Source organism: Streptomyces sp. L-9-10 (assembly GCF_004151105.1).
Taxonomy (GTDB): Bacteria; Actinomycetota; Actinomycetes; order Streptomycetales; family Streptomycetaceae; genus Streptomyces.
This window is the reverse complement of record NZ_PHRF01000152.1, coordinates 1-57671: the sequence shown is the minus strand read 5'-3', so window position 1 is coordinate 57671 and position 57671 is coordinate 1. Positions and strand designations below refer to the sequence as shown.

General features: G+C 70.2%; 49 protein-coding genes (1 of these 49 running past the window's edge). 32 read left to right on the top strand and 17 right to left on the bottom strand.

Features of this window, described 5'->3' with window-relative positions:
* From CU044_RS31510 to CU044_RS31480, 7 genes are all read left to right on the top strand, one after another.
* On the top strand, positions 1-16 hold the end of the coding sequence (locus tag CU044_RS31510) for a hypothetical protein (protein WP_129772152.1). The gene continues 776 nt to the left of window position 1, outside the view; 16 of the gene's 792 nt are visible here — the last part of the coding sequence; the start codon falls outside the window, past its left edge; its stop codon occupies positions 14-16.
* 71 nt (positions 17-87) lie between these two features.
* Positions 88-1353, top strand: coding sequence for a 1-deoxy-D-xylulose-5-phosphate reductoisomerase (dxr, locus tag CU044_RS31505; RefSeq protein ID WP_129772151.1), 1266 nt, complete (start codon positions 88-90; stop codon positions 1351-1353).
* On the top strand, positions 1350-2651 hold the full coding sequence (locus tag CU044_RS31500; RefSeq protein WP_129772150.1) for a site-2 protease family protein: 1302 nt from the start codon (positions 1350-1352) through the stop codon (positions 2649-2651). Before dxr ends, CU044_RS31500 begins: the two co-directional genes overlap by 4 nt.
* A 163-nt stretch (positions 2652-2814) precedes the next feature.
* Entirely contained in the window at positions 2815-3969 is a 1155-nt protein-coding gene (gene ispG, locus CU044_RS31495; RefSeq protein WP_129772149.1) for a flavodoxin-dependent (E)-4-hydroxy-3-methylbut-2-enyl-diphosphate synthase, read from the top strand.
* Positions 3970-4170: 201 nt separating this feature from the next.
* Positions 4171-5016 carry a GNAT family N-acetyltransferase gene (locus CU044_RS31490; protein WP_165372023.1) on the top strand — a complete coding sequence of 282 codons (846 nt, stop codon included), beginning with the start codon at positions 4171-4173 and terminating at the stop codon, positions 5014-5016.
* Between the two features lie 16 nt (positions 5017-5032).
* Positions 5033-5614: a GNAT family N-acetyltransferase gene (locus CU044_RS31485; protein WP_129772148.1), complete on the top strand. Its 582-nt coding sequence runs from the start codon at positions 5033-5035 to the stop codon at positions 5612-5614.
* Positions 5615-5681: 67 nt separating this feature from the next.
* Positions 5682-7373: a proline--tRNA ligase gene (locus CU044_RS31480; RefSeq protein ID WP_129772147.1), complete on the top strand. Its 1692-nt coding sequence runs from the start codon at positions 5682-5684 to the stop codon at positions 7371-7373.
* Positions 7374-7468: 95 nt separating this feature from the next.
* On the opposite strand, the gene CU044_RS31475 is transcribed toward CU044_RS31480, so the two are convergent.
* Genes CU044_RS31475 through CU044_RS31465 form a run of 3 tightly spaced genes read right to left on the bottom strand, consistent with a single transcriptional unit; the run spans position 7469 to position 9416 of the window.
* Entirely contained in the window at positions 7469-8395 is a 927-nt protein-coding gene (locus CU044_RS31475; RefSeq protein WP_129772146.1) for an aminoglycoside phosphotransferase family protein, read from the bottom strand.
* Between the two features lie 32 nt (positions 8396-8427).
* Positions 8428-8904, bottom strand: coding sequence for a DUF4439 domain-containing protein (locus tag CU044_RS31470; RefSeq protein WP_129772145.1), 477 nt, complete (start codon positions 8902-8904; stop codon positions 8428-8430).
* Positions 8901-9416: a hypothetical protein gene (locus CU044_RS31465; protein ID WP_129772144.1), complete on the bottom strand. Its 516-nt coding sequence runs from the start codon at positions 9414-9416 to the stop codon at positions 8901-8903. The genes CU044_RS31470 and CU044_RS31465 overlap by 4 nt, the downstream gene beginning before the upstream one ends.
* A 187-nt stretch (positions 9417-9603) precedes the next feature.
* Here CU044_RS31465 and rimP point away from each other — a divergent pair, with 187 nt between their 5' ends.
* The 8 genes from rimP (at position 9604) to CU044_RS31425 (ending at position 17942) form a co-directional block, all read left to right on the top strand.
* Positions 9604-10101 (top strand): ribosome maturation factor RimP, encoded by a 498-nt coding sequence (gene rimP, locus CU044_RS31460; RefSeq protein ID WP_129772143.1) that lies wholly within the window; start codon positions 9604-9606, stop codon positions 10099-10101.
* A 2-nt stretch (positions 10102-10103) separates the two neighbouring features.
* On the top strand, positions 10104-11177 hold the full coding sequence (nusA, locus tag CU044_RS31455) for a transcription termination factor NusA (protein WP_129772142.1): 1074 nt from the start codon (positions 10104-10106) through the stop codon (positions 11175-11177).
* A gap of 155 nt (positions 11178-11332) precedes the next feature.
* Positions 11333-11623 (top strand): YlxR family protein, encoded by a 291-nt coding sequence (locus CU044_RS31450; protein ID WP_129772252.1) that lies wholly within the window; start codon positions 11333-11335, stop codon positions 11621-11623.
* Positions 11624-11772: 149 nt separating this feature from the next.
* Positions 11773-14904 carry a translation initiation factor IF-2 gene (gene infB / locus CU044_RS31445; RefSeq protein WP_129772141.1) on the top strand — a complete coding sequence of 1044 codons (3132 nt, stop codon included), beginning with the start codon at positions 11773-11775 and terminating at the stop codon, positions 14902-14904.
* A gap of 139 nt (positions 14905-15043) precedes the next feature.
* Entirely contained in the window at positions 15044-15337 is a 294-nt protein-coding gene (locus CU044_RS31440; RefSeq protein ID WP_129772140.1) for a DUF503 domain-containing protein, read from the top strand.
* Positions 15338-15377: 40 nt separating this feature from the next.
* The gene (gene rbfA / locus CU044_RS31435; RefSeq protein WP_129772139.1) at positions 15378-15836 is read left to right on the top strand and encodes a 30S ribosome-binding factor RbfA; all 459 of its coding nucleotides are present in this window, start codon (positions 15378-15380) and stop codon (positions 15834-15836) included.
* A complete protein-coding gene (truB, locus tag CU044_RS31430; protein WP_129772138.1) occupies positions 15833-16732 on the top strand; it encodes a tRNA pseudouridine(55) synthase TruB in 900 nt (299 codons plus the stop codon). Before rbfA ends, truB begins: the two co-directional genes overlap by 4 nt.
* 262 nt (positions 16733-16994) lie before the next feature.
* A complete protein-coding gene (locus tag CU044_RS31425; RefSeq protein WP_129772137.1) occupies positions 16995-17942 on the top strand; it encodes a bifunctional riboflavin kinase/FAD synthetase in 948 nt (315 codons plus the stop codon).
* A gap of 690 nt (positions 17943-18632) precedes the next feature.
* On the opposite strand, the gene CU044_RS31420 is transcribed toward CU044_RS31425, so the two are convergent.
* The 9 genes from CU044_RS31420 to eccE all read right to left on the bottom strand — a co-directional run bounded on the left by CU044_RS31420 (position 18633) and on the right by eccE (position 31043).
* Positions 18633-19610 carry an ABC transporter ATP-binding protein gene (locus CU044_RS31420; RefSeq protein ID WP_165372021.1) on the bottom strand — a complete coding sequence of 326 codons (978 nt, stop codon included), beginning with the start codon at positions 19608-19610 and terminating at the stop codon, positions 18633-18635.
* A 32-nt stretch (positions 19611-19642) separates the two neighbouring features.
* Positions 19643-20635 (bottom strand): ABC transporter ATP-binding protein, encoded by a 993-nt coding sequence (locus CU044_RS31415; protein ID WP_240045972.1) that lies wholly within the window; start codon positions 20633-20635, stop codon positions 19643-19645.
* Positions 20632-21576 carry an ABC transporter permease gene (locus tag CU044_RS31410; RefSeq protein WP_129772135.1) on the bottom strand — a complete coding sequence of 315 codons (945 nt, stop codon included), beginning with the start codon at positions 21574-21576 and terminating at the stop codon, positions 20632-20634. The genes CU044_RS31415 and CU044_RS31410 overlap by 4 nt, the downstream gene beginning before the upstream one ends.
* On the bottom strand, positions 21573-22646 hold the full coding sequence (locus tag CU044_RS31405) for an ABC transporter permease (RefSeq protein ID WP_193564120.1): 1074 nt from the start codon (positions 22644-22646) through the stop codon (positions 21573-21575). The genes CU044_RS31410 and CU044_RS31405 overlap by 4 nt, the downstream gene beginning before the upstream one ends.
* Positions 22647-22649: 3 nt before the next feature.
* Entirely contained in the window at positions 22650-24554 is a 1905-nt protein-coding gene (locus CU044_RS31400; RefSeq protein WP_129772134.1) for an ABC transporter substrate-binding protein, read from the bottom strand.
* Between the two features lie 196 nt (positions 24555-24750).
* On the bottom strand, positions 24751-27948 hold the full coding sequence (locus CU044_RS31395) for an SCO5717 family growth-regulating ATPase (protein ID WP_129772133.1): 3198 nt from the start codon (positions 27946-27948) through the stop codon (positions 24751-24753).
* 610 nt (positions 27949-28558) lie between these two features.
* On the bottom strand, positions 28559-28792 hold the full coding sequence (locus CU044_RS31390; protein WP_030351665.1) for a DUF397 domain-containing protein: 234 nt from the start codon (positions 28790-28792) through the stop codon (positions 28559-28561).
* Between the two features lie 188 nt (positions 28793-28980).
* Complete coding sequence (locus CU044_RS31385) at positions 28981-29700, bottom strand: hypothetical protein (RefSeq protein ID WP_129772132.1); 720 nt, start codon at positions 29698-29700, stop codon at positions 28981-28983.
* Positions 29697-31043 (bottom strand): type VII secretion protein EccE, encoded by a 1347-nt coding sequence (gene eccE, locus CU044_RS31380; RefSeq protein ID WP_193564119.1) that lies wholly within the window; start codon positions 31041-31043, stop codon positions 29697-29699. Before eccE ends, CU044_RS31385 begins: the two co-directional genes overlap by 4 nt.
* A 183-nt stretch (positions 31044-31226) precedes the next feature.
* Here eccE and eccB point away from each other — a divergent pair, with 183 nt between their 5' ends.
* From eccB to CU044_RS31345, 7 genes are all read left to right on the top strand, one after another.
* The gene (eccB, locus tag CU044_RS31375) at positions 31227-32756 is read left to right on the top strand and encodes a type VII secretion protein EccB (protein WP_129772131.1); all 1530 of its coding nucleotides are present in this window, start codon (positions 31227-31229) and stop codon (positions 32754-32756) included.
* An 8-nt stretch (positions 32757-32764) separates the two neighbouring features.
* Entirely contained in the window at positions 32765-34075 is a 1311-nt protein-coding gene (mycP, locus tag CU044_RS31370) for a type VII secretion-associated serine protease mycosin (protein ID WP_129772130.1), read from the top strand.
* Between the two features lie 155 nt (positions 34076-34230).
* Positions 34231-34779, top strand: coding sequence for a hypothetical protein (locus tag CU044_RS31365; RefSeq protein ID WP_129772248.1), 549 nt, complete (start codon positions 34231-34233; stop codon positions 34777-34779).
* Between the two features lie 7 nt (positions 34780-34786).
* Positions 34787-36439 carry a hypothetical protein gene (locus CU044_RS31360; protein WP_129772129.1) on the top strand — a complete coding sequence of 551 codons (1653 nt, stop codon included), beginning with the start codon at positions 34787-34789 and terminating at the stop codon, positions 36437-36439.
* Between the two features lie 25 nt (positions 36440-36464).
* Positions 36465-37781 (top strand): S8 family serine peptidase, encoded by a 1317-nt coding sequence (locus CU044_RS31355; protein ID WP_129772128.1) that lies wholly within the window; start codon positions 36465-36467, stop codon positions 37779-37781.
* A 119-nt stretch (positions 37782-37900) separates the two neighbouring features.
* Complete coding sequence (locus tag CU044_RS31350; RefSeq protein ID WP_129772127.1) at positions 37901-38260, top strand: WXG100 family type VII secretion target; 360 nt, start codon at positions 37901-37903, stop codon at positions 38258-38260.
* Between the two features lie 64 nt (positions 38261-38324).
* Positions 38325-38624 (top strand): WXG100 family type VII secretion target, encoded by a 300-nt coding sequence (locus CU044_RS31345; protein ID WP_129772126.1) that lies wholly within the window; start codon positions 38325-38327, stop codon positions 38622-38624.
* A 140-nt stretch (positions 38625-38764) separates the two neighbouring features.
* Here the strand turns inward: CU044_RS31345 and CU044_RS31340 are convergent, their stop codons facing one another.
* Together CU044_RS31340 and CU044_RS31335 are read right to left on the bottom strand one after the other, a co-directional pair.
* On the bottom strand, positions 38765-39271 hold the full coding sequence (locus CU044_RS31340) for a DinB family protein (RefSeq protein ID WP_129772125.1): 507 nt from the start codon (positions 39269-39271) through the stop codon (positions 38765-38767).
* 92 nt (positions 39272-39363) lie between these two features.
* Positions 39364-40047: a class I SAM-dependent methyltransferase gene (locus tag CU044_RS31335; RefSeq protein ID WP_129772124.1), complete on the bottom strand. Its 684-nt coding sequence runs from the start codon at positions 40045-40047 to the stop codon at positions 39364-39366.
* Between the two features lie 143 nt (positions 40048-40190).
* Between CU044_RS31335 and CU044_RS31330 the strand changes: the two genes are divergently transcribed.
* Positions 40191-40769, top strand: coding sequence for an XRE family transcriptional regulator (locus tag CU044_RS31330; protein ID WP_129772247.1), 579 nt, complete (start codon positions 40191-40193; stop codon positions 40767-40769).
* Between the two features lie 146 nt (positions 40770-40915).
* Here the strand turns inward: CU044_RS31330 and eccCa are convergent, their stop codons facing one another.
* Positions 40916-44893, bottom strand: coding sequence for a type VII secretion protein EccCa (eccCa, locus tag CU044_RS31325; RefSeq protein WP_129772123.1), 3978 nt, complete (start codon positions 44891-44893; stop codon positions 40916-40918).
* 334 nt (positions 44894-45227) lie between these two features.
* Between eccCa and eccD the strand changes: the two genes are divergently transcribed.
* From eccD to CU044_RS31295, 6 genes are all read left to right on the top strand, one after another.
* The gene (eccD, locus tag CU044_RS31320; protein ID WP_129772122.1) at positions 45228-46736 is read left to right on the top strand and encodes a type VII secretion integral membrane protein EccD; all 1509 of its coding nucleotides are present in this window, start codon (positions 45228-45230) and stop codon (positions 46734-46736) included.
* A 154-nt stretch (positions 46737-46890) separates the two neighbouring features.
* The gene (rpsO, locus tag CU044_RS31315) at positions 46891-47181 is read left to right on the top strand and encodes a 30S ribosomal protein S15 (protein WP_030351649.1); all 291 of its coding nucleotides are present in this window, start codon (positions 46891-46893) and stop codon (positions 47179-47181) included.
* 366 nt (positions 47182-47547) lie between these two features.
* Positions 47548-49797 carry a polyribonucleotide nucleotidyltransferase gene (locus CU044_RS31310; RefSeq protein WP_129772121.1) on the top strand — a complete coding sequence of 750 codons (2250 nt, stop codon included), beginning with the start codon at positions 47548-47550 and terminating at the stop codon, positions 49795-49797.
* The gene (locus tag CU044_RS31305) at positions 49794-51170 is read left to right on the top strand and encodes a pitrilysin family protein (protein ID WP_129772120.1); all 1377 of its coding nucleotides are present in this window, start codon (positions 49794-49796) and stop codon (positions 51168-51170) included. Before CU044_RS31310 ends, CU044_RS31305 begins: the two co-directional genes overlap by 4 nt.
* A gap of 36 nt (positions 51171-51206) precedes the next feature.
* The gene (gene dapB, locus CU044_RS31300; protein WP_129772119.1) at positions 51207-51959 is read left to right on the top strand and encodes a 4-hydroxy-tetrahydrodipicolinate reductase; all 753 of its coding nucleotides are present in this window, start codon (positions 51207-51209) and stop codon (positions 51957-51959) included.
* A gap of 4 nt (positions 51960-51963) precedes the next feature.
* Positions 51964-52416, top strand: a complete 453-nt coding sequence (locus CU044_RS31295; protein ID WP_129772118.1) for a tetratricopeptide repeat protein — start codon at positions 51964-51966, stop codon at positions 52414-52416.
* Positions 52417-52532: 116 nt separating this feature from the next.
* Here the strand turns inward: CU044_RS31295 and CU044_RS31290 are convergent, their stop codons facing one another.
* Entirely contained in the window at positions 52533-53078 is a 546-nt protein-coding gene (locus CU044_RS31290) for a hypothetical protein (RefSeq protein WP_129772117.1), read from the bottom strand.
* 94 nt (positions 53079-53172) lie between these two features.
* Positions 53173-53412: a hypothetical protein gene (locus CU044_RS31285; RefSeq protein ID WP_129772116.1), complete on the bottom strand. Its 240-nt coding sequence runs from the start codon at positions 53410-53412 to the stop codon at positions 53173-53175.
* Between the two features lie 204 nt (positions 53413-53616).
* On the opposite strand from CU044_RS31285, the gene thyX reads away from it, so the two are divergent.
* From thyX to CU044_RS31270, 3 genes are all read left to right on the top strand, one after another.
* Positions 53617-54354, top strand: a complete 738-nt coding sequence (gene thyX / locus CU044_RS31280; protein WP_129772115.1) for an FAD-dependent thymidylate synthase — start codon at positions 53617-53619, stop codon at positions 54352-54354.
* Positions 54355-54550: 196 nt separating this feature from the next.
* Complete coding sequence (gene dapA / locus CU044_RS31275) at positions 54551-55450, top strand: 4-hydroxy-tetrahydrodipicolinate synthase (RefSeq protein WP_129772114.1); 900 nt, start codon at positions 54551-54553, stop codon at positions 55448-55450.
* Positions 55451-55612: 162 nt separating this feature from the next.
* The gene (locus tag CU044_RS31270) at positions 55613-57298 is read left to right on the top strand and encodes a ribonuclease J (RefSeq protein WP_030351640.1); all 1686 of its coding nucleotides are present in this window, start codon (positions 55613-55615) and stop codon (positions 57296-57298) included.
* The last annotated feature ends 373 nt before the right edge of the window (positions 57299-57671 follow it).

Below are 57671 nucleotides of genomic sequence, written 5' to 3'. Positions count from 1 at the left end.
CGCGGAGAAGCGGTGAAGACGGGCGCACGGGGGCACCTGCCGGGGCGCGCTGTCCTCCCGGCGCGGGGATGAGGCGAGAATAGGGGCATGAGCGACTGCCCAGCCCCTCTCGCCGATCCGCACATCGCCTTCGATCCGACCGAAGGCCGCCGGGACATCGTCGTCCTCGGCTCCACCGGATCCATTGGCACGCAGGCCATCGACCTGGTCCTGCGCAACCCCGACCGCTTCCGTGTCACCGCGCTCTCCGCCGCAGGCGGTCGCGTGGAACTGCTCGCCGAGCAGGCGCGGCGGCTGCGGGTCCGTACCGTCGCGGTCGCGCGTGAGGAGGCCGTGCCCGCGCTCCGGGAGGCGCTCGCCGGGCGGTACGGGACGGCTGAACCGCTTCCCGAGATCCTCGCGGGACCCGACGCCGCCACCGAACTGGCGGCGTCGGACTGCCACACCGTGCTCAACGGCATCACCGGCTCCATCGGACTCGCGCCCACCCTCGCCGCCCTCACGGCGGGCCGTACGCTCGCGCTCGCCAACAAGGAATCGCTGATCGTCGGCGGCCCGCTGGTGAAGGCCCTGGCCAGGCCCGGCCAGATCATCCCCGTCGACTCCGAGCACGCCGCGCTCTTCCAGGCGCTGGCCGCCGGCGCCCGCGCCGACGTGCGCAAGCTGGTGGTGACGGCTTCCGGCGGGCCCTTCCGCGGCCGTACGAAGGCCGAGCTGGCGCACGTCACCCCCAAGGACGCCCTCGCGCATCCCACCTGGGCCATGGGTCCGGTGATCACGGTCAACTCGGCGACCCTCGTCAACAAGGGCCTCGAAGTGATCGAGGCACATCTGCTGTACGACATTCCCTTCGAGCGCATCGAGGTCGTCGTACACCCCCAGTCGTATGTGCACTCGATGGTGGAGTTCAACGACGGTTCGACCCTGGCCCAGGCGACTCCGCCCGATATGCGCGGGCCGATCGCCGTGGGTCTCGGCTGGCCGCACCGGGTGCCGGACGCCGCGCCCGCCTTCGACTGGACCACGGCCTCGACCTGGGAGTTCTTCCCGCTCGACACCGAGGCGTTCCCGTCCGTGGGACTCGCCCGGCACGTCGGCACCCTGGGCGGCACGGCCCCCGCGGTGTTCAATGCCGCGAACGAGGAGTGCGTCGACGCGTTTCTGGCCGGACGGCTGCCGTTCAACGGCATCATGGATACGGTCACAGAGGTCGTCGCGGAGCACGGCACCCCCCGTACGGGAACCTCGCTCACCGTGGCGGACGTCCTCGAAGCGGAGACCTGGGCCCGCGCCCGGGCCCGTGAGACGGCAGCGACATTCAGTGAAGAACAGCCAGCGGAGGCTCGCGCATGACGATCCTGTTGACGGTCCTCGGCATTGCCGTCTTTGTCGTGGGACTGCTCTTCTCCATCGCCTGGCACGAACTGGGCCATCTCTCCACGGCCAAACTCTTCGGCATCCGCGTGCCCCAGTACATGGTCGGCTTCGGGCCGACCATCTGGTCGCGCACGAAGGGCGATACGGAATACGGGATCAAGGCGATCCCGCTCGGCGGCTACATCCGGATGATCGGGATGTTCCCGCCGGGCCCCGACGGCAGGATCGAGGCACGCTCCACCTCGCCGTGGCGCGGGATGATAGAGGACGCGCGCTCCGCCGCCTTCGAGGAGCTGGGACCGGGCGACGAGAAGCGCCTCTTCTACACGCGCAAGCCGTGGAAGCGCGTGATCGTGATGTTCGCGGGTCCGTTCATGAACCTCGTCCTGGCCGCCGTGATCTTCATCGGTGTGGCGATGAGCTTCGGCTTCCAGACCCAGACCACCCAGGTCGCCGGCGTCCAGCAGTGCGTGATCTCGCAGAGCGAGGAGCGCGACACCTGTGAGAAGAAGGACCCGGTCTCGCCCGCCCGCGCGGCCGGTCTCCAGAAGGGCGACAAGATCGTCGCCTTCAACGGGCAGCGGGTCGACGACTGGTCGACGCTCTCCGGCCTCATCCGCGAGACGATCGGCCCCGCCACCATCACCGTCGACCGCGACGGCACCGAGCGGGTGCTGCACGCCACGCTCGCCAAGAACATGGTGGCCGAGAAGGACTCCGACGGGGAGGTCGTGCCGGACAAGTTCGTACCGGCCGGCTATCTCGGCTTCGCCGCCTCCACCGAGATCGTCCCGCTCTCGTTCCCCCAGTCCGTGGACCGGATGGGCACCATGATCGGGGACGGCGTCGAATCGATCGTGGCCCTGCCCTCCAAGATCCCCGACCTCTGGAGCGCGGCCTTCGGCGACGGCCCGCGCAAGGACGACTCACCGGTCGGTGTGGTCGGCGCGGCGCGCATCGGCGGCGAGGTGATGACGCTGGACATCCCGGCACAGAACCAGATCGCGATGATGCTGTTCCTGCTCGCGGGTTTCAACCTCTCGCTCTTCCTCTTCAACATGCTGCCGCTGCTGCCCCTGGACGGCGGGCATATCGCGGGCGCGCTCTGGGAATCGCTGCGGCGCAGGCTCGCACGGCTGTTCAAGCGGCCCGATCCGGGCCCGTTCGATGTGGCGAAGCTGATGCCCGTCGCCTATGTCGTGGCGGGGATCTTCATCTGCTTCACCCTGCTCGTTCTCGTCGCCGACGTCTTCAACCCGGTCAAGATCAGCTGATTGGAACCGATTCACGGCGGCCGGACACCATTCGTGTCCGGCCGCTTATCTTTGGGTGGAGTTTTCGCGTGGATGTGCTTGCTCCGTACGCGGTGGCGTAATCTCGGGGGCTGGAGCCCGCCGATCTCGGGACCTTGATCCACACCTTGGGGTTGCACAGCAGATGACTGCAATTTCTCTCGGAATGCCGTCCGTTCCGACGAAGCTCGCCGACCGACGGGTCAGCCGTCAGATCCAGGTGGGGTCGGTGGCGGTCGGCGGGGACGCACCGGTCTCGGTGCAGTCGATGACCACGACGCGCACGTCCGACATCGGCGCGACGTTGCAGCAGATCGCGGAGCTGACGGCGTCCGGCTGCCAGATCGTACGGGTCGCGTGCCCGACCCAGGACGACGCGGACGCGCTGGCGACGATCGCCCGGAAGTCGCAGATCCCGGTCATCGCGGACATCCATTTCCAGCCGAAGTACGTGTTCGCGGCGATCGACGCGGGCTGCGCGGCGGTGCGGGTGAACCCGGGCAACATCAAGCAGTTCGACGACAAGGTCAAGGAGATCGCGAAGGCGGCGGGCGAGACCGGCACCCCGATCCGTATCGGCGTGAACGCCGGATCGCTGGACGCGCGTCTGCTGGCGAAGTACGGAAAGGCCACGCCGGAGGCGCTCGTCGAGTCGGCGCTCTGGGAGGCGTCGCTGTTCGAGGAGCACGGCTTCCGCGACATCAAGATCTCGGTGAAGCACAACGACCCGGTGATCATGGTCAACGCGTACCGGCAGCTGGCGGCGCAGTCCGACTACCCGCTGCACCTCGGCGTCACCGAGGCGGGACCCGCGTTCCAGGGCACCATCAAGTCCGCGGTGGCCTTCGGTGCCCTCCTCAGCGAAGGCATCGGCGACACGATCCGGGTCTCGCTCTCCGCCCCGCCGGCGGAGGAGGTCAAGGTCGGCATCCAGATCCTGGAGTCGCTCAACCTGCGCCAGCGCCGGCTGGAGATCGTCTCGTGTCCGTCCTGCGGCCGCGCCCAGGTCGACGTCTACAAGCTGGCCGACGAGGTGACGGCCGGTCTGGAGGGCATGGAGGTCCCGCTGCGCGTGGCCGTCATGGGCTGTGTCGTGAACGGGCCCGGCGAGGCCCGTGAGGCCGACCTCGGTGTCGCGTCCGGCAACGGCAAGGGCCAGATCTTCGTCAAGGGCGAGGTCATCAAGACCGTCCCGGAATCGAAGATCGTGGAGACCCTCATCGACGAGGCCATGAAGATCGCGGAGCAGATGGAGAAGGACGGCATCGCCTCGGGCGAGCCCGAGGTCTCCGTCCGCTGACCGCGCCCCTTGTGCCGGCCACCGTGTCCGCCTGCGGACATATGTGCGTAACGGGTCCCGCAGCCACCGCCCCCGGGCATCGGCTGCGGGACCCTTCGCACTCTGACCTGCGGCGATACCGGATCCTGCTCCGATGAGCGGCATACCGGGAAGGCGCCGGGTACAGTGCGGAGATCGGCAGACGTATGGTGAGGCCCCCTCGTGTTGACGCAGACCACCACCCGGGTCCTCGAACCCGGCGAACTCGACGCCGCGCTCGCCGTCCTGGAGAGCGAGCCCGTCGAAAACGCCTTCGTGACGTCCCGCGTACAGGTCGCGGGGCTCGACCCCTGGCGCCTCGGTGGCGAGATGTGGGGCTGGTACGCGGACGGGCGGCTGCGCTCGCTCTGCTACTCCGGCGCCAACCTCGTACCGATCTGCGCCACCCCCGAGGCCGTGCGCGCCTTCGCCGACCGGGCCCGCAGGACCGGCCGCCGCTGCTCCTCGATCGTCGGCCCCGCCGAGCCCACCGCCCAGCTGTGGCGGCTGCTGGAGCCGCACTGGGGCCCGGCCCGCGAGATCCGCGCCCACCAGCCGCTGATGGTCACCGAGCAACTGCCCGCCACCGTCGCGCCCGACCCCCTCGTGCGCCGTATCCGCAAGGCCGAGCTGGACGTGATCATGCCCGCCTGCGTGGCGATGTTCACCGAGGAGGTCGGTGTCTCGCCGCTCGCCGGTGACGGCGGACTGCTCTACCAGGCGCGCGTCGCCGAACTCGTCGGCGCGGGACGCTCGTTCGCCCGGATCGACGACGGCAGGGTCGTCTTCAAGGCCGAGATCGGCGCCGCCACCCCCCGGGCCTGCCAGATCCAGGGTGTCTGGGTCGACCCCGAATTCCGCGGCCGCGGCCTGTCCGAGGCGGGCATGGCGGCGGTCGTACGGTACGCGCTGGCCGATGTGGCGCCCGTCGTCAGCCTGTACGTGAACGACTACAACACCCCTGCCAGAGCGGCGTACCGCCGGGTGGGTTTCCGTGAAGTGGGCGCCTTCATGAGCGTGCTGTTCTGAAAGTAGGGTTCGGCCCATGCTGAGCATTCCCGGGGGCAGCCCCCGCACCCCCGACGTACAGGTAGGGCCGGTCGATCTCGCCGCACGCGTCGACGAGGCGCTCGCCGTACAGGCCCTCGCCTTCGGGCTCAGCGACGACGAGATCGAGGTACGCCGCCACATCGTGCTCCGGCATCTGCTGCTGCGCGGCTCCCGCGCCCTCGGCGCGACCACCGTGACCGGCCGGCTCGTCGGCTTCGTGTACGGCCTGCCCAACGACCGCGCCCACTGGTGGTCCACCGTCGTCGAGCCGTATCTGCGCACCACCGGCTCCGAGGGCTGGCTCCTCGACTCCTTCGTGATCACCGAGCTGCATGTCCACCCCGAGTTCCAGGCCCGGGGCATCGGCCGCGCCCTGATCACCGCGATCACCGACAGCGCGGGCGAACCCAGGTCGATCCTCTCCGCGATCGACATCGAGAGCCCGGCACGCCGCCTCTACCGCACGCTCGGCTACACGGACCTGGCCCGCCAGGTCCACTTCCCCAGCGCCCCCAAGCCGTACGCCGTGATGGGCGCCCCGCTCCCGCTGCGCAGGGCGGCCGGCGCGGACAACTGATTTCCGCCCGCGGGCGTGCCCCGGCTAACCTCCAGGCATCAGCCGAGAGAACGCAGGAGTGCTCCCCATGTCCCAGGTCCAGCGCATGTCCCGTTTGATGGTCAAGACATTGCGCGACGACCCGGCGGACGCCGAGACGCTCAGCCACAAGCTGCTCGTCCGGGCGGGGTACGTCCGCCGTACGTCCGCCGGTATCTGGACCTGGCTGCCGCTGGGCAAGAAGGTCTTCGACAACGTCTCGCGCGTCGTCCGCGAGGAGATGGACGCCATCGGCGCGCAGGAGGTGCTGCTGCCCGCGCTGCTGCCCAGGGAGCCGTACGAGGCCAGCGGCCGGTGGGAGGAGTACGGCGACCTGCTGTTCCGCCTCAAGGACCGCAAGGGCGCCGACTATCTGCTGGGCCCCACGCACGAGGAGATCTTCACCCAGGTCGTCAAGGACCAGTGCACGTCCTACAAGGACCTGCCGGTGATGCTCTACCAGATCCAGACGAAGTACCGCGACGAGGCCAGGCCGCGCTCCGGTGTGCTGCGCGGCCGCGAGTTCCAGATGAAGGACTCGTACTCCTTCGACACCACGGACGAGGGCCTGGCCGAGTCGTACGCGCTGCACCGCCAGGCGTACCAGAAGATCTTCGCGCGCCTCGGCCTCGACTTCCGTATCGTCTCGGCGGTCTCCGGTGCGATGGGCGGCTCCGCCTCCGAGGAGTTCCTGGCGCCCGCCGCGGCCGGCGAGGACACCTTCGTGGACTGCCCCGCCTGTGACTACGCGGCCAACACCGAAGCCGTCACCTTCACCGCGTCCGTGCCCGCGGCCACCGAGCCCGGCCCGGTCGAGGAGCTCGACACCCCCGACACCCCGACCATCGAGACGCTCGCAGCGTTCCTCGACGTGCCGGCCTCGGCGACCCTGAAGAACCTGCTCGTCAAGGTCGACGGCGAGATCACGGCCGTCGGCGTCCCCGGTGACCGCGAGGTGGACCTCGGCAAGCTCGGCGAACACCTCGCGCCCGCGGTGGTGGAGCTGGTGACGGCCGAGGACTTCGAGGACCGGCCCGACCTCGTACGGGGCTACGTCGGCCCGCAGGGCCTCAAGATCCGCTACATCGCGGACCCCCGGATCGCCCCCGGCACCGCCTGGATCACCGGCGCCAACAAGCCCGGCACCCACGCGCGCGACGTGGTCTGCGGGCGGGACTTCGAGGTCGACGACTACCTGGACGTGGTCGTCGTCGAGGCGGGCGACCCCTGCCCGGCCTGCGGTACGGGCCTCAAGCTCGACCGCGCGATCGAGATCGGCCATATCTTCCAGCTCGGCCGCAAGTACGCCGACACCTTCCAGCTCGATGTCCTCGGCCAGCAGGGCAAGCCGGTCCGCGTGACCATGGGCTCGTACGGCATCGGTGTCTCGCGCGCGGTGGCGGCCCTGGCCGAGCAGAGCGCCGACGAGCAGGGGCTGTGCTGGCCCCGCGAGATCGCCCCGGCGGACGTCCATGTCGTCGCGGCGGGCAAGGCGCTCCAGACGGAACTCGCGCTGGACGTCTCCGAGCAGCTGTCGGCGGCCGGGCTGCGGGTGCTGGTGGACGAGCGCCCCGGGGTCTCGCCGGGTGTGAAGTTCACCGACGCCGAACTGATCGGTGTCCCCAAGATCCTGGTGGCGGGCCGCCGCTCGGCCGACGGTGTCCTGGAGCTGAAGGACCGCCGCACGGGCGAGCGCGAGGAACTGACAGTCGCGGAGGCGATCGCCCGCCTGACCGCCTGACCCGTACGTGTCGTGGGACGGGCCGGCCTGCCGAGCCCGTCCCACGAGGAATCCCCGGCCCGTCCGGCGGGGAACTCCTCAAGGGTTCAGGGGCTCTACAGCCAGCCCGCGAACTCCAGCAGCAGCTCGGCGCTCTGCCGACGGCCCGCCCGAAGCGTGCGCACCCCCGACTCCACCGCCCGGAACAGCGTCCACCCACGCACCCGTTCCCGGTCCAGGTCCAGCGAATCGGCCAGCCTGTTGACCCGGCGGCGGGCCGAGGACGCCCCCGACGACGCCGCCACGAGGTCCTCGACCCGGTCGCGCACCAGCCGGGCCAGATCGTAGGCGCGCTCACCGACCAGCGGCTCAGGGCCGACCGCCAGCCAGGGCGCGCGGTCGCCGGCGAGCACCTTGCCCTGGCCGAAGGCGCCGTGCAGGAGCTGTACTTCGGCGGCCGAGGCGCAGAGTTCGTCGCGCGCCGCCAGCGCCGCCGACACCAGCGGCGCGAGCGTGTCGTCGGCCGTCGTCCGCAGCGCCACCGCTTCCCGCGCGGTCCGCTCGGCCACCGTCTCGAAGCCATGGCCCCCGGGCGGGTCGACCCACAGCCGGCGCACCGTACCCGCCGCTTCCAGGAGTGACTTCGCCTCCGGCAGGGAGCGCAGCGACACCTCGGGATGCAGCCGCTCCAGGAGCAGCGCGCCGCCGGCGGTGTCCGGGGCGTCCGTGCCGCCGTCGTCCGCGGCGTCGAGCAGCTCCGCCGCCCCCCAGCCCTTCCAGTGCGCCAGCGCCGCCCGCTCCCGCGAGGGAGCCGCGAACGGCGGGACGATCTTGAGCGTCGCGGGGGAGCCGTCGGACCGCCGTACGAGCAGTACCAGACCGCTCCGGCCACCGGGCGCGATCACCCGCTCGACCTCCAGCCCCCGCCGGGCGACCGCCTCACCGGCGATGCCGGGCAGCCGCTCCAGCCACGCGGCGGCGGTGGTCTCCCCGTACCTCTCGCCGAGCGTGCGCACCAGACGCCGCGGCGGTTCGAAACCCATACGTGCGTTGTTCCCTTTCCGAGCTCACGGGCTCACGCTCGCTCGGCGAGCCCAGGAAAGGCTACGCCGGTCCCGCGCCAGCGCACCGCGCGCACGGCGGCCTCGCGCAGCGCGCCGGCCGCCTCCCGCCGCAAGGGGCCCTCCGAGGCCCGTACGAGATCGGAGTAGACACCCGCGACGCGGTCCTCCAGATGGGCGGCCAGCCGCACGGCGGCGGCGGAGTCCGGTACGGGGAAGGGCAGGGCGTACGCGGGAGCGGCGGCGGCGGGCGTGCCGCCCAGGTCCCGTACGGTCCGCGCCAGTGCGTCGCGCCGGGCCCGGTGCGCCGCGTGCGCGCTGGTGGCCTCGCTCCGGCGCGCGCCGCCGACGCGACCGCCGACGACCCCGTACCCGTACACCGCGGCGTGCTCCGCGGCGAGTGCGGCCTGCGCGGCGTCCAGCGCACCGGCGTTCGCCCCGGTCGCCGTGCCCGTCGCCCACGCCCTCCGCGTCGTCCGCGCCGTGCTCATGAGCGGGATCCTTCCGTCAGCAGATAGGCGTGGGCGGCGCTCGCCGCCGCGAGGGAGGCCAGCAACCGGGCCAGTTCCGGGGGCGCTTCCATGAGCGCCGCGGTATGCGCGTCGCTGGTGCGGCGCTCGTTCGCGGCCAGCGCCCTGAGGGCCGCCGCCGGTTCCGCCGGGACGCCGGGCGAGCCGGGCGCCGGGGCCGCGGCCGTGACGGGCGCGGACGGAGCGGCGGACGGCGACGCGGACGGGCTCGCGGACCCGGACGGTTCCGGGGCCAGCGCCGCCAACTGCCGTACGACCGCGGCCCGTAGCGGGGCCAGCCGCTCGCGCTGCCCGGGGTGCCGCTTCAGCACGGCGTCGTACTGCCCCAGCAACTCCCGGTTGGTGCCTGCCGCGCGCACCCGCAGCGCGCGCTCGATCTCGGCCGCCCGCGCGATGCCCGCCGGACTGTCCGCGGCCGGCGAGTCCTGGGAACAGCCGGTCAGCAGACCGGCCGTCGTGGCGCCCGCGGCCATCAGAGCGTGTCTCCGTGTCGTCCCCGTGCGCCCCACGCGTCTCTCCTCGGGCCTCGCGATGATCACCGCAGGCGAGCGTACCCGCGGGTCACCCCCAGGTGGACGGCAACACCCCTTGGGACCGGATACCCTTTGATCTGACACGCGACGATCCCACAACAGCACACGCGGCCGAGGAGTCACCCGGATGAGCACCACCCAGAGCGAAAGGCTGCGCGGACTGCTGGAACCGCTCGTCAGCGCGAAGGACCTGGATCTGGAAGAGATCGAGGTGTCCCGGGCGGGCAGGCGTCGTGTGCTGAGGGTCGTGGTGGATTCCGACGAGGGCGTGGACCTCGACGAGTGCGCCGAGCTGAGCCGCTCCATCTCCGACAAGCTCGACGAGACGGACGCGATGGGCGAGGACGAGTACCAGCTCGAAGTGACCTCTCCCGGGGCGGAGCGCCCGCTGACCGAACACCGCCACTACGTGCGCGCCGTGGGCCGGCTGGCCAGGTTCCAGCTCCACGAGGACGGCGAACTGGTGGCACGCATTCTCACCGTCGACGACGAGGGGCTCGACCTCGAAGTCCCGGGCGTGAAGGGGCGCAAGCCCACCGCCCGCCGGATCGAGTTCGCGGGGATCGACAAGGCGCGCGTGGAGATCGAGTTCAGCCGCAAGGACAAGAAGGAAGAGGAGGCGTAGCCGTGGACATCGATGTGAAGCTCCTGAGGGGCTTGGCACAAGAGAAGGAGATTCCCTTCGACCTGCTGGTCGAGGCGATCGAATCGGCCCTCCTCATCGCCTACCACCGCACCGAGGGCAGCCACCGGCGCGCCCGGGTCGTACTGAGCCGGGACACCGGCCATGTCACGGTCTGGGCCAAGGAGGACCCGGCCGATCTGGAGGAGGGGCAGGAGCCCAAGGAGTTCGACGACACCCCGTCGGACTTCGGCCGGATCGCCGCGACCACCGCCCGCCAGGTCATCCAGCAGCGGCTGCGGGACGCCGAGAACGACGTCACCTTCGGCGAGTACGCGCGCCGGGAGGGCGATATCGTCGCCGGTCTCGTCCAGCAGGGCAAGGACCCGAAGAACGTCCTGGTCAAGCTGGACGACAAGCTGGAAGCCATCCTTCCGGTGCAGGAACAGGTGCCGGGCGAGGAGTACACCCACGGTCTCCGGCTGCGTACGTACGTGGTGAGGGTGGCCAGGGGGGTGCGCGGGCCGTCGGTGACGCTGTCGCGGACCCACCCCAATCTGGTGAAGAAGCTCTTCGCGCTGGAGGTCCCGGAGATCGCGGACGGCTCCGTCGAGATCACGGCGATCGCCCGCGAGGCCGGCCACCGCACCAAGATCGCCGTACGGTCGACACGTTCCGGTCTCAATGCCAAGGGCGCCTGCATCGGCCCGATGGGCGCGCGTGTGCGCAATGTCATGGCCGAGCTGCTGGGCGAGAAGATCGACATCGTCGACTGGTCGGACGACCCGGCCGAGATGGTGGCGAACGCGCTGTCGCCCGCCCGGGTCACCAAGGTCGAGGTCGTCGATCTGGGTGCCCGCTCCGCGCGGGTGACCGTGCCCGACTACCAGCTGTCGCTGGCGATCGGCAAGGAAGGGCAGAACGCCCGGCTCGCCGCCCGGCTGACCGGCTGGCGCATCGACATCCGGCCGGACACGGAGCTCACGGACGACGACCGGGACCGCGGCGACGACCGCGACCGGGGCGACGACCGGGACCGTGGACGGGACGACCGGGACCGCGGTCGCGACCGCGGCTGAATATCCGCTCCGACGATCAGGGACGACCGGCGGTGGCGGCCTGTCACGGTGAGCCGTGACCCGGCCCCGCCGGACATCGACACGATCTTTCGGGCGGCGGGCGTTCGAACCTTGCCCCAAAGGGGTGACGTCGGCGCGGGGAGGTAGACTTGAACGTGTCTGGCCGGACGATCGACCGTGCATGCCCTGAGCGCACCTGCGTGGGCTGCCGGGAGCGAGCGGCCAAGAACGATCTGTTGCGCATCGTGGTGACCGGAGAACAATGTGTTCCCGATCAACGCGGTACGCTGCCCGGCCGGGGTGCGTATGTGCACCCCGCCTTGATCTGTCTCGATCTGGCGGTCCGCCGCCGGGCGTTCCCCCGGGCCTTCCGGGTCCAGGGACCGCTCGACAGCGCGGAGCTGCGCCGTGTGGTCGAGGCGATCACAGTGCAGGCAGCACTGTAGGAAGAAGTACGGCACGGAGCCCCGTGCGGTTCAGGTACCTCGCGAGTTGGAAGTAGGTCGAGATTGCGATGAGCACTCGATGAGTACGCGATGAGTACGCCCATGAAGTAGCGACGGTCCGGCGGTAACCCGGACCTAAAAGGAGCGAAGTGGCTAAGGTCCGGGTATACGAACTCGCCAAGGAGTTCGGCGTGGAGAGCAAGGTCGTCATGGCCAAGCTCCAAGAACTCGGTGAATTCGTCCGTTCGGCGTCGTCGACGATCGAGGCGCCGGTTGTACGCAAATTGACTGACGCTTTGCAGGGGCCCGGCGGCAACGCCGGCAAGTCCGCTGCCAAGCCCGGGGCGCCCCGCAAGGCGACCCCCGCCAGGCCCGCCGCGCCCTCCCCGGCGCAGGCGGCACGTCCCGCTGCCCCCAAGCCCGGTGTCCCGGCCCCCAAGCCGGCCGCCGCCGAGGCCCCCAGGAGCACCCCCTCCGCCGCGCCGACGCCCGGCCCGCGCCCGGCTCCGGCCCCGCGGCCCGCGGCCGCCGCGCCGAAGCCGGCGCCCGCCGCACCGGCGGCCCCGGAGTTCACCGCGCCCCCGTCGGCCCCGGCCGCCGGTCCCCGGCCCGGTGCCACCCCCGGCCCGCGTCCGTCCAACCGCCCCACGGGCGGCCAGGGCGACCAGCGCCAGGGTGAGCGGCAGAACGATCAGCGCCAGGGCGACCAGCGCCAGGGCGACCAGCGCCAGGGCGGCCGCTCCGGCGGCGCGCGTCCCGGCCAGGCCCCGCGTCCCGGTGCCCGCCCCGCGGGCCCGCGTCCGGGCAACAACCCCTTCACCTCGGGTGGCTCCACCGGAATGGCGCGCCCGCAGGCGCCCCGTCCCGGCGGCGCCCCGCGTCCCGGCGGCCCCGGTGCCCCCGGTGGTCCGCGCCCGCAGGGCTCCGGTCAGGGCGGTCCCCGTCCGCAGGCCGGTCCCGGTGGACAGACCGGACGTCCCACCCCCGGCGGTATGCCGCGTCCGCAGGCGCCCCGCGCCGCGGGTCCCGGCGGTGGCCCCGGTGGTAACCGTCCGAACCCGGGCATGATGCCGCAGCGTCCCGCTGCCGGTCCGCGTCCCGGTGGTGGCCCCGGCGGTGGCCGTGGTCCCGGTGGCGGCGGTCGTCCCGGCGGTGCCGGTGGCGGCGGCGGTCGTCCCGGTGGCGGCGGCTTCGCAGGCCGTCCCGGTGGCGGCGGCGGTGGCGGTTTCGCCGGTCGCCCGGGTGGCGGCGGCGGTGGCGGCGCTCCGGGTCGTCCCGGTGGCGGCGGCTTCGGTGGCGGCGGTGGCCGTCCCGGCTTCGGCGGACGTCCGGGTGGTCCCGGCGGCCGTGGTGGCACACAGGGCGCGTTCGGCCGTCCCGGCGGGCCCGCCCGTCGTGGCCGTAAGTCGAAGCGGCAGAGGCGCCAGGAGTACGAGGCCATGCAGGCCCCGTCGGTAGGCGGCGTGATGCTGCCGCGCGGCCAGGGCCAGACGGTCCGGCTGTCGCGCGGTGCGTCGCTCACCGACTTCGCGGAGAAGATCAACGCCAACCCGGCGTCGCTCGTCGCCGTGATGATGAACCTCGGCGAGATGGTCACCGCCACGCAGTCCGTCTCCGACGAGACCCTCCAGGTCCTCGCCGGCGAGATGAACTACGTCGTCGAGATCGTCAGCCCCGAGGAGGAGGACCGCGAGCTGCTCGAGTCCTTCGACATCGAGTTCGGCGAGGACGAGGGCGGCGAGGAAGCCCTCGTGTCCCGTCCGCCGGTCGTGACCGTCATGGGTCACGTCGACCACGGTAAGACCAGGCTGCTGGACGCGATCCGCAAGACGAACGTCGTCGCGGGCGAGGCCGGCGGTATCACGCAGCACATCGGCGCGTACCAGGTCGCCACGGACGTCAACGGTGAAGAGCGCAAGATCACCTTCATCGACACCCCGGGTCACGAGGCGTTCACCGCCATGCGTGCCCGTGGTGCCAAGTCCACCGACATCGCGATCCTGGTGGTCGCGGCCAACGACGGTGTGATGCCCCAGACGATCGAGGCGCTGAACCACGCCAAGGCGGCCGACGTGCCGATCGTGGTCGCGGTCAACAAGATCGACGTCGAGGGCGCCGACCCGACCAAGGTGCGCGGTCAGCTCACCGAGTTCGGTCTGGTGGCCGAGGAGTACGGCGGCGACACCATGTTCGTCGACATCTCCGCCAAGCAGGGCCTGCACATCGACAGCCTGCTGGAGGCCGTGGTCCTCACCGCGGACGCCTCGCTCGACCTCCGGGCCAACCCGGAACAGGACGCGCAGGGTATCGCCATCGAGGCCCACCTCGACCGCGGTCGCGGCGCCGTCGCCACCGTGCTCGTCCAGCGCGGCACGCTGCGCGTCGGTGACACGATGGTCGCCGGTGACGCGTACGGCCGTGTCCGGGCGATGCTCGACGACAACGGCAACAACGTCGAGGAAGCGGCGCCGTCGACGCCGGTCCTGGTCCTGGGTCTCACCAACGTCCCCGGCGCCGGCGACAACTTCCTCGTGGTCGACGAGGACCGCACCGCCCGGCAGATCGCCGAGAAGCGTGCCGCTCGTGAGCGGAACGCGGCCTTCGCCCGCAGGGGCGTCCGGTTCTCCCTGGAGAACCTGGACGAGGCCCTCAAGGCCGGTCTGGTGCAGGAACTCAACCTCATCATCAAGGGCGACGCGTCCGGTTCGGTGGAGGCCCTCGAGTCCTCGCTGCTCCAGCTCGACGTCGGCGACGAGGTCGACATCCGTGTCCTGCACCGCGGTGTGGGTGCGGTCACGGAGTCGGACATCGACCTGGCCATGGGCTCCGACGCCATCGTGATCGGCTTCAACGTGCGCGCCGCGGGGCGTGCCGCGCAGATGGCCGAGCGCGAGGGTGTGGACGTCCGGTACTACTCGGTCATCTACCAGGCGATCGAGGAGATCGAGTCCGCCCTCAAGGGCATGCTCAAGCCCGAGTACGAAGAGGTCGAGCTCGGTACGGCGGAGATCCGCGAGGTCTTCCGCTCGTCCAAGCTGGGCAACATCGCGGGTGTTCTCATCCGCTCCGGCGAGGTCAAGCGGAACACCAAGGCCCGGCTCGTCCGCGATGGCAAGGTCATCGCGGAGGACCTCAACATCCAGGGTCTGCGCCGCTTCAAGGACGACGTCACCGAGATCCGCGAAGGCTTCGAGGGCGGTATCAACCTCGGAAACTTCAACGACATCAAGATCGACGACGTCATCGCGACGTACGAGATGCGCGAGAAGCCGCGCGGCTGACGCGCGACAACCGGTCCGGGGCCGGTCGACGGGACGCATATTCCGTCGATCGGCCCCGGCCGTTCCGTGTACGGTTCTTGTGCCCCTGCCAAGCGCTGGCAGGGCATCTGAACCCGTACCGGCGGGGATCCGGAAACGCATGTATGTGGGGACGCTGTCCTTCGATCTGCTCCTCGGCGACGTACGGTCGTTGAAGGAGAAACGCTCCGTCGTCCGGCCCATCGTCGCCGAGCTTCAGCGGAAATTCGCGGTGAGCGCGGCGGAGACCGGCGGTCAGGACCTTCATCGCAGGGCCGAGATCGGTCTCGCGGTGGTGTCCGGTGACTGGGCGCACCTCACGGATGTGCTGGACCGGTGCGAGCGCATGGTCGCCGGCCACCCCGAGGTGGAGCTGCTGTCGGTACGACGGCGGCTGCACGGCGATGAAGACTGACCAGTACACAAGGAAACCCAGAAGGAAGAGTGACGGACCGGTGACCGACAACGCGCGGGCCCGCAAGCTGGCCGATCGCATCCAGGTCGTGGTCGCGGAGACCCTGGACCGCCGTATCAAGGACCCGCGACTGGGCTTCGTGACCATCACGGACGCCCGCGTCACCGGCGACCTGCGGGAGGCCACGGTCTTCTACACGGTCTACGGCGACGACGAGGAGCGCGCGGCCTCCGCGGCGGCCCTGGAGAGCGCCAAGGGCGTCCTCCGCTCCGAGGTGGGCCGTCAGACCGGCGTCCGCTTCACCCCGACACTGGCGTTCGTGCCCGACGCCCTGCCGGACAACGCCCGCACCATCGAGGACCTCCTCGACAAGGCGCGCGCCAAGGACGCGGAGGTACGGCAGGTGTCGACCGGCAAGACCTACGCGGCCGGGGCCGACCCGTACCGCAAGGACGACGAGGACGACACCGACGACACGGACGGCGCCGCCGCGGAATGACTCAGCAGAACACCACGCCCGACGGGCTTGTCATCGTGGACAAGCCGTCGGGCTTCACTTCGCACGACGTCGTCGCCAAGATGCGCGGGATCGCCAGAACCCGCCGCGTCGGCCACGCCGGCACCCTCGACCCCATGGCGACGGGCGTCCTCGTCCTCGGCGTGGAGCGGGCCACGAAGCTCCTCGGACACCTCGCGCTGACCGAGAAGGAGTACCTCGGCACGATCCGGCTGGGACAGGACACCGTCACCGACGACGCGGAAGGGGAGATCACCTCCTCGACCGACGCCTCCGCCGTGAAGCGCGAGGCCATCGACGCCGGGATCGCGGCGCTGACCGGCGCCCTCATGCAGGTGCCCTCCAAGGTCAGCGCCATCAAGATCGACGGCAAGCGGTCGTACGCGCGCGTGCGCGGCGGCGAGGAGTTCGAGATCCCGGCCCGCCCGGTGACCGTCTCCTCGTTCCGGCTCTACGACGTCCGCGAGGCGGTCGCGGAGGACGGCACCCCGGTCCTCGACCTGGTCGTCTCCGTCGTCTGCTCCTCCGGTACGTACATCCGCGCCCTCGCCCGTGACCTCGGCGCCGGCCTCGGCGTCGGCGGCCATCTCACCGCGCTGCGCAGGACCCGGGTGGGTCCCTACGCGCTCGACGCGGCGAAGACGCTCGACCAGCTCCAGCAGGAGCTGACCGTCATGCCGGTCGCCGAAGCCGCCGCCGCGGCGTTCGCGCGCTGGGACGTGGACGAGAGGCGGGCCAAGCTGCTGATCAACGGCGTACGGCTGGACATGCCCTCGTACGCCACGGCCCCGGTGGCCGCGTTCGACCCCGAGGGGCGCTTCGTGGCGCTGGTCGAGGAGCAGAACGGCAAGGCCAAGAGCCTCGCCGTCTTCGGCTGAGCCCTCCACCGTGGGGCGGACAGGCACGCCTGTCCGCCCCACGGTCCCCCTCCCGGAGGGGTGTCTGTCCACCCCGCACCCGCCACTCACCCCACAGGCCGGGCGCTCGGAGCGCACCACCGGTGCACGGGGGCGTGTTCGGCCCGCGGCCGGCCGCACCGGGTTCTCCGGTGCCGGTGAGGGCCATGGGCGCCGGGCATGGCAGTCTTAGAGCTGCGTAATCGGCAATGAAGTACACGGTTTCGGGCGAGGAGCGGTCACAGTGCAGCGCTGGCGTGGCTTGGAGGACATCCCCCAGGACTGGGGGCGCGGCGTCGTCACCATCGGCTCCTACGACGGGGTGCACCGCGGTCACCAGCTGATCATCGGACGGGCCGTGGAACGGGCGCGCGAGCTGGGGGTGCAGTCGGTCGTCGTCACCTTCGACCCGCACCCCAGCGAGGTCGTACGCCCCGGCAGTCACCCGCCCCTGCTCGCGCCCCACCACCGGCGCGCCGAGCTGATGGCGGACCTGGGGGTGGACGCGCTGCTGATCCTCCCCTTCACGCTTGAGTTCTCCAAGCTGTCGCCCGCCGACTTCATCGTGAAGGTCCTGGTCGACAAGTTGCACGCCCGCGCGGTCATCGAGGGCCCGAACTTCCGCTTCGGCCACAAGGCCGCCGGCAACGTCGCCGTCCTCGCCGATCTGGGGGTGACCTACGACTACGAGGTCGAGGTCGTCGACCTCTACGTGACCGGCGAGGCGGGCGGCGGCGAGCCCTTCTCCTCCACCCTCACTCGCAGACTGGTCGCCGAGGGCGACGTCGCCGGCGCGGCGGAGATCCTGGGCCGGCCGCACCGGGTGGAGGGCGTGGTCGTACGCGGCGCGCAGCGCGGACGCGAACTCGGCTTCCCGACGGCGAACGTGGAGACCCTGCCGCACACCGCGATCCCGGCGGACGGGGTGTACGCGGGATGGCTCACGGCGGACGGGGAACGGATGCCGGCGGCGATCTCGGTGGGCACGAACCCGCAGTTCGAGGGCACGGAGCGGACCGTCGAGGCGTATGCGATCGACCGGGTGGGGCTGGATCTGTACGGGCTGCACGTGACCGTGGACTTCTTGTCGTATGTGCGGGGGCAGCGGAAGTTCGAGTCGATCGAGGCGCTGCTGGAAGCGATGGGGGACGACGTGAAGAGGTCGAGGGCGCTGATCGAGGCGGCGGAGTAGCCCGGTCCGGGGCGCGGTGCGTTTCGGCTGGGGCCGGTGGTGCGGTGCGGGTTGTTGCCGGGTGGCGCGGTGCGCCTCCGGCGGGGGCGTGGTCCGGGGTGCGTTTCGGCTGGTGCCGGTGGTCCGGGTGCGGGTTGTTGCCGGGGTGTGCTCCGGGGCTCGCGTCCGGGACTGCATGCTGTGCTTTCCCGGGGGACACCCCCGGACCCCCGTACGGCGCGACTCCGGCCTGTCGTTGGTTCGGGCGTTCGTGCGCCACACATCACGCTCTACGTCCCGGCCACGCCCCCTGCGCGCCCCCCTTCACGGCCCGTCACGGACTGGCGCGGCCGTGCGCGAGGGCGGGCGGGGGACGCGGCGGCACGCTCCCGCAGCCCGGCCCTCGGCAGGGAGGGACTGGCGGGCCGCAGCAGCCCACTCACCCCTGCCGAGGCGGGGATTGGCCGGGGCCACCGGGCCGCACCCGCCCCTACACCCCCACCCAGGTCGGCGGGTTGTGGGACCACCGGGGGGAGGGGGTCGGGGGCGTAGGAGGTGCGTGTTCGGACACTGAAGCGTGATGTGTGGCGCGCGGACGCCCGAACCATCGTCTGGGCAGGGTCGCGCCGTAAATCGTGCCGTCCGGACATGTACCTCCGGAGGCCCCGGGCCCCGTACAGCCGTACGAGACAGCAACCAAGAACCCGCCACCTAAACCGCTCCCACCCAGTGGCACGCCACCTGCGTAGCCGCCCCGCCCACCAGCACCGGCAACGCCGCCGTCCTGCATCTCTCCGCCACCCCCGCCCTCTCCGCCTCCCCCGACGCCAGCACCTGGCACCGCGCGTGGAAGCGGCAGCCCGCCGGGATGCGTGACGGGTCCGGGGGTTCGCCCGTGAGGATGACCGGGGGGCCGTCCGATTCCGGGAGGACGGACAACAGTGCCTGCGTGTACGGGTGCTGAGGGTTCGTCAGTACGTCCTCGACCGGACCCGTCTCCACGATCCGGCCCAGATACATCACCGCCACCCGGTCCGCGATGTTCCACGCGAGGCCCAGGTCGTGCGTCACGACCAGCGCGGAGAGGCCGAGTTCATCGCGCAGGGACAGCAGGAGGGCCAGGATCTCGCCCCGTACGGACGCGTCCAGGGACGCCACCGGCTCGTCCGCGACGATCAGTTCGGGCTTCAGGACCAGCGCGCCCGCGATGACGACGCGTTGGCGCTGGCCGCCGGACAGCTCGTGCGGGTAGCGGAGGAAGAAGCGCTCGGGCGGGCGCAGGCCGGCGCGGGAGAGCGCCTCGGCGACGGCTTCGCGTTCGTCGCCCCGGTAGCCGTGGATCCGCAGGCCCTCGGCCACCGCGTCGTACACCGTATGGCGCGGGTTGAGGGAGCCGCTCGGGTCCTGGAGTACGAGCTGGACCCGCTTGCGGTACGCCTTGAGGGTGCGGGAGCCGTACCCCAGCGGTTCCCCGGCGAAGCTGACCCCGCCGCCCGTGGGCGGCACCAGACCGAGCAGGGTGCGTGCCAGCGTGGTCTTGCCGCAGCCGGACTCGCCGACGAGCGCGACGATCTCGCCGGGGCCGATGTCGAGGTCGACCCCGTCGACGGCGCGGGCGGGCGGCGCGCCGCGCCGGCCGGGGAAGGTGACGTTCAGCCCGGTGGCCGAGAGCAGGGGGGCAGCGGGCATGGGTGGCTCCTGAGGGGTGGTCGCGGACGCCGTCATGGCCGTACCTCCGCGGGTGCGGTCGAGCCCACCCGTACGCAGGCCGCGCGGCGGTCCTGGCCCGCGTCCCGCAGCTCCTGGTCGTCGGTCGCGCAGGAGTCCAGGGCGACCGGGCAGCGCGGATGGAACGTACAGCCGGACGGCAGCGCCGACGGGTCCGGCGGGTCGCCGGGCAGTCCGCGCGGTGCGCGCCGTGACGCCAGGTCCCCGATGCGGGGGAAGGCGGCGGAGAGCGCCCGGCCGTACGGATGCTCGGCGGCGTCGTACACCGTGCGCGCCGGGCCCTCCTCGACGATCCGGCCCGCGTACATCACGGCGAGCCGGTCGCAGGTGTCCGAGAGGACCGCCAGGTCGTGGCTGATCATCAGCAGGCTGATGCCCTGGTCCGCGACGAGTTGTTCGATCAGGCGCAGGATCTGCGCCTGGATCATCACATCGAGGGCGGTGGTCGGCTCGTCCGCGACGATCAGCCGCGGATCGCAGGCCAGCGCCATCGCGATCATCACGCGCTGACGCTGGCCGCCGGAGAGTTCGTGCGGATAGGCGTCCGCGCGGGCGGCCGGCAGCCCGACCTGTTCCAGCAGTTCGCCGGCGCGCGAGCGGGCCGCGGCGGGGGTGGCGCGGCGATGCAGCAGCACCGGTTCGGCGATCTGGTCCCCGATCCGGTGCACCGCGTTGAGCGAGTGCATCGCGCCCTGGAAGACGATGGACGCCCCCGCCCACCGCACGGCGCGCAGCCGGCCCCACTTCATGGTGAGGACGTCCTCGCCGTCGAGCAGGATCTCCCCGGACAGCCGCGCGGAGGCGGGCAGCAGCCGGAGCAGCGCCAGCGCGAGGGTGGACTTGCCGCACCCCGACTCACCGGCGATGCCCAGTTTGCGGCCGGATTCGACGGTGAGGTCGACGCCCCGTACGGCGGGTACGGCGGAGGGACCGGAGCCGTACGTCACATGGAGATCCTTGATCTCCAGCAGTGTCGTGCCGGTCAACGGGACACCCCCAGCTTCGGGTTGAGCACGGCCTCGATCGCCCGGCCGCAGAGTGTGAAGGTGAGCGCGACGCACGCGATCGCGATACCGGGCGGTGCCAGGTACCACCAGTGCCCCGAGGAGACCGCGCCCGCCTCGCGCGCGTCCTGGAGCATGCCGCCCCAGGAGATGATCAGGGGATCACCGAGGCCGAGGAAGGCGAGTGTCGCCTCGGTCAGGATGGCGTTGGAGATGCCGAGGGTGGTCTGGGCGAGCACCAGCGGCATCACGTTGGGCAGCACGTGGCGCGTCATGATGTGGCCGTGGCCGCCGCCGAGGGCACGGGCGCGCTCGATGTACGGACGGGACTCGACGGCGATGGTCTGGGCCCGTACCAGGCGCGCCGTCGTCGGCCAGCTGGTGACGCCGATCGCCAGGATCACCGTCCAGATGGACCGTGACATGACCGTCGCGAGAACGATCGCCAGCACGAGCGTCGGCATCACCAGGAACCAGTCGGTGATCCGCATGACCACCGTCGCGAACCAGCCGCCGTAGTGCCCGGCGAGGACCCCGACGAGGGTGCCGATGGCCACCGACAGCGCGGCGGCCAGCAGCCCCACGGTCAGCGAGATCCGGGCGCCCCAGATCAGCAGGCCGAGCAGCGAGCGCCCGAACTGGTCCGTACCGAGCGGGAATTCACCGCTCGGCTTCTCCAGGGCCGTACCGGGCGCGTTGGTCACACTCTGCACCTCGCCGCCGACGAGCAGCGGCGCGAGGAGGGCGATCAGGGCGATGAACGCGAGCCCGGCGAGCCCGAGGAGTCCGGCGCGGTGTGTCCGGTACTCCTTCCAGAAGCGGGTCACCGAGCCGCGACGGCGGGCCCAGGCGAGTGAGGAGGCCGAAGGCGACGAGGGGCCCGCGGGTGCCGTGGAGGCCGGCGGGGTCTTCTCCAGGGTCATCGGCCCACCCGGGGATCGAGGAGCGGATAGAGCAGGTCGGCGAGGAGGTTCATCAGGATCATCGCCCCGGCGAAGACGACGAACAGCCCCTGGACGAGAGGCAGATCGGGCACGCTCAGCGCCTGGTAGAACAGTCCGCCGAGGCCCGGCCAGGAGAAGACCGTCTCGACGAGGATCGAACCGGCCGCCACATGGCCCAGGTTGATGAAGACCATGGTGACGGTGGGCAGCAGGGCGTTCGGCACCGCGTGCCGGCGTCGTACGAGATCGTCCCGCAGGCCCTTGGCGCGTGCCGTCGTCAGATAGTCGCTGCCCATCTCGTCCAGCAGCGACGAGCGCATGACGAGCAGCGTTTGCGCGTATCCGACCGCGACCAGTGTGGCCACCGGCAGCACCATGTGGTGCGCCACGTCGAGGACGTAGCCGAAGCCGGACGAGTCGCCCGACTCCATGCCGCCGGTGGGGAACATGCCCGGGATCGGGCCGATGCCCACCGAGAAGACGATGATCAGCAGCAGTCCGAGCCAGAAGGACGGGACGGACCAGAGCGTCAGCGCCACACCGGTGTTGAGGCGGTCGCTCAGGCCGCCGTTGCGCCACGCGGAGCGGGTGCCGAGCCAGAGGCCGAGCGCCGAGTAGATCACCACGGCGACGCCCGTGAGCAGCAGTGTCGCCGGGAGTTTCGTGGCGATCAGCTCACCGACCGGTGTGTGGAACTGGTACGAGGTGCCGAGATCGCCGGTCAGCGCCCGGCCGCAGTAGTCGGTGAACTGCTGCCACAGCGGCAGATCGAGCCCGAACTGCTTGCGCAGCGTGGCCAGTTGCTCGGCGGAGGTCGGTACGCCATGGGTCATGGCCTTGACCGGGTCGCCGGGGATGATCCGGAAGAGGAAGAAGCTGGTGACGAGGACGGCGAGCAGTGAGACGACGGCGCCGCCCAGCTTGCCCGCCACATAGAGCGGATACGCGGTCCTGGTGCCCGAGGTGGCGGGGGCGGAGCCGGACGGCCCGGTCTTCACCGGGCCGTCGACGGCGTCCCGCACCACACCCGGGGTGCTTGCGGTGCTCATCGGTTATTCACGGTCTTCCGCGGTGGAACGGCGACGCATCGCGACGAAGAGACCGAGGGCGGCGACGACCACGACAGCGGCCCCGATCCCGATCACCACACCGGTCGAGGAAGAGCTGCCGGAACCGCCGCCGTCATCGGCCGGCACCGCGGACCACCAACTCCAGTAGCCGTCCTGGCCCCAGAGATTGCCGGCGGCCTCCGGCATCGTCGTGATCGACTTGATCTGGTCGGTACGGTACGCCTCGACCGCGTTCGGATAGGCCATGACATTCATATACCCGGTGTCGTACAGCCGCGATTCCATCTGCTTGACGAGTTCCGCGCGCTTGGCGGGGTCGTATTCCGCCGACTGCTGGGCGTACAGGTCGTCGTACCGCTTGTCGCAGATGAAGTTGTCCGTGGCGCCGCTGTCCTTGGGCGTGGCGGGGAGCGCACCGCACGTGTGAATGGAGAGGACGTAGTCGGGATCGGGGTTGACCGACCAGCCGTCGAAGGCCAGGTCGTAATCGCCCGCGAGCCAGGGGTCGGAGACATTGTCCAGACACTCGACCTTCAGCCCGATACCGAGCTGTCCCCACCACTCCTGGAGGTATTTGCCGATGGCCTTGTCGTTCGGGTCCGTCGCGTGGCACAGGATCCGGAAGTCGAGCGGCTTGCCGTCCTTGCCGACGCGCTTGCCCGCGGCGTTCTTCGGGTAGCCGGCCGTGTCCAGCGTCCTGGCCGCCTCGGCGGGGTCGTAGGCGATCGTCTGGTCGGCCGAGGGCTCCCAGAAGTACGCGCCGAACCGCGGCGGGATATAGCCCTTGCCCTCGACGGCGTGCCCCTGGAAGACCTTGTCGATGACGGTCTTGCGGTCGACGGCCTGGAACAGCGCCTTGCGGACCGCCGGGTCCAGCAGCGCGGTGTGCCCGTTGCCGAACTTCTTGCCGTCCTTCGAGCGGGCACCGGGGTTGGTGGCGAGCGCGTAGAAACGGCGCCCGGGAGCGTCGTTGACCTTGATGTCGTCGGCGTTCTTCAGCGCCGCGGCCTGAGCGGGGGTGAGGCCCGCGGTGAAGGACACCTCACCTTTCTGGAGCGCCGCCACGGCCGCGTCCCCGTCCTTGTAGTACTTGAGGACCAGCTCGTCGAACTTGGGCGCACCGCGCCAGAAGTCCTTGTTCGGCTTGAGCTTGATGTACTGGTCGACCTTGAAGTCCGTGATGATGAACGGCCCGTTGCCGACGATCGGGAACGACTCGTTGTTGTTGAACTTGGAGAAGTCGCCGACCTTCTCCCAGATGTGCTTGGGCACGATCGGCACGTCGAGCGCGGTCATGGTGGCCTGAGGCTTGTTCAGCTCGACGACCAGCGTCTCCGGGTCGGGCGCGGTGACCTTCTTGAAGTTGGCGGTGAAACTGCCGTTGGCGGTGGCCGCGTTCTCGTCGGTCATCATCGTGTTGAACGTCCACGCGGCGTCCTCGGCGGTCGCCCGCACGCCGTCCGACCACTTCGAGTCCTTGCGGATGGTGAAGGTCCACGTCAGCTTGTCCGCGGAGGGCTTCCAGGCGGTGGCGAAGCCCGGAACCGTGTGCGCGTCCTTGGGGTCGTAGTTGGTCAGATACTCGTAGGTCAGCCGGTGGATGCTGGTACTGACCAATGACTGGGCCAGGAACGGGCTGAGGGAGTCGACGCTCTGGCTGACCGCGACGGTGAGGACCTTCTTGCCGTCGGCGGCCTGGGCCTGCTGCGGCGCGGGGAGCAGCGGGTTGAGGGGGATCACGCTCCCGGCCACGAGCGCGGCTGAGGCGGCACCGGAGGCCAGGAGGAGACGGAGACGGGGGCGTTGCCGGACGGGCTGCCGGGCGGGTCGCCGACCGGGTTGCCGGCCGGATTGCCGGGGCGTGCGCGGGAAGACTCTTTCGACCATGGACGGTGACCTCGTGTTATCACTCGCACGGAGAAGCCGGGTTGCTGCTGATTCGCCAACTGGTGAAGCGAAGGTTTATCAGCGCCCGTCCGGCTGAGTCAACGGCCGCCCATACCCCGTGTGGTCTGCGGGAATGCGGTGAGGGGCCGCACCGTGAAGACGGTACGGCCCCTCATTGGTCTCTACCTCTGATGCCTTACTGCTGAGGCGCTGGCGGTGCTGGTGGGGGCTGCTGCTGCGGCCAGCCACCGGGCGGGACGGGTCCCTGCAAGTCCGGCCGGCCGGACTGGTCCGGCTGTCCCGGCTGATGGGTTTGACCGGGCTGCTGGGGGTGTCCGGGCTGCTGGCCGGCGGGGGAGGGATGCTGTGGCTGCCAGCCCTGCTGACCACCGGGTCCTTGGGGCGGGCCCGCCTGCTGCTGGGGCGGGTAGGGGTACGGCTGTTGCTGGTGCGGATGGTGCTGCTGCGGCTGCTGCGGCGGGTAGTGCTGGGGATACTGCTGGGGCGCGTACGGCTGGCCCTGCGCCGGCTGGCCGTACGGGGACTGCCCCGGCATCGGCTGCTGGCCGGGACCCGGCATCGGCGGGACGAGGTGCGGCGGCGGCTGGCCGTCCGCCGTCCACAGCCCCTGCGCCTGCTGGGCCCGTACGAAGTCCTCCGCGACCATCGCGGAGAGATTGAAGTACGCCTCACGCGTCTTGGGCCGCATCATGTCGAGGTCCACCTCGGCCCCGGCCGCCAGATGCTCGTCGAAGGGCACCACGATCACCCCGCGGCAGCGGGTCTCGAAGTGCTGCACGATGTCGTCGACCTTGATCATCTTGCCGGTCTCGCGGACCCCGGAGATCACCGTGAGGGAGCGCTGCACCAGGTCGGCGTAGCCGTGCGCGGACAGCCAGTCGAGCGTCGTCGACGCGCTGCTCGCGCCGTCGACGGACGGCGTCGAGATGATGATCAGCTGGTCGGCCAGGTCCAGCACTCCGCGCATCGCGCTGTAGAGCAGACCGGTACCCGAGTCCGTGAGGATGATCGGGTACTGCTTGCCCAGGACCTCGATCGCGCGCCGGTAGTCCTCGTCGTTGAACGCCGTGGAGACGGCCGGGTCCACGTCGTTGGCGATGATCTCCAGACCGGAGGACGCCTGCGAGGTGAACCTGCGGATGTCCATGTAGCTGTGCAGATGCGGGATCGCCTGGACCAGGTCGCGGATGGTCGCGCCGGTCTCGCGCCGTACGCGGCGGCCGAGCGTGCCGGCGTCCGGGTTGGCGTCGATCGCCAGGATCTTGTCCTGCCGCTCGGTGGCCAGGGTGGAGCCCAGCGCCGTGGTCGTCGTGGTCTTGCCGACACCGCCCTTGAGGCTGATGACCGCGATCCGGTAGCAGGAGAGCACCGGTGTACGGATCAGTTCGAGCTTGCGCAGGCGCTCCGCCTCCGCGGCCTTCCCACCGATCTTGAAGCGCGAACCGCCGGACGGATTGCGGCTGCTCCTGGCCTTCGGCTTGTTGTTCCGCAGCAGCCGGTCGGAGGAGAGCTCCACGGCGGCCGTATAGCCGAGCGGGGCGCCGGGCACGGACCGCTCGCGGTGATCGTGCGAGACGGCGGAGGGCCAGGCGGCGCCGGTACGCGGATCCACCGGAGGCGCCCCGGGCGTGGACTGCTGATGCGGTTGGGGCTGGGCCTGAGGGGGCTGGGGGGCGTGCGGGGCCTGCTGGGCAGGGAGGTTCGGGGTGGAGGGTACGGGCAGATGAGACGCCTGCGGAGGCAGTGGCGCGGAACCGCCGGCGCCCGGCTGACCGGGGTGTGCCTGCTGGCCGGGGAGTCCCGGCTGTCCCGGCTGTCCCGGTTGGCCTGGCTGTCCCGGCTGTCCGGGCTGGCCCTGTTGGGGGAATCCGTAGCCGCCCGGCGCTCCCTGCTGACTCTGCTGGCCCTGCTGCGGGAAGCCGTAACCGCCTTGCGGGGAGGGGGCGTACGGGTTCGGCTGCCCCTGCTGGTGCGGGAATCCGTAACCCGGCGGCGGGACGGGGGCGTCGGGGCCGGGTACGGCGGGCGGCAAAGCGGCCGGGGCGGGGTGCCCGGACTGGCCGGGGTGTCCCGGGTGCCCGGGGTGCCCAGGGTGATCTTGCCAGCCGGGCTGCGCCTGGTGTCCGGGCTGTCCCGGCTGGGCCTGGTGTCCGGGCTGGGCCTGGTGGGGGAAGCCGTACCCGCTCTGCTGCGGCTGTCCGGGCCAGGCGTTCGGAGCCGGCGCGGGGCTCTGCGGCTGGGGCTCGGGCTGCGGTTGCGCGTACGGCTGGGCCTGAACCGGGGCGGGGGCCTGTACGGGCCACTGCGGCGCGGCCGTCGGCGCGGCGGGCTGGTACGCGGGCGGCAGCGGAGGCAGTCCGGGGCTCTGGGCCGCGGCCGGCTGAGCGGCCCAGGGCTGGGCCGGCGCGGGGGCCGGGGGAGCGTCCTGGGGCTCGTCCGCAGGTGCGGGGGCCGGGGGAACGGCATCCGTGACCGCGTCCACGACCGCGGGCGCGGGCGCGGGGTCGGCCGGTTCGTCGGCGTCGGCGGTCACGCCGCCGTCGCGTTCGTCGTCCTCACGCTCCCGGGAACCCTCGGCCTCTTCCGTGGTCCCGGGCACTGCCGGAGTCTCGGCCTCCGGGGCCGGGTCGGCCGCGAGCTCCGGTACGTCCGGCGCCCCCGCTTCCTCCGTATCGTCGGCGACCACCGCGTGGGAGGGCGCGTGCGCGGACTCGGCATCGGGCGTGCCCTCGGGCTCGCTCACGCGTACGACCTCGGCGCTGTCCGGTCCCTCGGGAGCACCGGATTCCGGGCTCTCCGCGGCCCTGTTCCTCGCCGCCTCCTGCTCGGCGATCTCCCGCTTGAGGGACGCCGGGGAGAACCGCATGGTCGACCCGCTCTCGACGTCGCCGCCGCCGAACGGCTCCGACGCGGCGGGAGCGGGCTCCGAAGCCGAAGCCGCAGCCGAGGCCGAAGTCGAAACCGGGGCAACGTCCGGTGCGGGTGCGGGTGCGGGTGCGGGAACGGATGCGGGCGCGGGCGCTGTGGCCGCCGTCGGCGCGGGCTCGGGCGGCGGGATCTGAACGGGCGCCTGCACCGGGGGTGCCGGCTGGTGTGCCGGTGCCCAGTGGGGTTCGAAGCCACTGCCCGAGGGCAGCCCTGGCACGGCGACGGGCGCACCGTCCGGCGGCGGGGGAGGGGTCGTGAACGACGCGGGCGGCGGCGTGCTCGCCGCGCCACCACCGGACGTGTCCCCCGGCGTGTTCTGCGTGTACCAGGCCGGCGGGGTGTAGTCGATGGTGAACTCACCCGTCATCTCGGGCTCCACGTCGGACTGATCGTCCGCGGCAGGCCGGTTCCAGCCTCCGCGCGTCTCGTCCCGATCGCCCTTCACTTTGCCTCCTGATGTGGTCGAGCACCCTTGTGCCGTGGTGGGTGGGGGCGACCGAATCTGTACGTCCGGTCCGCCCGGCTCTTCCCCTTACGACGCGGTCGGCCTGTCCACAAGTTCAACGCTGCCGCGCCCACACCCACCCTAATCGCCAACGGCGTCGACACGTCAGGCCGGACCCGGTCCGTCAACGGCCGTCCCGTACAACATGTACCGCCCTCGGCCTGCCCTCAAGTGAACAGTGCGGGGCGGAGAGTGAACGGGACGAACGGTCAAATCCGTACATCCCTGTACGAGATCCTGGCGAAATCCACCCCGGTCGGGTGCACCCGCTGTCCACGGCCCGGTTCCGGCCCGTCCGGTGTGCGCTGCCCAACAATCCGGTCTCGGTGTCGAGCCCCGAGCCGTCGTGACGCACGAATCCGCGACGACAATCCGCGACGACAATCCGCGACGACAATGCGGGACGAGAGTCCGGGACGGGAATCCGGGACGGGAATCCGGAACGCGCGTCCGAACGCACACGTAAGGGGCGCGCTCCGTCCGAAGCGCGCCCCTGCCTGTGTACGTCCTGGCTGTACGTCCCGCCCGTGCGTCCTGTGTCCCGGCCGCCTCAGCGCAGATCGAACTCGCCGTCACGCGCGCCGAGTACGAACGCCCGCCACTCCGCTTCGGTGTAGCGCAGCACGGTGTCCGGGTCGATGGACGACCGCATCGCGACGGCCCCTTCGGGCAGGTAGGCGATCTCGACCCGCTCCTCGTCCGCGCTCGTGCCGGGGGCGCCGATCCACTCGACACCCGAGATGTCGAGGGCGTACAGCTCTTCCTTCTCCTGTGCGCTCCCCATCAGTCAAGCTTCCCTTCGGTAACGGCCGACGTCACTTCGGACATCTTAGGACAGCCCCCTCAAGCCGACAGGGCGCTCCGGTAAGTTCGACGCCTGTTCGCGCGGTGCGCACACGACGTGAAGATCCGGTGCCGAATGCCGGACGTGGCACCGGGTGTGGAATCCCGATGTGGACTCCCGATGTGGAATCAGTCCATCCGGCGGGCGACGCCGAGCAGTCCGGTCTCGGCGTCCGTGGCGCCCGTCATCACCCAGTGGCGCTCACGCCCGGCGCACCAGAGCGTCACACCGTCCGCGAGCGTGGGCAGGGCCTCGCGCTCGACCTGGGACAGCCCCAGGATCCTGCCGATCTGCTCCGCTTCCTGCGGTGACACCCGCTGGACACCCACCAGCGTGGCGGCCCGCATCAACCGGGGCGCGACCGGGCTCAGATACGGCAGGAGAGTCAGCACCGACTGCCACGGCGAGGACACCACGCGCCCGCGCGGCGGCCGCATTCCGCAGTCCCGGACCACCACGACCGGGCTGCCCACCGTCGCACCCATCGGCGGGACGCGGCCCACCTCGTGGAGCGTGATGCAGTCCAGCCCCGCGCCCGCGGCCTGCGCCAGCCGGGTCCACGCCTGGGCGCGCCCGGTCTCGACCGCCACCCGCGCGCCCGTGCCCGCCGCGCGCAGCGCCAGCACCTGAGCCGTCCACAACCCGCCGATCAGCAGCACGTCGTACGGTGTCGAACGGTGGAACCCCACCAGCTGGGGGCGCCCCTCGGCGTCGTCACCGATCACCACCCCGTCGTCCCCGACGGGCAGCGACAGCGCGCCCAGATCCTCGAAGGCCAGCGTGTGTCCCGCGTGGCGGGGGCCGCGCAGCCCCCGCAGCCCGCGCGCCGTCCCGCTTCCGGCGGTCATCGCGCTCCTCCCAGGGGCAGCGTCGCCAGTACGCCGGGCAGCTGCTCACGGTCCAGCCGTACGAGACCGACCTTCGCCGACCGCGCCGCCTGCTCCAACGACCGTCGCACCCGCACCAGTCCGGTGTCGGTGCCGCCCGTGATCCGCACATGACCCGACATGGTCATCGAACCCCGGTGCGTGCCGGGCCGCAGGGTGAGGCTGAAGGTCGTCGCGTACGCCGGCGCCGCCGTGAGCAGCGCGGCCAGCTTGGGCAGCGGGGTCGCGGCCCGTCCCAACTCGGGCCAGCGGGCCACCGCGTAGGTGGTGTGCCAGCGGTTGTCGCACCGCCACACGCGCGGTGTCTCGGCCGTACGCCGACGAGGCGCGGTCTCCGGCCGTCCCGCGCGGGCGGACAGCGCCGGACTCGCACACGCCGACGTCGCCATGGTGGAGTTCAGCTCGTCCTGGTCCAGTACCACGGCCCGGAAACCCGCGCCGGTGATACGGCTCGCCACATGGTCCGCCGTCCGCACCAGGCAGCGCTGGGCCCCCTCGATGCCGCCGCCACGCGCCTCGACGGCCTCCCGGCACAGCTCCGGGTCCAGTTTCACCGCCACCCAGGTGAGCCGCAGCGCGGGCGCTCCGGTCCGCTCCTGGAGCGGGGCGTACGAGAGCCGGGCCACCGACTGCTCGGGAAGATGCGGCGCGGGCGCTGCCCGCACCTGCTGCACCAACTGCACCGACTCCAGCGCGATGTCGTCGACTTCAAGGGCATCGCCCAGCAGGGAGAGCGGAAGCGACCGCGCCCCGAACACCGGGCGCAGCGCGTCGCTGCTCGCCTCGACCCGTACCACCGCCGTCAGGAACGAGCCGTCACCGAGCATGCCGACCGTACGACGGTCCCGGTCGACGTAGGTGAAGGGACGGAATCCCGGCACACTCTCCACGACCGGAACCAGCGACGGATCGACTTCCCAGGCGCATGGCTCCGCGGCCCGTCTGCGGGAGTGGAGGGCGAGGGCGGTGGACACCCAGTCCTGTATGGCGTGACCGCGGCGGCGTATCACGGCGACCAGCACCAGCACGGCGGCGATGACGAGCGTGGGCACCAGCCAGAGCCCGCCGAGCGCCCCACCGATCAGGGCCAGCGCGACCGCCGCCTCGACCAGCACCAGTTGACGCAGCTGGAAGGGACCGACCCGGCTGGTGCGCGACAGGGCGCGCGGGGTGGTGGCCGCGGGGACCGCCGACGGAGGCGTCACCGGCCGGGCGTTGCTGCGTTGCCGTCGGGAATTGCTCCGGGACTGGTCAGGGGGTTGTCCGGTGGTCCGCCCATTGCGCTCGCGCGTCGCCGTACCCATCGCCGCGTTGCCCCCTCGTGTCCGTAATTACCAAATTTCCTACGGGCGTTGACCGGCCGATCACCCTACCGGAGCAGTGCGACGGAAGCGCCAGCATGCATAGTAGGGGGCTGGTACGACAGCAGGCCCGCTCGGCGAGTGTGGGAGCCTGGTCGCCCGGTGGGGGAGAGGGACAGCGGACAGATGGCATCACGACGGGACGAACTCAACGCATACACCTTCGCGAAGCGAAGGCTGATCGCGCAGTTCGTACAGCCCAGCCCGACCGGCTCGGAGGAGGGCGCGCCGCGACCGCTTCGCGCGGTGGTGCCCGGCGCGATCGTCGGTGTGGTGGTTCTCGCGGTGTTCGGCGCCTGGGGGATGTTCAAGCCGGTGGCGCCCAAGAACTGGAACAAGCCCGAAGAGAACGTCATTATCGCCAGCAAGTCCACCACGCGTTATGTGGTGCTCAGGACCGGCGACAGGACCCAGCTCCACCCCGTCCTGAACATGTCCTCCGCCAAGCTCCTCCTCGCCCCGGACAAGGGCAAGGTCATCAACGTCGACGAGTCGGTGCTCGACAACGGCAAGATCCCGCACGGCGCCACGCTCGGCATCCCCTATGCCCCCGACCGGCTGCCCGACGCGAAGGAGGCCGGGGCCACGAAGCGCTGGGCGGTCTGCGAGCGGCCGGGCGAGGGCGGCAGGGCCATCCAGAAGGCGTCCTTCGTCTTCGCCGAACGGGAGCAGAAGAAGACCGAGGGCGCGAGCCAGTTGCGAGGCGGTCAGCTGCTGTACGTGGAGGATTCCGCGACGAGGACCCGTTACGTCGTCGACGCCGAGGGCAAGGCGTACGAGGTGGAGAAGGACAGCCTGCTGGTGAGCCAACTGGTGGGCACGGGCACCAAGCCGCAGCGGGTGTCCACCGGCTGGCTGGACACCCTGCACAAGGGGGACCGGATCACCTTCCCGGAGATCGACGGAATTCCTGGTTCCGACGCCGACGCCCCCGGTGAACTGGATGCCGAGGCCGACAAGGTGGGCACGGTCCTCACCGCCACCGACGGCACAAGGAACCAGCACTACCTGGTCCTTGAGGGCCGGGTCGCCCCCGTCTCGGACTTCACCGCGAAGCTGCTGCTCAACAGCAAGGACTTGATCGACGTCGGCCAGGCGGGAAAGGCCAGGCCGGTCAGCCGGGCCGCGATTCAGCCCGGCGAGGCGTTCGGACAGGACCGGGACTGGCCCGAGAACGCTCCGGAGTCCGTCAACTCGGCGAGCACCGGCGACGACAGCCGTAACACGGTGTGCAACGTGCTGCACGAGGTGGACGAGGACAACGGCACCACCACGCTCAGCACGTGGGCGGGCACCGACTTCCCCGCGACGCTGCCGACCGGGTCGAGCAGCGGCTATGTCACCCCGGGATCCGGCCAGCTCTTCCGTCAGTTCAAGGGATCGAGGACCGACTCGGGATTCGTCTTCCTCGTCACCGACACCGGACTGCGCTACGCGATGCAGTCGAACGGCGACGGCGCGACGGACGACTCCGGCATCGGCTCGTCCGGGTCGGAAGAACAGAAGCAGGCGGCGCAGCAGGAAGCACAGCAGGCCCAGAACCGGCTCGGCTACAAGGCCGTCGATCCGGCGCCGATCCCCGCCGCCTGGTCGGCGTTCCTGCCGACCGGACCGCGACTGTCGACGGCGGACGCCCGCCAGCCGCAGGGCTCGTGAGGGTGACCATGCCACACACGCACACGCATACTCAGGCTCGGTGGCGCCTCTTCGCCGTCTCGGCCGCCACCACGGTCGTGCTGATCGGCCTGCCCGTGTCCCCCGCCGCCGCGGATTCCGACCAGTGCACCTACCCCGGGAAGAAGTACGCGGGCAGGCCTTGGTCGCTGCAACGCGTTCAGCTGGACGAGCTGTGGGCCCAGTCCCGGGGCAAGGGGGTGCGGGTCGCGGTCATCGACACGGGCGTCGACATCAAGAACCGGCAGCTGAAGGCCGCCGTGGACACCAAGAGCGGCAAGAACATGATGGACCGGGACCTCAAGGACGACAACGGCAACAAGCTTGAGCGCGGCAAGGAGGACGGCACCACGGACACCGTGGGGCACGGCACCAAGGTCGCCGGTATCATCGCGGCCCGCGCCATGACGGGCACCGGTTTCGTCGGCCTCGCGCCCGAAGCGACGATCATCCCGATCCAGCAGAACGACGCCGACGGGAACGGCACTGCCCTGACCCTCGCCGCGGCGATCAAGCACGCCGTCGCCGAGGACGCCGACGTCATCAACATCTCGCAGGACACGGCCAACGCCGTCGAACCCACGCCGCTGTTGAAGCAGGCGGTGGACGACGCTCTCGCGGAGGAGATCGTCATCGTCGCCTCGGCCGGCAACGACGGTCTGGGCGGCAACGTCAAGGAGACCTACCCGGCTTCGTACAAGGGTGTCCTGGCCGTGGCCTCCTCCGACCGCAACAACGAACGCGCGGCCTTCTCCCAGTCCGGCGAGTTCGTCGGCGTGGCGGCCCCCGGCGTCGACATGGTCTCCACGGTCCCGGGCGGCGGCCACTGCGCCGACAACGGCACCAGCTTCTCCGCCCCGTATGTCGCGGGCGTCGCCGCTCTCATCAAGAGCAAGCACGAGGACTGGACGCGGCAGCAGATCGTCGCGCAGATCCAGCAGACCGCCGAACGATCGACAGCCGGTCATGACAGGCTGGTGGGCTGGGGAGTCATCGACCCGGTACGGGCCCTGACGGAGGACGACAAGCCCATCGAGGAGCCGGTCGCCCACGAGGGCCTCAACAAGGCGGAAGCGCCCACTCCGGCCCAACTCCACCTGGGAGAAACAGCGGAGGAGCGCAATGCCCGTCTGGCGACCTACGTGGTCGTGGGCGGCGGCGTCCTGGTCGCCGCGATCGCGGGCGGCGCGGTGGCACTCCGCGACGCGCGGCGGCGAACGCGCCGGGTGAGCGGGTCGAGTGGTTCGGGCGGTGCGAGTGGGGCGGCTGCGACGGGCGCGACGGGTGAGGTGCGTGGCTAGCGGATCGTCAACTGGCCGTGAATATGCGCGAAAGAGTTGTGAGGGGATTGCAACCGGGTAGGACCAAAGGTTCGTCGTAGGGGGAAGTCACATGATGGATAAGGCACTTGGGGCTGTCAGAGCCAGTAGATAGAGTGGCTTTCATGTGATCAGTGATGTTCACGCCACCGCGAGCACGATGTGCGGGGAGTGGGCAAACGGGGAGGTACGGCATCGTGCTCGATGCAAGTGGTGGTGGCGGGGGCGGAACCAGCGCCGGAAGCGACCTGGAGAAGGGCGTCGGAGCGCTGAAGCGCTTCCAGACGCGTGTGAACGCGCTGCTGACAGAGCTCGAGAACGGCGCGGCCGGCAACAAGAAGGTGGCCGCACACCGGATTTCGAGGAGTTCCTTCAGCGGTGGCAACCTGCCGTTCGCGGAGGCGGACGGGTTCTTCACGCAGTACAACCGTGTCCATGCGGAGCTCGTCAAGCTCTCCAAGTCCCTCGGCGATCAGATCGAGATGCTGAGCATCGGGGTGCACGCGGCGGAGGTCGGCTTCAACAACGTGGAAGAAGACCTTCGGCAGCGTTTCCACACGATCCAGACTCGGCTTGACAACGAGATTGCGGCGCGTGAGAAGCGGGACACGACGCACGGGGACAAGAACGCTGAATCCGGGCAGCCGCGTGGCGAGGCCGCGACCGTCACGAAGGACATGGGGTGAATAGCTGATGAGTGGCGAAAAGCAGCCAGAACTGACCCCTGAGCAACAGCAGGAGCAGGACTCGGCCCTGATTCAGGGCAAGTTCACCGCGACTGACGCCTTCGAGCAGGTCGCGGCGATGATGGAAGGCTTCGGGTTCGGCGGCAGCGGCCCGGGTGGGTTCTTCGGCAAGACGAGCTTCGAAGGCGCCCAGCTCAACGCGATGCTCGACTTGGTCGAGGCTTCGAACCCGTCGGATCTGGAGGATGCGGGCGAGGCGCTTGTCGCCGCCAAGGACGCCCTCAACAAGGCCGCTGAAGAACTCAACGACTACGTCATGTCCGTCGAGTGGAAGGGCGAGTCCGGCACCGAGTTCCGCAGGTTCGGGGGAGAACTCGCGAAGCACGCCTGGGCCCTGGGCACGTTCGCCAACGCGGCGGGCACGCAGATGAAGGTCGCGAGCACGGGCCTGACCTCGGTGCGCAACTCGGCGCCTCCGCGTGACGGCCGGGCGGTCCCGAAGAAGGTGGAGGATTTCCCTCTGCCGGAGCGCACGGACGACAACCCGGAGTACGTCAAGGCCGTGAAGGTGGAGAAGGACCGCCAGGAGGCCATCAACCAGATGAACCGCCTGGCCTCGTTCTACGCGGTCTCCGAGGAGTCCTTGGCCGGGCAGGAGCCGCCGAAATTCCCCGGGATGCTGAATGCGGCCGTGCCGCGGCCACGTGGCCAGATTGGCACGGGAGAGGCCTCTGGCGGGACTGGGACGGAAGTCGGGGCACAGGGCACCACCGTGCAACAGCCGCCGTCGAGCCGTGCGGATCTCGGGAACGGGAGCAGCGGTCCTCGGGCCGAGGCCATCGGTGCCGTCGCGCCCCTTCCGGTTGCGGACACGTCGATGCGGATCGACAGCGTCACGGCACCTCCGGCTCCCACCACGGCCCCCAGCGCCACACCCGTTACCTCTCCCGCTGGGCCGCCAAGCCCCAGCGGTGGTCCTGTCCCTCCGGTGGCGCCCGGATTGGTCAACCCCGTGCGAGGCGGTACGTCACGAACGTCGGGTCCGACCGGAGCACCGAGAGCGGGCGGCCCGCCTCTGGGGAGGGTGGCACAGGCAGGCGCTACTGGAGACCGCTCTCCGGCGGCCGGGCGTCCGGGAGTGACGGGTGGTGGTCCCCCGGTGGGGCGCGCCGGCGCTCCTGGCCAGACACCCACAGCCGGTAGACCGGGAACGACAGGTCAGCCTGCTGCGGGCCGTACGAGCGGCATCGTGGGTGGTACGCCTCAGCAGCGCCCCACCTCAGGTTCCTCGGGCTCGCGCATTCCGCGCGGAACCGTCATCGGAAGTGGTGGAACGTCGGCAGGGCGGCCTCCTGCCGGGCGAGTCGGCCAGCCCGGAGTCATCGGCGCGAACTCGAATGGCTCGCCTCGGCCCGGAGGCCGCGGCACTGCCAGTTCGAACGGCGTGGTGGGCACCCCACGCGGCAGCGCTTCCGGTTCACGGCCCGGCGCTGGCGGTTTCACCCAGGGCGGCTCCGGACTCGTGCGTGGTTCCGGTCGGAACCGGCCCAGGGATGAAGAGCAGGAGCGCACGGGGTCTGAGCGTCCTGACTATCTGACGGAAGACGAAGAGACGTGGGCGGCTCGACGGCGCGGTGCCGTGCCGCCGGTCATCGAATAGGCACAGGGAAGGTGCGGAAGTCAGGATGACGGCAGGAATGAGCCAGGCCCGGAAGCGCGGAACGCCATTTGTATTGCGGCGTGGGCTGCTCCGCGCGCTGGCTGTGGTCGGCGCGTGCACCCTGGGCATCGCCAGTATGGCTCCGGCCGCCGTTGCTGCGGACGGTGTGCAGTCGAAGCAGTGGTACCTGGACGCGATGAACGCCGAGGACATTTGGAAGTCTGCCACTGGCAAAGGCATCAAGGTCGCTGTCATTGATACCGGAGTTAATCCATCCACACCGTCCCTGACAGGACAGGTGCTCAAGGGTTTCGACGCCACGGGCACCGCTGGTGAAGCCACGGACGACTACAGCGGTCATGGGACCACCATGGCTGAACTGATCGCAGGTACGGGGAAGAGCGGAGGAATCCGAGGTCTGGCCCCCGATGCGAAGATCATCCCGATGCGCATTACCGATACAGAGATGCAGAACAATCAGTCGGTCAATGCTTTCGACGCGGAAGACGCCATCCGGGCTGCGGCGGACAGCGACGCGCAGATCATCAGCATGTCCTTCTCAAGTGACTTTTCCGCTCCGAAAGAGAGGGAGGCGGTGAAGTACGCTGAAAGCAAGGGGAAATTGTTCTTCGCGGGGGTGGGGAACAACGCCCAGAAGGGCAACAAGAAACAGTACCCCGCAAGCTATCCGCAAGTTGTCGGCGTCGCCGCGTCTGGCCCGGACGGTCGCGTAGCCGACTACTCCCAGCACGGAGATTCTGTCGATATCGCCGCCCCCGGTAACGACATCCCTCGTTGGTGCGACGAGAGTTTCACCAAGTACTGTGACGGTGACGGCGGAACCAGCGCGGCCACCGCGATCGCCTCCGCCTCCGCCGCCTTGATCTGGTCCGCCAATCCTGACTGGACAGCGAACCAGGTCCTCCGCGTCATGTTCGAGTCCGCCGGCCGAGGCGAGGACTGGAAACCGGGCACGGTCAGCAACTATGCCGGCCACGGCGTCGTGCGCCCCGGTGCACACATCAACCGTGGTGTGGGCAAGCCCGGTGACCCCAACCTCAGCCCTCTGACCAATGAGCGGACGCCGGGCTCTCCCGGCGCGCCCGGCTCGTCCGAGTCTTCGGCCTCCTCCGAGCCTTCCGGATCGGCGTCGGCACCGGCCTCGGGGGCTTCGAACGCCCCGGGCGACGGAGACGGAGACGGGGGCAAGGCCGTCGCCGCGGGCGCCGGCAAGAGCACAGAGGACGACAGCCAGTTGGGCCTGATCCTCGGTGGGGCCGCGGTCGTGGTGGTCCTCGCGGGTGGAGCCTTCTTCGTCCTCCGCAAGCGCCGCGCCGCCTGACCGTATGACCCGCACGTACCTCACCACACCGCCCCGGCCCCGGCATCCACCCGCCGTCGAGGCTCACGCACGGCCCGGGGAGACACACACCCACCGGGATCTTCGAGAAAGGAAGACCAATGGCAGTCCAGAAGGTCAATGGCGTAGCCCTCAAGTCGCTGCAAGGCGAGCTCACCAACAGCTTTGACGACGTCAAGGGGCAGCTGCACGCGCTGCAGGCGACGATCGACAGCCTCGAAGGCGCCTGGCGTGGTATCGGCGCCGGCGCGTTCAACGCGAAGCAGACGCAGATCAACAACAACATGGTGGGCATCGGCAAGCTGCTGCTCAAGTTCCAGGAAGCGATCGAGGCCGCTCGTACGATCTCCGGCAACACCGAAGACGAGGTCGAGGCGGCCCTGAAGGGCATCGACGTGGTCGACGGCTACTCCGGCGACGCCACCGCGACGGCTCAGACGTCGAACCTCAGCAAGTTCTGATACCTGATGGCCGTCCCGCGAATTCGGCCATCGCACCACACCCAGGCAGTAGTTGGAGGACACCATGGCATATGACGACGGCACGATGATCGTCACGTACGCTTCGCTCGAGGCCGCCGCCGGCGACATCAAGAAGCAGGCGGACAAGCTCGACCAGAGCCTCAAGGCCATCCAGGCGAAGATTCGTTCCGTGTCCGAACTCTGGGAGGGCGAGGCCCGGGAGGCGTACAACGTCGCCCAGGCCGACTGGGACCGTAGGGCCACCGAGATCCACAGCAACCTTCTGAAGATCTCGTCCGCGGTCCGCGAGGCAGCTCCCGCCTACCAGAGTGGCGACAAGCGGTCCGCCGCGAACTTCCAGTAGGCACAACGGCGGAAGCCGTCACAGGTCAGGGTGGGCACGCACGGGAGGTGCCCACCCTTCCTTGTGTCCGACGGCCACCTCACCCGATCCAACCGGCCACCTGAGGTGGCCCAGTGCCCCGCGCGCCGGTACCGGGCGTGTCAGCGGCCGGTGGATCCGTCGATCTGCTCGCGGAGGATGTCGGCGTGGCCGGCATGTCGGCCGGTCTCTTCGATCATGTGCACCAGGACCCATCGCATCGACGGCGCCGCCCCCCGGTGCGGCGGGCGCGGGGCGGGAAGGGCCAGATCGGGGCAGGCGCCGATGACCTGGTTCGCTCGCTCGACGGTCGTGCGGTAGTCGGCCAGCACGCTGTCGACGGTGTCCTCCGCGGACGGCCGCATGGTCGCACGCCACTGGTCGGCATCCTCACCGAGGAAGTAGAAGCGTTCGACGAACGCCAGATGTTTGAGCAACCCGAGAAGGCTGGTGCCCGAGGGCACTCCGCTTGTCCGGACCTGCGGTTCCGGCGCGCCCTCGACCTTGTCCGCGATCGCGTTCCGCAGATAGTCGAGGAAGCCCCGCAGGGTGGCCTTCTCGTCGGCGCCGGTCCTCGGAGGGCCGGTGTCCTGCGCCCGTGTCCGGGACCGCCGCGCACTTCCTGGCATCGAATCTCTCCGTTCCGACGTGACGTCGTGTGGTTCAGGCGGTCAACCGACGGTTACTCCGGTCATCCGGCGGTGCGTCATCCGGCGGTGCGTCATCCGGCGGTGCGTTGGACGAGCAGGACGTTGTCGACGACGGTGGCGGTCTCGTCGGCCGGTCCGGTGGCCCGGCGACGCGGCATGTCGGCGCGCGGCACGGACCAGTGCGCGGGGTCGAGATCAAGCTCGGCGGCGATCTCGGTGGGTGTGGGGTAGTGGAGATCGGGGTCCTGGTTCCACGACCAGGGCGCGGTGGAGCCGTGGTCGACGATCAGCAGGAGGCCGCCGGGTCGCAGGGCCCGTGCGGCGGTGCGCAGGACTCGGCCGCGGAGCAACGGGAACGGCGTGTGGAAGTACTGGGCGGAGACGAGATCGAACTCGCCGGCCGGGAAGCTGCGGGCCAGATCGTGCTGTTCGGTGGCGACCCGGCCCGCGATGCCGAGATCGTGGGCACGTTCCCGTATCCGTTCGAGGGCGGTGGCGGAGATGTCCACGGCGGTGACGTGCCAGCCCTGCTGTGCGAGCCAGATGGTGTCGCCGCCGGCGCCGCAGCCCAGATCCAGGGCCGCGCCGGGGCGCAGCGGTGCGGCGGTCTCGGCGAGGAGCGGGTTGACGCGTGCGTCCCAGGCGCGCCGGGTGCGGTAGTGCCGCTCCCAGAACTGCTCGGCGTCCTCGCTCGGCGCGCCCCGGTCGCCCGTGCCGGCGGCGGCGGTGGGTGGCTGTGGCCGGGTGGAATCCATCTGAGTCGCCCCTTCGTCGGCCGGCGTGCCGAGCGTGATCCGGTACGGACTCGCGGACGCCGGTGATGTACCGACAGCATCGCCATCGCCGCTTCGCGCTTGCAAGAAAAGTTGCGGATCCGCATTATCGGGTCATGGGCATCATGGGCACCCCCGAGGAAGACGTTTTGGCAGGAGTCGGACCGCGTCTGCGTGCCCTGCGCCGGGCGCGGAGCGCCACGCTGGCGGCGCTGGCCGACGAAACCGGCCTCACGGCGAGCACCCTGTCCCGTCTGGAGAACGGCAAGCTCCGCCCCACGCTGGAGCAGCTACTGCCCCTGGCGCGGGCGCACGACGTCCCGCTCGACGATCTGGTCGCGGCGCCACCCACCGGCGACCCGCGCGTCCACCTGCGGCCCGTGCGGCGGTCCGGGCTGGTGATGGTGCCACTGACCAGACGGGCCGGCGGTATCCAGGCCTACAAGGTGATCTATCCGCCCGCAGGCCGGGCACCCACGAGGAAACTGCGGACCCACGAGGGATACGAGTGGTTCTACGTCCTCGACGGACAGGTCAGGTTCGTGCTCGGGGAGGAGGAGTTCCGGCTCGGCGTCGGCGAGGCCGCGGAGTTCGACACCCGCGTACCGCACTGGATCGGCAGCGCCGACAGCCGGCCCGCGGAACTGCTCGCCCTGTTCGGCGCGCAGGGAGAGCGCGCACATCTGGCACCGTCCGGCCACTGAGCCGGCCGAGTGGTTACGGCCGGGGGGAGGTGTTCGCCTCCCCCCTCCGGTGCCCCTGTCACGCCCCCCGCGTGTCCCTGTCACGCGCCCGCCGCGTGTCCCCCCACGCGCGTCCCCACGTGTCCCCCCGCGTCCCGCCCCGATCGTCAGCCGTGTGCCTCCGGCATCAGGCCCGTCTGCACCAGCGGGTTTCCGCGGCGGCGCGAGACGAAGATGCCCCGGCCCACCGGCATCGGGCGCATCCTCACGTTGCCGAGCACCTCGCCCTCCTGGGGGTCGCCCGAGAGCAGTACGCCCTGTGCGCCGAGTTCCGTCATCCGCTGGAGGAACGGCTCGTACGCGGCCCTGCTCGCGCCCGCCGCGTTGCGGGCGATGATGAAGCGGACGCCCACGTCGCGCGAGAAGGGGAGCAGCTCCGTCAGCTTCCCCAGGGGGTTGCCGCTCGACGTCGAGACCAGGTCGTAGTCGTCGACGAGCACGTACACGTCCGGGCCGCGCCACCAGCTGCGGTCCCGCAGCTGCTGCGCCGTGACATCCGCCGACGGCGTGCGGCGCCGCATCAGGTCGACCAGGGCGTCCACATGGTGCTCCATGTTGTTGGACATGGGGACGTACTCCGCCAGGTGCGTGGCCGGGGTGGCGTCCAGCAGCGCGCGCCGGTTGTCGATCACGAAGAGCTTGCACGAGTCGCCGTCGTACCGCTCGGTCAGCTGCTTGATGAGCAGCCGCAGCATGTTGGTCTTGCCGGCCTCGCTCTCGCCGAACACCAGGAAGAACGGGTCCTGTTCGAAGTTGACGAAGACCGGTTCCAGGTTGTTCTCGTCGATGCCGAAGGCGACCCCGCGCTCCGGGTGGGCGAAGCCCGCCGGGAGGTCCGCCATCGGCAGTTCGCGCGGCAGCAGCCGTACGGCGGGAGCGCCCGGAGCCGTCCAGTGCCGGGACACCTCCTGGTTCATCGCGGCCGTGGCCTCGGACAGATCGCTGTCGGAGTTGATCCCGTCGATCCTCGGGACCGCCGCCATGAAGTGCAGCTTCTCCGGCGTCAGCCCGCGACCCGGCACCCCCGAGGGGACATTGACCGCGGACTTGCGGTCCAGCTCGGAGTCCATGGTGTCGCCGAGCCGCAGCTCCAGGCGGTTCATCAGATGGTCCTTGAGGTTGGCCCGGACCTCCATCGAGCGCGAGGCCGTGAGGATCACATGGATGCCGTAGCCGAGCCCGCGCGCCGCGATGTCGAGGACGGCCTGCTCCAGGCCCTCGTAGTCCGAACGGAAGTTGCCCCAGCCGTCGATGACCAGGAACACGTCACCCCACGGCTGGTCCGTCGGCGAGATGTCACCGCGCGCCCGCAGCCTGCGGTAGGTGGCGATGGAGTCGATGCCCGCGCCGCGGAAGTACTCCTCGCGCCGCGACAGGATCCCGTACACCTCGGCGACCGCGCGCCGCACCCGCTCGGGGTCCAGGCGCGACGCGACGCCGCCGACATGCGGCAGACCCGCGATCGATGACATACCGCCGCCACCGAAGTCGAGACCGTAGAACTGGACCTCCTGCGGCGTGTGGGTCAGCGCGAACGCCGAGATGATCGTCCGCAGCAGCGTCGACTTGCCCGACTGGGGACCACCGACGATCTGCATATGGCCCGCGGCCCCGGAGAAGTCCCGGTAGAGCGTGTCGCGGCGCTGCTCGTACGGCTTGTCGACCACACCGAGCGGTACGACGAGACGGCCCGCGCCCTCGAACCCGGGCTGCGTCAGCCCGCGTCCCTCCACCCCCGCGAGTCCCGGAAGCAGTTCGTCGAGCGCCGGCGGGTTGTCCAGCGGGGGCAGCCACACCTGGTGCGCCTCCGCGCCCCGCCCCTCCAGCCGCCGCACGATCACATCGAGTACGGAGTCGGCCAGCGCGTCGTCCTCACCCGTACGCGCCTCGGGCACGTCGGGCCGGGTGGTGCTCGGCTCGACATACCGTACGGGCACCGGAGCCGCCGTGAACGCCACGGGCCTGCGGTCCACCGGGAGCGGTCCGCCGGGGGCCGCCGCCCGCTGCTGGTTCGTGCGGTACACGCCGGAGACATAGGCGGCCTTGAACCGCACCATCTCGTCCGTACCGAACTTCAGATACCCGGAGCCGGGCACGTTGGGCAGCTGGTACGCGTCGGGCACGCCCAGCGCCGCACGGGACTCGGCCGCGGAGAACGTCCGCAGACCGATCCGGTACGACAGATAGGTCTCCAGACCGCGCAGCCGGCCCTCCTCCAACCGCTGCGAGGCCAGCAGCAGATGGACGCCCAGCGACCGCCCGATGCGCCCGATCTGCACGAACATCTCGATGAAGTCCGGCATGGCGGTGAGCAGTTCGCTGAACTCGTCGATGACCAGTACGAGGGAGGGGATGGGCTGGAGGGGCGCGCCCGCGGCCCGTGCCTTCTCGTAGTCGTGGATGTTGGCGTAGTTGCCCGCGTCGCGCAGCATCTCCTGCCGGCGGTTGAGCTCACCGCGGATGGAGTCGCCCATGCGGTCCACCAGCGTCAGATCGTCCGCGAGGTTGGTGATCACCGCGGCGACATGCGGCATCTGCGACATCCCGGCGAAGGTCGCGCCGCCCTTGAAGTCCGCGAGGACGAAGTTGAGGGTCTCCGACGAGTGCGTGACGGCCAGGCCCAGTACGAGCGTACGCAGCAGCTCGGACTTGCCGGAACCGGTCGCGCCCACACACAGACCGTGCGGACCCATGCCCTCCTGGGCGGCCTCCTTCAGGTCCAGCATCACCGGGGTGCCGTCCTCGCCGACACCGATCGGGACCCGCAGCCGCTCCGCCTGGGAGCGCGGGCGCCAGGTGCGGGTGACGTCGACGGAGGCCGCGTCGCCCAGATTCAGCAGATCGGTGAAGTCGAGGTTGGCGAGCAGCGGTTCGTCGTCGTCCCCGCCCGAGGCCACGGTGAGCGGCGCCAGCTGGCGGGCGAGTGCCTCGGCGGCCTCCGCGCTCAGCTGGTCGGGCGCGCCGTCGTACACCAGGCCGTGCCCCGACTCCAGTTGCAGCGAGTCGGGGTGGACGACCACGGACAGTCCGCCGCGCGCGCCGGTGACCTCGCCCGGGACGACCTCGATGACCGTCACGCCCTGAAGGCCCTCCGCCGCGGCGAGCGCCGACATGGCGGGTACCGACTGGCCGTCGAGTACGACCACGATGTGCGGCTGGTCGAGCAGCGGCTGACCGCCGGGCTGGAAGCGCGGACGGCCCTCCAGACGGCTCCCCAGCAGCTCTTCCAGCTCCCGCGCGTCGGTGGTGATCAGTCGCCGGCTGCCCGCGCCGTCCGTGCTGCCCGGAACCTGCACATGCGGCAGCCACTTCGTCCACTCCCACCGCGGGACCGCCTCGCGCCCGGCGGCGACGGCGATGACCAGATCGTCGGGGGAGTGCAGCGAGGCGAGCGAGCAGACCACCGCGCGGGCCGTGGAGCGTACGCACTCCGGCTCTCCGCTGACCGTCAGGTGGTAGAAGGCGCGCAGCGAGACGGCCATCGGCAGCCCGCCCAGCGTGCTGTGCGCGGTCAGGAACTGCTGCATCGCCCCCGCGGTGAGCGGCTCCAGATCGTCCACCGGCGCCGTCTCGGGCGCGATGAGCGGGGTCGCGAGCTGCTGGTTGCCCAGCCCGATGCGCACCTGCCCGAAGTCGACGTCGCCCACCCGGCGTTCCCACACCCGGCTGCCCTCGGCGACCAGCGCCCACAGCTGCTCCGGCGACGGATGGAGGTAGTACTGCGCGTCACGCTGGAGGCGCGCGGTGCGCAGTACCGTGCGCCGGGTCTGCGTCAGGTACTTGAGATAGTCGCGCCGCATGTCGGCGAGCTGGCCCTGGGTGCCCCGGCGGTAGCGGACCAGCATCGCGATGGCCATGGCGACCGTCGACGCGATCATCACCATGCCCATGATCCGCATGATCGGGTTCGGGGTCATGAAGAAGAAGACGACCGAACCGCCCATGCCCAGCATCGGCAGCAGCTGCATCAGCGCGCCCTCCTGCTGTCCTCGCGGCAGCTCGGGCGGAGGTTGCACTTGCACCTGCTCGCCGGGTACTTCGGCAGGCAGGACCCGTGGTGGGCGCTTGACGACGATCTGGCTCACAGCTCACCAATTCCCTTGCCGGACGGAATGTTTCCTATCGGCGCCCCCGTGGCGACGGGTTCCATCCGCGGGGAGGGATCCTACTTGCGTGGCGGACGGAGGCATGGCGGTAGGGTGGCGCGACGCGTTTGCGCACCCGTGAACTAGTGCAAAAAACAGGGTGATTCGGGTCGTAGCGCAAGGCCCGGTATCAGCACGCGGCCCACGATCCACACGATCCGCGCACAGGACCCACCCACGCACACGATCCGCGCACGGTTTCCGCGCACCGGATCCGCGTACCCGGTCCACGCGCACGATCCATCAGAACCACAAGGGGGAACAGCAGGTGAGCATGACGGCCCAGACGGCCCGAGCGGCGGCCGCAGGAACCGGTCACCCCGGTCCCGTGGCTCCGGCCGGCGGCGGGACCGGCTTCTGCCGGATCACGGTCGTCGCGCCGGACGGCCGCGTCGATGTGGCACTGCCCGAGGACATCCCCATCGCCGATCTCTACCCGGAGATCCTCAGGCTGTCGGGACAGAGCCCCGCGGAGGGCGCCCCCGTCGGGTACCACCTGGTACGCCGGGACGGCACCGTACTCGACAGCGCGCGCTCCCTGGCGGCCCAGCGCATCCTCGACGGCGAGCTGCTCTCGATGCGGCCCTTCGCCGAGTCCCTGCCGCCGGCGGTCTTCGACGACGTCTCGGACGCCGTCGCCTCCGCCGTCGCCCGCGACAGCACGCTCTGGACCGACGGCCTGATGCGCGGCGCCGGGCTCTTCGGCGGCTCGGTCCTGCTGGTCCTGCTCTCCTTCGTCCTGTGGACCGCCGACCCCCGGCACGACATGCACGGCCTGCCCGGCATCCTGGCCGCCGTCACGGCCGTCCTGCTGCTCGCGCTCGCCGGCGTACGCGCCCGGATCTACGACGACCGGGGCTCGTCCATCGCCCTCGGCATCGGATCACTGGCCAACGCCGCCGTCGCCGGTTCCGGACTGCTGTCGTTCGCACAGGGCCAGGGCACCGGCAGGCTGCAGTTCCTGCTCGCCTGCGGGGCCGTGCTCGTCGCCGCGGTGATCCTGATGATCGTCACTCCGAGCGGGGACGGCGCCTTCGTCGCGTTCGTGTTCGCCGCCGCCGTCGGTCTGCTGGTGACCTTCGTCGCGATCCTGACCGACATGGCCCCCGCCGAGACGGCCGCGGTCTGCGCCCCGCTCGCCGTGGGAACCCTGGCGTTCCTGCCCGGCCTCTCCACCCGCTTCGCCCGGCTCCCCATCGGCTTCGAGCCGCCCCGTTCGTCCGTCGGCGACTACGGTGCCGACCCGGTCCCCCAGGGCCCGGTCGACGCCGAGCGCATCGCGGCCCAGGCCCGGCGCGGTCATGAGCTGCTGGTCGGCCTGGTCGGCGGCTGCGCGCTGGTGGCCGTGGGCGCCGCCGCGGTGCTCGGCTTCTCCGACAGCGTGTGGGGACAGCTGCTCGCGCTCGCCACCGGCATCGCCATGCTGATGCGCGCCCATCTCTTCCGCTACACCGCCCAGGTCGGCTGCGCCCTGGCCGCGGGCCTCGGCGCCCTGGCGCTGCTGGTGCTGGGGCTCTGCCTCAACCCGCCCTCGGAGCTGATCCACGAGGCCCTGCGGGGTGACGGCACGGCGCTGGACATCCGTACGGTCTGGCTCACCACCGCCGTCGCGGCCGTCGCCGCCCTGATCACCGCCATCGGCCTGATCGTGCCGGGCAAGGGCGTGACCCCCTTCTGGGGCCGCTTCCTGGAGATCGCGGAGGCCTTCGTCCTGCTGACGCTCGTACCGCTCTGTCTGGCGGTCTTCGACGTCTACCACTCCATCCGGGCGCTGACCTCCTGACGGGGCTGGTACGCTACGTAGCGGCCGTTTGTGTACGCGTTCCGGGACCGTCCGGAACAGCGCCCAACGGATCCCCGCCTCCCGAGTAACGGAAGCTCCCCAGAGTATTCGACCTGGGGCACTCGGTGGCCACGAAGACCTACGAGGAGTACGCGTGTCGCTCGACGCCGCTACGAAGAAGCAGATCATGACCGAGTTCGGCACCAAGGAAGGTGACACCGGCTCCCCCGAGGTCCAGGTCGCCATGCTGTCGCGCCGGATCTCGGACCTGACCGAGCACCTCAAGACCCACAAGCACGACCACCACTCCCGTCGTGGTCTGCTCATCCTGGTCGGTCAGCGCCGCCGGCTGCTGCAGTACCTGGCCAAGAAGGACATCCAGCGCTTCCGTACGCTGGTCGACCGCCTGGGCATCCGCCGCGGTGCGGCCGGCGGTGCCAAGTAAGACACCGTGAAGGGAGCGGTTCCCACTTCCAGGGGGCCGCTCCTTTCGCGTACGCGCGTACGTTCTGTCGCGCACGCGCCGGGGTACGGGTGGGCCGACCACCCCCGTACCGGGCCCACGAGCGCCCCGCCCGGGACAACCGGAATGTCATCCCGCGGCGAAGCTCAGTAATCTGGTCGCACGAGCACAACTGAAGAGGAGGAGCGAACTCCGCCGCCGCCGGTCCTCGGTAGTGGCTCCCGGAAGGCGCGCGGCCCATGCCGCGGGCCCGGGTGCTTCGATCGAAGACCGGCCCGCACCAAGGAGCGCTTCTCCGTCACGTCCCCTGCCACACGGGCACCGGACGAACACGAGGAGAAAACACTAGTGGAGAACGAGACCCACTACGCCGAAGCCGTTATCGACAACGGAACCTTCGGCACCCGCACCATCCGCTTCGAGACGGGACGGCTGGCCAAGCAGGCCGCCGGTTCCGCCGTGGCCTACCTGGACGACGACACCATGGTGCTGTCGGCCACCACCGCCTCCAAGAAGCCCAAGGACCAGCTCGACTTCTTCCCCCTGACGGTGGACGTCGAGGAGCGGATGTACGCGGCCGGCAAGATCCCCGGCTCCTTCTTCCGCCGGGAGGGCCGGCCGTCCGAGGACGCGATCCTCACCTGCCGCCTGATCGACCGCCCGCTGCGCCCCTCCTTCAGGAAGGGCCTGCGCAACGAGATCCAGATCGTCGAGACGATCATGGCGCTCAACCCCGACCACCTGTACGACGTGGTCGCCATCAACGCCGCCTCCTGCTCCACGCAGCTGGCCGGCCTGCCCTTCTCCGGCCCGATCGGCGGCACCCGTGTCGCCCTGATCAAGGGCCAGTGGGTCGCCTTCCCGACCCACACCGAGCTGGAGGACGCCGTCTTCGACATGGTCGTCGCCGGCCGTGTCCTGGACGACGGCGATGTCGCGATCATGATGGTCGAGGCCGAGGCCACCGAGAAGACCATCCAGCTCGTCAAGGACGGCGCGGAGGCTCCCACCGAGGAGATCGTCGCCGCCGGTCTGGAAGCCGCGAAGCCCTTCATCAAGGCGCTGTGCAAGGCCCAGTCCGACCTCGCCGCCAAGGCCGCCAAGCCCACCGGTGAGTTCCCGGTCTTCCTCGACTACCAGGACGACGTCCTGGAGGCGCTGACCGCCGCCGTCAAGAGCGAGCTCTCCCAGGCGCTCACCATCGCCGGCAAGCAGGACCGCGAGGCCGAGCTCGACCGCGTCAAGGAGCTCGCCGCCGAGAAGCTGCTCCCGCAGTTCGAGGGCCGCGAGAAGGAGATCTCCGGTGCCTACCGCGCGCTGACCAAGTCCCTGGTCCGCGAGCGCGTCATCAAGGACAAGGTCCGCATCGACGGCCGCGGCGTCACGGACATCCGTACGCTCGCCGCCGAGGTCGAGGCCATCCCGCGCGTGCACGGCTCGGCGCTCTTCGAGCGTGGCGAGACCCAGATCCTGGGCGTCACCACTCTCAACATGCTCCGCATGGAGCAGCAGCTGGACACCCTCTCGCCGGTGACCCGCAAGCGCTACATGCACAACTACAACTTCCCGCCCTACTCCGTCGGTGAGACCGGCCGCGTCGGCTCCCCGAAGCGCCGCGAGATCGGCCACGGCGCGCTCGCCGAGCGCGCCATCGTGCCGGTGCTGCCGACGCGCGAGGAGTTCCCGTACGCGATCCGCCAGGTCTCCGAGGCGCTGGGCTCCAACGGCTCGACGTCCATGGGCTCGGTCTGCGCCTCCACCATGTCGCTGCTGAACGCCGGTGTGCCGCTCAAGGCCCCCGTCGCCGGTATCGCCATGGGCCTGATCTCGCAGGAGATCGACGGCAAGACGCACTACGTCGCCCTCACCGACATCCTCGGTGCGGAGGACGCCTACGGCGACATGGACTTCAAGGTCGCCGGTACGAAGACCTTCGTCACCGCGCTCCAGCTCGACACCAAGCTCGACGGCATCCCCGCCTCGGTCCTGGCCGCCGCGCTGAAGCAGGCCCGCGACGCCCGCCTCCACATCCTCGATGTGATGAACGAGGCCATCGACGTCCCGGACGAGATGTCCCCGAACGCCCCGCGGATCATCACCGTCAAGATCCCGGTGGACAAGATCGGTGAGGTCATCGGCCCCAAGGGCAAGATGATCAACCAGATCCAGGAGGACACCGGCGCCGACATCACGATCGAGGACGACGGCACCATCTACATCGGTGCCGCCGACGGACCGGCCGCAGAGGCCGCCCGCGCCACGATCAACGGCATCGCCAACCCGACCATGCCGGAGGTCGGCGAGCGTTACCTGGGCACGGTCGTCAAGACCACCACCTTCGGTGCGTTCGTGTCGCTGCTCCCGGGCAAGGACGGTCTGCTGCACATCTCGCAGATCCGCAAGCTCGCCGGCGGCAAGCGCGTGGAGAACGTCGAGGACGTCCTCGGTGTGGGCCAGAAGGTCCAGGTCGAGATCGCCGAGATCGACCAGCGCGGCAAGCTCTCCCTGATCCCCGTCATCGAGGGTGAAGAGGCCGGAGAGTCCGAAGAGGCGAAGGACACTGTGTCCGACAGCGGCTCCGCCACGGGCGCTAAGTGACAGCCAGCTCCAGGACGACGGCCCGCACCTCCTCGGAGGCGCGGGCCGTCGCCCGTACCCAAACCCTGCTCAAGGGCGAGAACGGCATCGGTACGGTCCGCCGGACGACCCTCCCCGGCGGCCTGCGCGTCGTCACCGAAACCCTCCCGTCGGTACGCTCCGCGACCTTCGGGATCTGGGTGCAGGTCGGCTCCCGCGACGAGACCCCGGCGCTCAACGGCGCCACGCACTATCTGGAGCACCTCCTCTTCAAGGGCACGACCCGGCGCAGCGCCCTCGACATCTCCTCCGCCATCGACGCGGTCGGCGGTGAGATGAACGCCTTCACGGCGAAGGAGTACACCTGCTACTACGCGCGGGTGCTCGACACCGATCTCCCGCTGGCCATCGATGTCGTCTGCGACATGCTCACCGGCTCGCTCATCGAGGCCGTCGACGTCGACGCCGAGCGCGGGGTGATCCTCGAAGAGATCGCCATGACCGAGGACGACCCGGGCGACTGCGTACACGACCTGTTCGCGCAGACCATGTTCGGCGACTCCCCCCTCGGCCGGCCGGTCCTCGGCACCGTCGACACCATCAACGCCCTCGACCGCGACCGGATCGCGCGCTTCTACAAGAAGCACTACGACCCGACGCGTCTCATCGTCGCCGCCGCGGGCAACATCGACCACGCCACGGTGGTACGGCAGGTCCGCAAGGCGTTCGAGAAGGCCGGAGCCCTGTCCCGTGCGGACGCCGCGCCCCTGGCCCCCCGCGACGGCAGCCGCGCCGTGCGCACCGCGGGCCGGGTGGATCTGCTGAACCGCAAGACCGAGCAGGCCCATGTCGTCCTCGGCATGCCGGGTCTGGCGCGCACCGACGAGCGCCGCTGGGCGCTCGGCGTCCTGAACACCGCCCTCGGCGGCGGGATGAGCTCCCGGCTCTTCCAGGAGGTACGGGAGAAACGCGGGCTCGCCTACAGCGTCTACTCGTACACCTCGGGCTTCGCCGACTGCGGCCTCTTCGGGGTCTACGCCGGCTGCCGGCCCAGCCAGGTCCACGACGTCCTGAAGATCTGCCGCGACGAGCTCGACCGGGCAGCCGAGGACGGACTCAGCGACGAGGAGATCGGCCGCGCCATCGGCCAGCTCTCCGGCTCCACCGTCCTCGGCCTGGAGGACACCGGCGCGCTGATGAACCGGATCGGCAAGAGCGAGCTGTGCTGGGGCGCCCAGATGTCCGTGGACGACATGCTGGGGCGGATATCCGCCGTCACCCCCGACGACGTACGCGCGGTCGCCCGCGACGTACTGGGACACCGTCCCTCGCTGTCCGTCATCGGACCCCTCAAGGACAAGCAGGCGGACCGCCTCGACGACGTGGTCTCCTGACCGGGCCGCACCCCCGACGCTGAAGGAAGCAGAGCAATGAGCAAGCTGCGCGTGGCCGTTCTCGGAGCCAGGGGCCGTATCGGCGCCGAGGCGGTACGGGCCGTCGAGGCCGCCGACGACCTGGAACTGGTCGCGGCCCTCGGCCGGGGCGACAAGCTGGAGACCCTGGTCGAGACCGGCGCCCAGGTCGCGGTGGAACTCACCACCCCCGCCTCGGTGATGGGCAACCTCGACTTCTGTGTGCGCCACGGAATCCACGCGGTCGTCGGCACCACGGGCTGGACCGACGAGCGGCTCGCGCAGCTGAACACCTCGCTGGCCGCCTCCCCGGAGACGGGCGTGCTGATCGCGCCGAACTTCTCCATCGGCGCGGTCCTCACCATGAAGTTCTCCGAGACAGCGGCCCGCTACTTCGAGTCGGTCGAGATCGTCGAACTGCACCACCCGAACAAGGTGGACGCGCCCTCCGGCACCGCCGTCCGTACGGCCCAGCTGATCGCGGCGGCCCGCACGGCGGCGGGCAGCGCCCCGCAGCCCGATGCCACCGTCACGGCGCTGGACGGCGCACGCGGCGCCGATGTCGACGGCGTGCCGGTGCACTCCGTACGGCTCCGTGGCCTCCTCGCCCACCAGGAGGTCATCCTCGGCGGCGAGGGCGAGACCCTCACCGTCCGGCACGACTCCCTGCACCACAGCAGCTTCATGCCGGGCATCCTGCTCGGTGTGCGGCGCGTGGTCTCCGCCCCCGGCCTCACCTTCGGCCTGGAACACTTCCTCGACCTGAGCTGAGCCCATGCGTGCAAAGATCACCTACTGTGTCACGGCCGCCGTCCTGGTCGTCTACTTCGTCCTGGTCGGCAGCCGGGGAGTGCTGCTGATCGAACACGGCACGGCACTCACCGTCACCTTCGGTGTCGCCGTGCTGATCCTGCCGCTCATCGGTGTCTGGTTCCTCTGGAAGACCACCCAGTTCGTCGCCCGCGCCAACCGGCTCGCGGCGGAGCTGGAAGCCGAGGGCGGCCTGCCGGTCGACACGCTGGTGCGTACGGCCGGGGGCCGGATCGACCGGGACTCCGCGGACGCCGTCTTCGCCGAGCGCCGGGCCGAGACCGAGGATTCCCCCGACGACTGGCGCTGCTGGTTCCGGCTCGCGGTCGCCTACCACGATGCCCGGGACACCCCCCGTGCCCGCAAAGCGATGCAGCGGGCCATCGCGCTCCGTGACGGCAAGCCCGTACGGGTCTGACGACCCCGGCCACCCCAGGTACCCCGGAGCGCGCACGAGAGGGCGTATGACAGAGCGGGGCCCGGCCTGCCATGGCCGGACCCCGCTCGTACCGCTCTCCTGTCCGTACGACGGCGTCAGACGCCGCGGTACTCGTCTCCCCAGGCCTCCACGGTGTCGGCGGCCCGGTCGAACGCCTCACCACGCGACAGGAAGTCCGCGTTGTGGTCGGTGAGCAGTTGAATCGGCTCACCCTGCCGGCGTACGAGGACGAGCGCCTGCCCCTGTACGGTGCGCGGCAGCCCGAGCCAGCGAACCGGCTGCTGGACGGTGCGCACGGCCGTGACCTGGTCCCAGGACACGGTCTTCGTCAGCAGCAGGCCCACCCGGCGTACGCCGTGCCGGCTCACCCACGCGCCCACGCGGAGCAGGCGCAGGGCGACGGCGATCACCACCCCGGCGACCACCAGACACACCGTCGCACCGGACAGCGCGCCCGCGAACGCGATGATCATCGCCGCGAGCAGAACGAACGAGGCGAGCAGCAGAAGCAGCGCCGCCGCCACCACGCGCCAGGGGCCTGGGCGGTACGGACGCCGCCAATGATCATGATCGTCGAAGGGCAGCGCGACGTCATCGGTCGCGTCAAAAGCCCGGTCGGCCGTCAAGAAGGGCAGGGGCACGACTGATCCTCACTCACAAGCACGCTCGATTGCTGTGCCCGGTGAGGCTATCGATCCCCGGCCCGACCGGACCACCCCAGGGGGGCCGGACGAGTCAGCGGCCCTGTGACGCCTCGGACTGCTGCGTATGGCCGGCCGACTGATTTGTGTCCAGGGACGGCAGTCCGAAAAGCAGCGCGCCGGTGAATCCGGCGACGACGGTCAGTCCGATCAGCGCACGGCTGACGACCTCGGATGTGCCGGCCCGCTGTTTGGGCGGGGGCGCGACGTTACTGCGGAAGCTGTCGGCTTCGGCGACGAATGCGAACGGGACGGCCTCTCGCCGGCGGAACATGGAGGGACTCTCCTTGCGATTCTCGTGATGGAACGCCGCTGATGTGTCAGCTGCTACTCAGTGAGACGAACAACAGCCCCATTCGGTGCCCTAATTCCCCGAATTGACCAATGAACGCTGTGCGAGGCCGGCCCGTCCGTCGCTGTCAGTGCCGAGCCGTAGAGTGGGCGCCGCCCGTGCGATGCGAATGGAAGGACCCCGCCGGTGAGCGACACCCCCGCCGAGACCAAACCGAGCTTCCGCAGCGATGTCACCGTCGAGCTGGTCAAGCACGCCGCCGGTGACTCCGATGTGCTGTGGGCCGCGCGCGTCTCCACCGCCGGCGAGCAGTCCCTGGAAGAGCTCTCGAAGGACCCCGAGCGGTCTAAGGGACTCATCAATTTCCTGATGAGGGACCGCCACGGCAGCCCCTTCGAGCACAACTCGATGACGTTCTTCATCAGCGCCCCGATCTTCGTCTTCCGCGAGTTCATGCGGCACCGCGTGGGCTGGTCGTACAACGAGGAGTCGGGCCGCTACCGAGAGCTCCAGCCGGTCTTCTACGTGCCCGACGCGTCGCGCAAGCTCGTCCAGGAGGGCCGTCCCGGGAAGTATGTGTTCGTCGACGGCACCCCTGAGCAGCAGGAGCTGACCGGCCGCGTCATGGAGGACTCCTACGCACGGGCGTACGAGGCCTACCAGGAGATGCTGGCGGCGGGCGTGGCCCGTGAGGTGGCCCGTTCCGTGCTGCCCGTCGGGCTCTTCTCGTCGATGTACGCCACCTGCAACGCACGCTCGCTGATGCACTTCCTCGGCCTGCGCACCCAGCACGAACAGGCGAGGACCCCGTCCTTCCCGCAACGGGAGATCGAGATGGTCGGAGAGCGGATGGAGGAGCACTGGGCGAAGCTCATGCCCCTCACCCACGCGGCCTTCAACGCCAACGGCCGGGTCGCCCCCTAGACGCTCCGGGCCTGTCCGGGGCACAGATGTACGGTCGGCCGAGTGAAGTGTCCGGATTGCGGCGTTTCGAGAAGTTCATCTAGGCTGATCAAACGGACCCGGCACTGCTTGAACCCCCGAGCAGGCAGTGCCGGGCTCCTCTTGTCCCGTCCCCCAAAGGGACACGGTGAGCTGAGCAGCGAGTAGCGTGTTACCCATGGCTCCGATCTCCACTCCGCAGACCCCCTTCGGGCGGGTCCTCACCGCCATGGTCACGCCCTTCACGGCGGACGGCGCAATCGACCTCGACGGTGCCCAGCGGCTCGCCGTCCACCTCGTGGACGCGGGCAACGACGGCCTGGTCGTGAACGGCACCACCGGTGAGTCGCCGACCACCAGCGACGCGGAGAAAGAGCAGCTGGTACGGGCCGTCCTGGAGGCCGTCGGAGACCGGGCCCATATCGTCGCCGGTGTCGGCACCAACGACACCCGCCACAGCCTGGAGCTGGCCCGCACAGCCGAACGGGCCGGAGCGCACGGACTGCTCGCGGTGACCCCGTACTACAACAAGCCGCCGCAGGAGGGCCTTTTCCGGCACTTCTCCGCCATCGCGGACGCGACAGGGCTGCCGGTCATGCTCTACGACATCCCGGGCCGCAGCGGTGTCCCCATCGACACCGAGACGATCGTCCGTCTCGCCCAGCACCCGCGCATCGTCGCCAACAAGGACGCCAAGGGCGACCTCGGCCGCGCCAGCTGGGCCATCGCCCAGTCCGGCCTCGCCTGGTACTCCGGCGACGACATGCTCAACCTCCCGCTGCTCTCCGTCGGCGCGGTCGGCTTCGTCTCCGTCGTCGGCCATGTGGTCACCCCGGAGCTGCGCGAACTACTCGACGCCCACCTCACCGGTGACGTCCACAAGGCCACCGAGATCCACCAGAAGCTGCTCCCGGTGTTCACGGGCATGTTCCGCACCCAGGGAGTCATCACCACCAAGGCCGCGCTCACGCTGCAGAAGCTGCCGGCCGGACCGCTGCGCCTCCCGCTCGTCGAGCTGTCCGACCATGAAACGGCACAGCTCAAGATCGATCTGGCGGCCGGCGGGGTACAGCTCTGATCACAGACTTCACAACTGAATACGCGAAGACATAAGCCCATCGAGACAAACCGACACATCGGTTTCACCGGACAACAGTCCATACAGACAACAGCAAGTGCACGAATGTCATGCGCGCCACGTGCCTCTGCGGCACGTGGCGCGTGTGGTGAGGAGAGTCTTTTGAGTCATCCGCATCCTGAACTCGGCGCGCCGCCGAAGCTGCCCAAGAACGGCCTGCGTGTCACCCCGCTCGGCGGTCTGGGCGAGATCGGCCGCAACATGACGGTCTTCGAGTACAACGGCCGTCTGCTCATCGTCGACTGCGGCGTCCTCTTCCCGGAGGAGGAGCAGCCCGGTATCGACCTGATCCTGCCGGACTTCACCACCATCCGGGACCGCCTCGACGACATCGACGGGGTCGTGCTCACCCACGGCCACGAGGACCACATCGGCGGTGTCCCGTTCCTGCTCCGGCTGAAGCCCGACATCCCGCTGATCGGCTCCAAGCTGACCCTCGCGCTGATCGAGGCGAAGCTCCAGGAGCATCGCATCCGCCCGTACACCCTTGAGGTCACCGAGGGCCACCGCGAGCGCATCGGCCCGTTCGACTGCGAGTTCGTCGCGGTCAACCACTCCATCCCGGACGCCCTGGCCGTCGCCATCCGCACTCCCGCGGGCATGGCGGTCCACACCGGCGACTTCAAGATGGATCAACTCCCGCTGGACCGCAGGCTCACCGACCTGCCCACCTTCGCCAAGCTCGGCGAGGAGGGCATCGACCTGCTGCTCTCGGACTCCACCAACGCGGAGGTCCCGGGCTTCGTCCCGCCCGAGCGCGACATCTCGAACGTCCTGCGACAGGTCTTCGCGAACGCGCAGAAGCGGATCATCGTGGCGAGCTTCGCGAGCCACGTCCACCGCATCCAGCAGATCCTCGACGCGGCGCACGAGTACGGGCGCAGAGTCGCCTTCGTCGGCCGCTCGATGGTCCGCAACATGGGCATCGCCCGCGATCTGGGCTACCTCCGGGTTCCGGCCGGTCTGGTCGTCGACGTGAAGACACTCGACGACCTCCCCGACCACGAGGTCGTCCTCGTCTGCACCGGCTCCCAGGGCGAGCCGATGGCCGCGCTCTCGCGCATGGCCAACCGCGACCACCAGATCCGTATCGTCCAGGGCGACACGGTCATCCTGGCGTCGTCGCTCATCCCGGGCAACGAGAACGCGGTCTACCGCGTGATCAACGGCCTGACCCGGTGGGGCGCGAACGTCATCCACAAGGGCAACGCCAAGGTCCATGTCTCGGGCCACGCCTCGGCCGGCGAGCTCCTGTACTTCTACAACATCTGCAAGCCCAAGAACCTGATGCCGGTCCACGGCGAATGGCGCCACCTGCGCGCCAACGCCGAACTGGGCGCGCTGACCGGGGTCCGCAAGGACCACATCGTCATCGCGGAGGACGGCGTGGTCGTCGACCTGGTCGACGGCAGGGCGAGGATCGTGGGCAAGGTCCAGGCCGGCTACGTCTACGTGGACGGTCTGTCGGTCGGCGATGTCACCGAGACCTCCCTCAAGGACCGTCGCATCCTCGGCGACGAGGGCATCATCTCGGTCTTCGTGGTGGTCGACTCCACCACGGGCAAGGTTGTCGGCGGCCCGCACTTCCAGGCCCGCGGCTCGGGCATCGAGGACACCGCGTTCTCCGCCGTGCTGCCCAAGGTCGAAGAGGCCATCGGCAAGGCGGCCGCGGACGGTGTCGCCGAGCCGCACCAACTCCAGCAGCTCGTGCGCCGCACGGTGGGCAAGTGGGTCTCGGACACGTACCGCAGGCGTCCGATGATCCTGCCCGTGGTGGTCGAGGTCTGACGCGTCTGACGCATCGTCCGATGCGTCACCCGGAGCGGGGGGCCTCGATTTGCTTCGAGGCCCCCCGCTCCAGTACGTTTACGGCTCCACCTCGACGGGAACCCGAGTTAATCACGTGCCCGGGGGCTTCCGAATGGGGGTGGGAATCCGACTCGGATCACTCTGATAAAGTCGGAATCGCCGGAAGGGGAAACGCGAAAGCGGAAAACTGGAAGGCGGCCCCGCTCCGACGGGGAATCGGACACGAAAGAGTCTGATAGAGTCGGAAACGCAAGAACGCAAGACCGAAGGGAAAAGCCCGGAGGAAAGCCCGAGAGGGTGAGTACAAAGGAAGCGTCCGTTCCTTGAGAACTCAACAGCGTGCCAAAAGTCA

Bases quoted from the DNA above. Each gene is read 5' to 3' on its own strand.
- dxr (WP_129772151.1), top strand. From the start codon at position 88: ATGAGCGACTGCCCAGCCCCTCTCGCCGATCCGCACATCGCCTTCGAT.
- CU044_RS31500 (WP_129772150.1), top strand. From the start codon at position 1,350: ATGACGATCCTGTTGACGGTCCTCGGCATTGCCGTCTTTGTCGTGGGA.
- ispG (WP_129772149.1), top strand. From the start codon at position 2,815: ATGACTGCAATTTCTCTCGGAATGCCGTCCGTTCCGACGAAGCTCGCC.
- CU044_RS31485 (WP_129772148.1), top strand. From the start codon at position 5,033: ATGCTGAGCATTCCCGGGGGCAGCCCCCGCACCCCCGACGTACAGGTA.
- CU044_RS31480 (WP_129772147.1), top strand. From the start codon at position 5,682: ATGTCCCAGGTCCAGCGCATGTCCCGTTTGATGGTCAAGACATTGCGC.
- CU044_RS31475 (WP_129772146.1), bottom strand. From the start codon at position 8,395: ATGGGTTTCGAACCGCCGCGGCGTCTGGTGCGCACGCTCGGCGAGAGG.
- CU044_RS31470 (WP_129772145.1), bottom strand. From the start codon at position 8,904: ATGAGCACGGCGCGGACGACGCGGAGGGCGTGGGCGACGGGCACGGCG.
- CU044_RS31465 (WP_129772144.1), bottom strand. From the start codon at position 9,416: ATGGCCGCGGGCGCCACGACGGCCGGTCTGCTGACCGGCTGTTCCCAG.
- rimP (WP_129772143.1), top strand. From the start codon at position 9,604: ATGAGCACCACCCAGAGCGAAAGGCTGCGCGGACTGCTGGAACCGCTC.
- CU044_RS31440 (WP_129772140.1), top strand. From the start codon at position 15,044: ATGTATGTGGGGACGCTGTCCTTCGATCTGCTCCTCGGCGACGTACGG.
- truB (WP_129772138.1), top strand. From the start codon at position 15,833: ATGACTCAGCAGAACACCACGCCCGACGGGCTTGTCATCGTGGACAAG.
- CU044_RS31420 (WP_165372021.1), bottom strand. From the start codon at position 19,610: ATGCCCGCTGCCCCCCTGCTCTCGGCCACCGGGCTGAACGTCACCTTC.
- CU044_RS31410 (WP_129772135.1), bottom strand. From the start codon at position 21,576: ATGACCCTGGAGAAGACCCCGCCGGCCTCCACGGCACCCGCGGGCCCC.
- CU044_RS31405 (WP_193564120.1), bottom strand. From the start codon at position 22,646: ATGAGCACCGCAAGCACCCCGGGTGTGGTGCGGGACGCCGTCGACGGC.
- CU044_RS31400 (WP_129772134.1), bottom strand. From the start codon at position 24,554: ATGGTCGAAAGAGTCTTCCCGCGCACGCCCCGGCAATCCGGCCGGCAA.
- CU044_RS31390 (WP_030351665.1), bottom strand. From the start codon at position 28,792: ATGGGGAGCGCACAGGAGAAGGAAGAGCTGTACGCCCTCGACATCTCG.
- CU044_RS31385 (WP_129772132.1), bottom strand. From the start codon at position 29,700: ATGACCGCCGGAAGCGGGACGGCGCGCGGGCTGCGGGGGCTGCGCGGC.
- eccE (WP_193564119.1), bottom strand. From the start codon at position 31,043: ATGGGTACGGCGACGCGCGAGCGCAATGGGCGGACCACCGGACAACCC.
- eccB (WP_129772131.1), top strand. From the start codon at position 31,227: ATGGCATCACGACGGGACGAACTCAACGCATACACCTTCGCGAAGCGA.
- mycP (WP_129772130.1), top strand. From the start codon at position 32,765: ATGCCACACACGCACACGCATACTCAGGCTCGGTGGCGCCTCTTCGCC.
- CU044_RS31365 (WP_129772248.1), top strand. From the start codon at position 34,231: ATGTTCACGCCACCGCGAGCACGATGTGCGGGGAGTGGGCAAACGGGG.
- CU044_RS31360 (WP_129772129.1), top strand. From the start codon at position 34,787: ATGAGTGGCGAAAAGCAGCCAGAACTGACCCCTGAGCAACAGCAGGAG.
- CU044_RS31355 (WP_129772128.1), top strand. From the start codon at position 36,465: ATGACGGCAGGAATGAGCCAGGCCCGGAAGCGCGGAACGCCATTTGTA.
- CU044_RS31350 (WP_129772127.1), top strand. From the start codon at position 37,901: ATGGCAGTCCAGAAGGTCAATGGCGTAGCCCTCAAGTCGCTGCAAGGC.
- CU044_RS31345 (WP_129772126.1), top strand. From the start codon at position 38,325: ATGGCATATGACGACGGCACGATGATCGTCACGTACGCTTCGCTCGAG.
- CU044_RS31340 (WP_129772125.1), bottom strand. From the start codon at position 39,271: ATGCCAGGAAGTGCGCGGCGGTCCCGGACACGGGCGCAGGACACCGGC.
- CU044_RS31335 (WP_129772124.1), bottom strand. From the start codon at position 40,047: ATGGATTCCACCCGGCCACAGCCACCCACCGCCGCCGCCGGCACGGGC.
- CU044_RS31330 (WP_129772247.1), top strand. From the start codon at position 40,191: ATGGGCACCCCCGAGGAAGACGTTTTGGCAGGAGTCGGACCGCGTCTG.
- eccD (WP_129772122.1), top strand. From the start codon at position 45,228: ATGACGGCCCAGACGGCCCGAGCGGCGGCCGCAGGAACCGGTCACCCC.
- dapB (WP_129772119.1), top strand. From the start codon at position 51,207: ATGAGCAAGCTGCGCGTGGCCGTTCTCGGAGCCAGGGGCCGTATCGGC.
- CU044_RS31295 (WP_129772118.1), top strand. From the start codon at position 51,964: ATGCGTGCAAAGATCACCTACTGTGTCACGGCCGCCGTCCTGGTCGTC.
- CU044_RS31285 (WP_129772116.1), bottom strand. From the start codon at position 53,412: ATGTTCCGCCGGCGAGAGGCCGTCCCGTTCGCATTCGTCGCCGAAGCC.
- dapA (WP_129772114.1), top strand. From the start codon at position 54,551: ATGGCTCCGATCTCCACTCCGCAGACCCCCTTCGGGCGGGTCCTCACC.